Origin of the sequence: Streptomyces sp. NPDC007157, from assembly GCF_040634235.1 — a bacterium.
Taxonomy (GTDB): domain Bacteria; phylum Actinomycetota; class Actinomycetes; order Streptomycetales; family Streptomycetaceae; genus Streptomyces.
On sequence record NZ_JBEYFE010000014.1, the window covers coordinates 172895 to 228853 of the forward strand.

At 71.6% G+C, this 55959-nt stretch carries 51 protein-coding genes and 3 pseudogenes (1 of these 54 running past the window's edge); 20 read left to right on the plus strand and 34 right to left on the minus strand.

The annotated features are described in order from the left end of the window. Positions 1-295 precede the first annotated feature (295 nt). The 6 genes and pseudogenes from ABZ642_RS25510 to ABZ642_RS25535 all read right to left on the minus strand — a co-directional run. Positions 296-598 (minus strand): hypothetical protein, encoded by a 303-nt coding sequence (locus ABZ642_RS25510; protein WP_360488401.1) that lies wholly within the window; start codon positions 596-598, stop codon positions 296-298. 140 nt (positions 599-738) lie between these two features. Next, complete coding sequence (locus ABZ642_RS25515) at positions 739-1554, minus strand: hypothetical protein (protein WP_360488404.1); 816 nt, start codon at positions 1552-1554, stop codon at positions 739-741. Then, positions 1551-2267: a ParA family protein gene (locus ABZ642_RS25520; RefSeq protein ID WP_360488407.1), complete on the minus strand. Its 717-nt coding sequence runs from the start codon at positions 2265-2267 to the stop codon at positions 1551-1553. The genes ABZ642_RS25515 and ABZ642_RS25520 overlap by 4 nt, the downstream gene beginning before the upstream one ends. A gap of 189 nt (positions 2268-2456) precedes the next feature. Continuing rightward, entirely contained in the window at positions 2457-3029 is a 573-nt protein-coding gene (locus ABZ642_RS25525; RefSeq protein WP_360488410.1) for a helix-turn-helix domain containing protein, read from the minus strand. Continuing rightward, positions 3026-4567, minus strand: a complete 1542-nt coding sequence (locus ABZ642_RS25530) for a MarR family winged helix-turn-helix transcriptional regulator (RefSeq protein ID WP_360488413.1) — start codon at positions 4565-4567, stop codon at positions 3026-3028. The genes ABZ642_RS25525 and ABZ642_RS25530 overlap by 4 nt, the downstream gene beginning before the upstream one ends. A gap of 719 nt (positions 4568-5286) precedes the next feature. Continuing rightward, positions 5287-5506 (minus strand): annotated as a pseudogene (locus ABZ642_RS25535) (DNA cytosine methyltransferase); the annotation flags it as partial. Between the two features lie 161 nt (positions 5507-5667). On the opposite strand from ABZ642_RS25535, the gene ABZ642_RS25540 reads away from it, so the two are divergent. Continuing rightward, positions 5668-6159, plus strand: coding sequence for a GNAT family N-acetyltransferase (locus tag ABZ642_RS25540; protein ID WP_360488416.1), 492 nt, complete (start codon positions 5668-5670; stop codon positions 6157-6159). Between the two features lie 37 nt (positions 6160-6196). Here ABZ642_RS25540 and ABZ642_RS25545 read toward each other — a convergent pair. From ABZ642_RS25545 to dnaK, 9 genes and pseudogenes are all read right to left on the minus strand, one after another. Next, positions 6197-6454 (minus strand): annotated as a pseudogene (locus tag ABZ642_RS25545) (hypothetical protein); the annotation flags it as partial. 3 nt (positions 6455-6457) lie between these two features. Then, the gene (locus ABZ642_RS25550) at positions 6458-8272 is read right to left on the minus strand and encodes an FAD-dependent oxidoreductase (RefSeq protein ID WP_360488419.1); all 1815 of its coding nucleotides are present in this window, start codon (positions 8270-8272) and stop codon (positions 6458-6460) included. Further along, positions 8272-8535 (minus strand): UBP-type zinc finger domain-containing protein, encoded by a 264-nt coding sequence (locus ABZ642_RS25555; protein WP_360488422.1) that lies wholly within the window; start codon positions 8533-8535, stop codon positions 8272-8274. Before ABZ642_RS25555 ends, ABZ642_RS25550 begins: the two co-directional genes overlap by 1 nt. A 5-nt stretch (positions 8536-8540) precedes the next feature. After that, the gene (trxA, locus tag ABZ642_RS25560; protein WP_360488425.1) at positions 8541-8987 is read right to left on the minus strand and encodes a thioredoxin; all 447 of its coding nucleotides are present in this window, start codon (positions 8985-8987) and stop codon (positions 8541-8543) included. Further along, positions 8984-11623: an ATP-dependent chaperone ClpB gene (clpB, locus tag ABZ642_RS25565; protein WP_360488428.1), complete on the minus strand. Its 2640-nt coding sequence runs from the start codon at positions 11621-11623 to the stop codon at positions 8984-8986. The genes trxA and clpB overlap by 4 nt, the downstream gene beginning before the upstream one ends. Further along, a complete protein-coding gene (locus ABZ642_RS25570; RefSeq protein ID WP_360488431.1) occupies positions 11614-12021 on the minus strand; it encodes a chaperone modulator CbpM in 408 nt (135 codons plus the stop codon). Before ABZ642_RS25570 ends, clpB begins: the two co-directional genes overlap by 10 nt. Beyond that, on the minus strand, positions 12018-12971 hold the full coding sequence (locus tag ABZ642_RS25575) for a J domain-containing protein (RefSeq protein ID WP_360488434.1): 954 nt from the start codon (positions 12969-12971) through the stop codon (positions 12018-12020). Before ABZ642_RS25575 ends, ABZ642_RS25570 begins: the two co-directional genes overlap by 4 nt. 6 nt (positions 12972-12977) lie before the next feature. Beyond that, complete coding sequence (locus ABZ642_RS25580; RefSeq protein ID WP_360488437.1) at positions 12978-13589, minus strand: nucleotide exchange factor GrpE; 612 nt, start codon at positions 13587-13589, stop codon at positions 12978-12980. An 8-nt stretch (positions 13590-13597) separates the two neighbouring features. Then, complete coding sequence (gene dnaK / locus ABZ642_RS25585) at positions 13598-15496, minus strand: molecular chaperone DnaK (protein WP_360488440.1); 1899 nt, start codon at positions 15494-15496, stop codon at positions 13598-13600. Between the two features lie 291 nt (positions 15497-15787). Between dnaK and ABZ642_RS25590 the strand changes: the two genes are divergently transcribed. Beyond that, positions 15788-17596: a helix-turn-helix domain-containing protein gene (locus tag ABZ642_RS25590; protein WP_360488443.1), complete on the plus strand. Its 1809-nt coding sequence runs from the start codon at positions 15788-15790 to the stop codon at positions 17594-17596. Positions 17597-17770: 174 nt separating this feature from the next. On the opposite strand, the gene ABZ642_RS25595 is transcribed toward ABZ642_RS25590, so the two are convergent. Continuing rightward, entirely contained in the window at positions 17771-18661 is an 891-nt protein-coding gene (locus ABZ642_RS25595) for a LysR family transcriptional regulator (protein WP_360488446.1), read from the minus strand. Positions 18662-18927: 266 nt separating this feature from the next. Between ABZ642_RS25595 and ABZ642_RS25600 the strand changes: the two genes are divergently transcribed. Further along, positions 18928-20115 (plus strand): MFS transporter, encoded by a 1188-nt coding sequence (locus ABZ642_RS25600; RefSeq protein ID WP_360488449.1) that lies wholly within the window; start codon positions 18928-18930, stop codon positions 20113-20115. Between the two features lie 367 nt (positions 20116-20482). Here the strand turns inward: ABZ642_RS25600 and ABZ642_RS25605 are convergent. Then, positions 20483-20664, minus strand: a pseudogene (locus ABZ642_RS25605) (hypothetical protein); the annotation flags it as partial. A gap of 284 nt (positions 20665-20948) precedes the next feature. Between ABZ642_RS25605 and ABZ642_RS25610 the strand changes: the two are divergent. After that, on the plus strand, positions 20949-22124 hold the full coding sequence (locus ABZ642_RS25610) for a glutathione-independent formaldehyde dehydrogenase (protein WP_360488452.1): 1176 nt from the start codon (positions 20949-20951) through the stop codon (positions 22122-22124). 325 nt (positions 22125-22449) lie between these two features. Beyond that, a complete protein-coding gene (locus ABZ642_RS25615; RefSeq protein ID WP_360488455.1) occupies positions 22450-24627 on the plus strand; it encodes an FUSC family protein in 2178 nt (725 codons plus the stop codon). A 532-nt stretch (positions 24628-25159) separates the two neighbouring features. Here the strand turns inward: ABZ642_RS25615 and ABZ642_RS25620 are convergent. The 3 genes from ABZ642_RS25620 to ABZ642_RS25630 all read right to left on the minus strand — a co-directional run bounded on the left by ABZ642_RS25620 (position 25160) and on the right by ABZ642_RS25630 (position 26577). Continuing rightward, on the minus strand, positions 25160-25555 hold the full coding sequence (locus ABZ642_RS25620) for a DUF2267 domain-containing protein (RefSeq protein ID WP_360488599.1): 396 nt from the start codon (positions 25553-25555) through the stop codon (positions 25160-25162). Positions 25556-25653: 98 nt separating this feature from the next. Then, on the minus strand, positions 25654-26049 hold the full coding sequence (locus tag ABZ642_RS25625; RefSeq protein ID WP_360488458.1) for a DUF2267 domain-containing protein: 396 nt from the start codon (positions 26047-26049) through the stop codon (positions 25654-25656). A 96-nt stretch (positions 26050-26145) separates the two neighbouring features. Further along, entirely contained in the window at positions 26146-26577 is a 432-nt protein-coding gene (locus ABZ642_RS25630; RefSeq protein ID WP_360488461.1) for an Hsp20/alpha crystallin family protein, read from the minus strand. Between the two features lie 129 nt (positions 26578-26706). On the opposite strand from ABZ642_RS25630, the gene ABZ642_RS25635 reads away from it, so the two are divergent. Continuing rightward, positions 26707-27360: a type III effector protein gene (locus ABZ642_RS25635; RefSeq protein WP_360488464.1), complete on the plus strand. Its 654-nt coding sequence runs from the start codon at positions 26707-26709 to the stop codon at positions 27358-27360. Between the two features lie 367 nt (positions 27361-27727). Here ABZ642_RS25635 and ABZ642_RS25640 read toward each other — a convergent pair whose 3' ends face one another. Next, positions 27728-28543: a class I SAM-dependent methyltransferase gene (locus ABZ642_RS25640; protein WP_360488602.1), complete on the minus strand. Its 816-nt coding sequence runs from the start codon at positions 28541-28543 to the stop codon at positions 27728-27730. Between the two features lie 651 nt (positions 28544-29194). Between ABZ642_RS25640 and ABZ642_RS25645 the strand changes: the two genes are divergently transcribed. Together ABZ642_RS25645 and ABZ642_RS25650 are read left to right on the plus strand one after the other, a co-directional pair. Beyond that, positions 29195-29944: an SDR family oxidoreductase gene (locus tag ABZ642_RS25645; RefSeq protein WP_360488466.1), complete on the plus strand. Its 750-nt coding sequence runs from the start codon at positions 29195-29197 to the stop codon at positions 29942-29944. 143 nt (positions 29945-30087) lie between these two features. Then, a complete protein-coding gene (locus ABZ642_RS25650; protein WP_360488469.1) occupies positions 30088-30783 on the plus strand; it encodes a TetR family transcriptional regulator C-terminal domain-containing protein in 696 nt (231 codons plus the stop codon). Here the strand turns inward: ABZ642_RS25650 and ABZ642_RS25655 are convergent. From ABZ642_RS25655 to ABZ642_RS25680, 6 genes are all read right to left on the minus strand, one after another. Then, positions 30762-31094, minus strand: a complete 333-nt coding sequence (locus ABZ642_RS25655) for an MmcQ/YjbR family DNA-binding protein (protein WP_360488472.1) — start codon at positions 31092-31094, stop codon at positions 30762-30764. The two genes, ABZ642_RS25650 and ABZ642_RS25655, sit on opposite strands and share 22 nt — an antisense overlap. Positions 31095-31144: 50 nt before the next feature. Then, positions 31145-32149: a zinc-binding dehydrogenase gene (locus tag ABZ642_RS25660; protein WP_360488475.1), complete on the minus strand. Its 1005-nt coding sequence runs from the start codon at positions 32147-32149 to the stop codon at positions 31145-31147. 45 nt (positions 32150-32194) lie between these two features. Next, the gene (locus ABZ642_RS25665) at positions 32195-32812 is read right to left on the minus strand and encodes an NAD(P)-binding domain-containing protein (RefSeq protein ID WP_360488478.1); all 618 of its coding nucleotides are present in this window, start codon (positions 32810-32812) and stop codon (positions 32195-32197) included. A 117-nt stretch (positions 32813-32929) separates the two neighbouring features. After that, entirely contained in the window at positions 32930-33904 is a 975-nt protein-coding gene (locus ABZ642_RS25670) for a zinc-dependent alcohol dehydrogenase family protein (RefSeq protein WP_360488481.1), read from the minus strand. 309 nt (positions 33905-34213) lie between these two features. Beyond that, the gene (locus ABZ642_RS25675; protein ID WP_360488605.1) at positions 34214-34864 is read right to left on the minus strand and encodes an HAD-IA family hydrolase; all 651 of its coding nucleotides are present in this window, start codon (positions 34862-34864) and stop codon (positions 34214-34216) included. A gap of 32 nt (positions 34865-34896) precedes the next feature. Then, a complete protein-coding gene (locus tag ABZ642_RS25680; protein WP_360488483.1) occupies positions 34897-36096 on the minus strand; it encodes an MFS transporter in 1200 nt (399 codons plus the stop codon). Positions 36097-36185: 89 nt separating this feature from the next. Here ABZ642_RS25680 and ABZ642_RS25685 point away from each other — a divergent pair, with 89 nt between their 5' ends. Beyond that, positions 36186-36947, plus strand: coding sequence for a DeoR/GlpR family DNA-binding transcription regulator (locus ABZ642_RS25685; RefSeq protein WP_360488486.1), 762 nt, complete (start codon positions 36186-36188; stop codon positions 36945-36947). Positions 36948-37190: 243 nt separating this feature from the next. Continuing rightward, complete coding sequence (locus tag ABZ642_RS25690) at positions 37191-37931, plus strand: MFS transporter (RefSeq protein WP_360488489.1); 741 nt, start codon at positions 37191-37193, stop codon at positions 37929-37931. 183 nt (positions 37932-38114) lie between these two features. On the opposite strand, the gene ABZ642_RS25695 is transcribed toward ABZ642_RS25690, so the two are convergent. Then, positions 38115-39041, minus strand: a complete 927-nt coding sequence (locus ABZ642_RS25695; protein ID WP_360488492.1) for a helix-turn-helix transcriptional regulator — start codon at positions 39039-39041, stop codon at positions 38115-38117. A 135-nt stretch (positions 39042-39176) separates the two neighbouring features. Here ABZ642_RS25695 and ABZ642_RS25700 point away from each other — a divergent pair, with 135 nt between their 5' ends. After that, complete coding sequence (locus ABZ642_RS25700; protein ID WP_360488494.1) at positions 39177-39872, plus strand: SDR family NAD(P)-dependent oxidoreductase; 696 nt, start codon at positions 39177-39179, stop codon at positions 39870-39872. A gap of 372 nt (positions 39873-40244) precedes the next feature. Next, positions 40245-41624: a DEAD/DEAH box helicase gene (locus ABZ642_RS25705; RefSeq protein WP_360488608.1), complete on the plus strand. Its 1380-nt coding sequence runs from the start codon at positions 40245-40247 to the stop codon at positions 41622-41624. A 193-nt stretch (positions 41625-41817) separates the two neighbouring features. Here the strand turns inward: ABZ642_RS25705 and ABZ642_RS25710 are convergent, their stop codons facing one another. After that, a complete protein-coding gene (locus ABZ642_RS25710; RefSeq protein WP_360488497.1) occupies positions 41818-41991 on the minus strand; it encodes a hypothetical protein in 174 nt (57 codons plus the stop codon). Positions 41992-42177: 186 nt separating this feature from the next. Then, positions 42178-42432, minus strand: a complete 255-nt coding sequence (locus tag ABZ642_RS25715; RefSeq protein ID WP_360488500.1) for a helix-turn-helix transcriptional regulator — start codon at positions 42430-42432, stop codon at positions 42178-42180. Positions 42433-42806: 374 nt separating this feature from the next. On the opposite strand from ABZ642_RS25715, the gene ABZ642_RS25720 reads away from it, so the two are divergent. After that, positions 42807-43706, plus strand: coding sequence for an alpha/beta hydrolase (locus ABZ642_RS25720; protein WP_360488503.1), 900 nt, complete (start codon positions 42807-42809; stop codon positions 43704-43706). Between the two features lie 15 nt (positions 43707-43721). On the opposite strand, the gene ABZ642_RS25725 is transcribed toward ABZ642_RS25720, so the two are convergent. Genes ABZ642_RS25725 through ABZ642_RS25735 form a run of 3 tightly spaced genes read right to left on the minus strand, consistent with a single transcriptional unit; the run spans position 43722 to position 46626 of the window. Beyond that, positions 43722-44192 (minus strand): phosphopantetheine-binding protein, encoded by a 471-nt coding sequence (locus tag ABZ642_RS25725; RefSeq protein WP_360488506.1) that lies wholly within the window; start codon positions 44190-44192, stop codon positions 43722-43724. A 53-nt stretch (positions 44193-44245) separates the two neighbouring features. Continuing rightward, complete coding sequence (locus ABZ642_RS25730; protein ID WP_360488509.1) at positions 44246-45241, minus strand: macrolide 2'-phosphotransferase; 996 nt, start codon at positions 45239-45241, stop codon at positions 44246-44248. Then, the gene (locus ABZ642_RS25735; protein ID WP_360488512.1) at positions 45238-46626 is read right to left on the minus strand and encodes an MFS transporter; all 1389 of its coding nucleotides are present in this window, start codon (positions 46624-46626) and stop codon (positions 45238-45240) included. Before ABZ642_RS25735 ends, ABZ642_RS25730 begins: the two co-directional genes overlap by 4 nt. 360 nt (positions 46627-46986) lie before the next feature. On the opposite strand from ABZ642_RS25735, the gene vioD reads away from it, so the two are divergent. The 7 genes from vioD to ABZ642_RS25770 all read left to right on the plus strand — a co-directional run bounded on the left by vioD (position 46987) and on the right by ABZ642_RS25770 (position 54826). After that, positions 46987-48123, plus strand: a complete 1137-nt coding sequence (gene vioD, locus ABZ642_RS25740; RefSeq protein ID WP_360488515.1) for a capreomycidine synthase — start codon at positions 46987-46989, stop codon at positions 48121-48123. Beyond that, entirely contained in the window at positions 48120-50072 is a 1953-nt protein-coding gene (locus tag ABZ642_RS25745) for a non-ribosomal peptide synthetase (RefSeq protein ID WP_360488518.1), read from the plus strand. The genes vioD and ABZ642_RS25745 overlap by 4 nt, the downstream gene beginning before the upstream one ends. A gap of 6 nt (positions 50073-50078) precedes the next feature. Continuing rightward, positions 50079-51110, plus strand: coding sequence for an arginine beta-hydroxylase, Fe(II)/alpha-ketoglutarate-dependent (gene vioC, locus ABZ642_RS25750; protein ID WP_360488520.1), 1032 nt, complete (start codon positions 50079-50081; stop codon positions 51108-51110). A gap of 7 nt (positions 51111-51117) precedes the next feature. Further along, the gene (locus ABZ642_RS25755; RefSeq protein WP_360488523.1) at positions 51118-51918 is read left to right on the plus strand and encodes a GNAT family N-acetyltransferase; all 801 of its coding nucleotides are present in this window, start codon (positions 51118-51120) and stop codon (positions 51916-51918) included. 165 nt (positions 51919-52083) lie between these two features. After that, a complete protein-coding gene (locus tag ABZ642_RS25760) occupies positions 52084-53172 on the plus strand; it encodes a Gfo/Idh/MocA family oxidoreductase (protein WP_360488526.1) in 1089 nt (362 codons plus the stop codon). Further along, positions 53169-54143 carry an NAD-dependent epimerase/dehydratase family protein gene (locus ABZ642_RS25765; protein WP_360488529.1) on the plus strand — a complete coding sequence of 325 codons (975 nt, stop codon included), beginning with the start codon at positions 53169-53171 and terminating at the stop codon, positions 54141-54143. The genes ABZ642_RS25760 and ABZ642_RS25765 overlap by 4 nt, the downstream gene beginning before the upstream one ends. After that, on the plus strand, positions 54140-54826 hold the full coding sequence (locus ABZ642_RS25770; protein ID WP_360488532.1) for a PIG-L deacetylase family protein: 687 nt from the start codon (positions 54140-54142) through the stop codon (positions 54824-54826). The genes ABZ642_RS25765 and ABZ642_RS25770 overlap by 4 nt, the downstream gene beginning before the upstream one ends. 59 nt (positions 54827-54885) lie before the next feature. On the opposite strand, the gene ABZ642_RS25775 is transcribed toward ABZ642_RS25770, so the two are convergent. Continuing rightward, positions 54886-55959 carry the 3' portion of a condensation domain-containing protein gene (locus ABZ642_RS25775; protein ID WP_360488535.1) on the minus strand. The gene runs 303 nt beyond the window's last position, so the window shows 1074 of its 1377 coding nt (coding positions 304-1377); its start codon lies off the right edge, out of view; its stop codon occupies positions 54886-54888.

The following is a 55959-nucleotide window of genomic DNA, read 5'->3' on the forward strand; positions in this document are numbered from 1 at the left end:
GGGCCGAACGCGCACGCGCGTGGCCGCGAATGAGGAAGCTGCTCAAAGGGCTTGCGGAGTCGTACGAAGCTGACGCCCGGCGGGAGGACCAGGAGGCAGAGCGACGGCATCAAGGCCTGGAGTAGGCCCCCTAGGGCCTGAAAGCGCAGGCCGCAGCCACTCGTTGGTGGCGAGTGATGCCGCACTCAACCGCGTGCCGCCGCTTGTAGTCGGCGGCGGCGGGGCGTACAGCTTCTGATCCGCGACGCCGTCACGACGCTGCGACCGGACTCCGGCATGGTTTGTCGGCGGGGAGTTAGGCAGTGGTCGAAGCTGGCTCTGGTGGGTATCCCTTGGCGCGGAGGAAGGTGTCGAGGGCGAGGGCGACGATGTCGCCGTGGGGGATGCCGCTGTCGGCGTTGTAGCGGCGGATGCGGCGTTGGAGTTGAAGGGCCTCGGGTACGGCGTAGTTGAGTTGCCCGCGGCTGGTGTGGCGTGTGCTGAGGATTGCTTGTGTGTCGGGGTGGGGGATGCGGGGATCGTCGGTGGTTTCAGACTGGGCTTCGAGGATGGCGGCGAGGTCGCGTAGCAGGCGAATGTGGTGGGTGTGGTCGGGCATCGTGGTGCTCCGGGTTGCGGCGACTAGTCGAATAGTGGTCCGCCTAGTCGACTATTGGGCTATTGGAATAGTCGGCCGGGTGGGCGCGGTCTCGCTGGGCCGCGCCCACCCGGTGGCGTGGGTGGTGGGGCGTGGGGTGGTCAGAAGCCTCGGGTGGTCAGCCACTCGTCCATCGCGACGGCGACGATGTCGCCGATGGGCAGGTGGTCGAGTTCGTTGTCCAGGGCGAAGCGCTTGATCCGCCGCTTGAGCTTCAGCGCGGCCGGCACGGACGAGTCGAGACTTTCCCTGGCGATGACGCGCTGATTCAGAAGAACGGCCACGTCGGGGATGTCTCCCGGGCGGCCGGGGCCCTTGGCCCACGGCGCGCCCTCGCTGGGTGCTTCGCTCGATCGAGTTCCGTAGCTGTGCCCAGGTGTCAGCTCAGCACCCTGCACGGGGAAGGCCGTACCTGTTGCCGCCGGAGACGTCGCCGGGCGGACCGCTACCTCTGCGGCTGGACGCGCACCGGGCACTTCGGCGGCGGGAGACCCCTGCACCGCGGGCTGCTCGCCATCCTCATGGGCGGGTGTCACCGATGCTTCAACTGTGACCGGGCCCGGATCGGACGGGGTACCAGTCGCTTGAGACGACTGGCCCCAGACGGCCTCCTGGGCGGCACCGTTTGGGGGATCCGCAACAGCCGTGTGTGCGGTACCCAGCCCAATGCTCGCCGCTGCGACCCCCGGTACCGCATCGGCCCTGACTGGCGTGCGCTCGACGGCGGAGTCCGCCGGGAGCGTGTCCCCCGACGCTTGGGCCGTTGCCTGGGTGTGGGCCTGTTCGGCGGCGTACTGCTCGGGGGTGAGTTCGGCGGTTGGGGGAGGTGGCAGCGGGGCCGCCTTCTTGGTCCCGCCGCCGAGGGTGCGGCCGGTGCGGCGGGCAGGGGGCTTCAGCTTCTCGTTCTTGTCGGTCATGCCTGGGTCAGCTCCTTCATCAGGTTGGCGTACTCGCTCAGTTCGGTGGGGATCTCGCCGAAGGCCTCCATGTAGTGGACCCAGGAGTGGATGGTGGTGTCGGCGAGCGGGAAGGCCTCGTCGCGGTCGGGGCCGATGCCCTCGCCCTGGGCGGGGTCGAGTAGCTGCTCCTTTGCCCGGCTGGGGAGGCTGGTGCGGTCGTCGGCCTTGACCATGACGACGTGGGCGGTGACGCCGTGTTCGTTGCGGGCGGCGGCGCGTTCGGCTTCGTCGAAGGTGGCGACGAGTTTGCGGCGTTCGATCTTGGTGGGGGCGACCGGGACGAGTAGCAGGTTCGCCTCGGTGACCGCCTCGTGGAAGATGCGGGCGCTGCCGCCGCCGGCGTCGACGACGATCGCGCCGAACTCGGCGCGCTTGGCGCGGATGTATTCGGCGATGTCGTCGAACGGGTACCGCTCGACAACCAGGTTGGCCGGGATCTCGAAGCCGGCGGCCTGGGCGACCTTGAACCAGTCGTAGGCGGACTGGCTGGTGGCGTCGGCGTCCAGGAGCAGGGTGGGCAGGTCGAGGACGACGGCGTGGTAGAGGGCGATGAACCAGGCGGAGGTGGTCTTGCCGGTGCCGCCTTTGAGCATGCCGACGACGATGACGAAGGCGTCCCACGCGCTCGTGGTGGCTGCGGCCAGGGTCTTGTGGCGGGTGTTCTCGTTCACGTGTGCTTGATCTCCAGAGTAGAAACGGGGTGTGTGCTGGTGCTGGGGTGGCAGGCGCCGACCATCCGGGACGGGCTGGGCCTCAGGCTGATCGCGGGGGTGCCCGGGCCAGGCACCTCCGTCTGGGATGGCACCGGTGCGCGGGGTGGATGGGCTGTCTGAGCGTGCCTGCGGCCTCGCGGCTGGCGTTCACGGCTGTTTCCTCGGCTGGCGGGCGGGGCCGTGACGGTGCTGCGGTCGCATCGGGGTCCCGGCCTCGCGCAGGAGCCGGTAGACCGTGGCGACGGAGAAGTTGCATGCTTTCGCGAGTTCCGGTACCGACTTGTCGGCCTCGTACTGTTTGCGCAGCCAGAGCGCGAGCTTCTGCCGCTTGGCCTTCGACGGCGCGGAGCGGATTGCGCGTGTTTGCCGCGTGGTGCGTACCGCTGCACCGGCCTCGATCAGAAGGCGTCGTGTGGCGGGTTTCGACTTGCCCGCTTTGCGGGCCAGTTCGTCGAGGGTCGCTCCGTGCTTCTCGTACAGGACACGCAGTCGGGCCGCCAGACGAGCGCGGGCCTGCGGACCCTCGCGCAGTCTCCGGGTCTGCCACGATGTCCGCATCACCGTCCCGGCCTCGTGCAGCCGGTTCAGCAGCGTGCCGTAGGGCAGGCCGCTGGCGTCCACGAGTTCCTGGACCGTGGCACCGGCCTCGTACTGTTCACGCAGCCCCTGAGGACGGGGTGGTTCGCCGTCGGGTTCGGTCGGTGGGGAAGGCGGGTTCATGCGGTGGACTCCCATTCGCTGAGGGCTTGGGTGTGGGCTGCGGCCAGTTCGTCGTAGGTGCGCTGGTCGGCGGGGGTGATGAGGATCAGTCGGCCGTCCGTCGCCATCCGCCAGCCGTCAGCAGCCCGGCCGGTCGCCGGATCGAGGACGCGTCCGTCAGCGGCTTGCCAGGCAGCCGGGACCTCGTCCGGACGCACTGCGGGAACCAGGACTGGGCGGCCGTTATGGACGATCACCAGGGCACGGCTACGGTGCTCGGCCAGGCGCTCCAACGCCTTTTGGTAGAGGGCACGTTCGGCTGCGTGCAGGGCCTTGCGTCGTGCTGCGGTTCCTGCTGTGCCGCTCCGTAGGGCGATCTCATCCCAGCCCCGGGCCGGCTGCATGTCCAAGGGTGGCTGAGTGCTGCGCGGGAAGCGTCCGAGGCCTTGCAGCGCGTGGGGAGCGAGGGTCCAGGTTTCGCCGTGGTGGTGGACGAGACCGTGGTGGGCCAGGCGGCGCAGGGTGCGGTAGGTGGTGGCGCGGGAGACGGAGGAACTGGCGATCAGATCAGCGATGGTCTGCGCGGGCCGGGCGTGGAGGGCGCTGATGATCACGAGGGCGGCGCTGCCGAGGCCGTGGTGGGCGAAGGCGTCGTGGCCCATGAGGCGGGCGAGGACGGTGGAGTCGATGTCCGGTGCCGTACCGGTCTCAGGGGTGGTCCACTCCTCAAGTGCCGGGTCGGGGGGGAACCGAGTGGTACGGGAACGGGACAGCACAGCGGTGCCCACGCGCCGGTGGGAACTACCCAGGGCCAGGTACCAGGTGGAGCCCTCCCGGCCGTGTCCCACCCGCAGACGCCTCAGCCAGCCCTGGGGCCTGAGGATCGTCTCGTAGACGGCCCGCAGGGCCGTTCGGGAGATCCCGGCCTCCTCGGCGGCTTGCCGCTCGCTGGCGTGGTGCAGCGGGCCGCCGGCGGTCTCGGCGAAGTTCAGATGTGCTCGAAGGACCCGCAGCGCGGTCCTTGCCTGCTCGCCGCGCCACGGTGTGGTCTCGATGCGGTCCCGCAGGGCTGCCAGCACCTCGTAGGCGTGATCCCGGGAACCGAGCACCATGCTGGTGCTCACGGTCTGCACAGCACTGGCCCATACCCTGTGGATGTAGCCCAGCGCACGCGCCTGCCCAGAGCGCAAGGCGATGTGCTGGGCGTGGCGGCCGCCCTCGTGGTCGGGGTGCAGCAGCAGCCGGGTCAGCTGCTCGACGCTTCCGCCGGCGCGGGCCACGTGGCAGGCGATTGCCGCGGTGATCCGGTGACCGTGCTCCGATATGCCCTGGCGGTCGCCGCGCAGAGTCACCGTGCGGCCGTCGGGACCGAGCCTGCTGTAACTGCCGGTGGCGTAGCGGCCGGTGAGGTCGCCGAGCAGGACCAGGTCGGCGGCGGGCTTGGGGAGGCAGGCGAGTCCCTGCAGCGTGGTGTGGCTGTCTGTGGTTGCCTCTGGTGGGGAAAAATCCGGACGTGAGGCCGACGGGGAGTAGTGCGGGTGGGTTGTGGGGTGTGGCATTCTGGGGTCGTCCCAAGGACATGGACGCCACCAAGGCCCGCTAGAACCAGCGGTGGTGTCCGGAACCGACCTCCAATCGGTGCCAGCGAAGCCTCCAGGATTGCCGTCCTGGGGGCTTTCGTGCGCTCCGGCACCGGTCGGAGGCAGGCGTCCCCATCGCGGCTCGACCGGAGACGACCGAGAGGCCTGTCAGAGTCGCCACCCTGGATCCGTACCGGTCAACGCAGGTCGCTCAAAGGGCAGTTGGGGAGGCCGATGCCTCTGACTGCCTCTGAGCGACCCGGGTCGAACCGGGGTCGAATCAGAGGGGTTTTCTCTGACTGCCTCTGTACGTCTTTGCAACCCGTCCTAGCAGGTCACAGCCTCATCGCCCCCACATGAGCGCAGGTCAGAAAGATGCGCTAGCTGTACCACTGGTTCCTGGCGAACGCGGTGATGTGCGGCATGGCTGCGGCTCCCGTCGTTGGGTGGTGGCGACATCGTCGGGACGGGCTTCGGGGGCGCGCAAGGAGACTTCCGTGTCACGGAAGACCAGCCGGAAAGTGCCTGGTGAGAGGCTTGATGCGGGACGTGGCATCAATGCCCACCGGCAAGGGTGGCCGCAGGCTTGGCTTGAGCTTGGGCTGTCGACCGGTGTTGATTCATGATCAATGATTTGCGATATATGGCCTTTTGGTTCGCTTATGTCGATTCAATGGCGGCGGGTCGAATCCGGGTCGAATCAGGCCAAGACGCTTGCCCGCCATCGACCACGCCTGGCACGGCAGGACGGTCAGCCCGGGAATCCGACCGGAGAAGATCCATACGGGTTGGCGGGCGACACCGGCCTGGATCGTCAACCGAACCTCGAGCCCGGGTTTTGCAGGCCCAGCTGTCCCACTCCAGGCCGGTGTCCCGGGCTCCGGGCACGGTGAGGGCGTGGCTCCAGCTCCTCCGCATCGGTTCGGGCGTCCGGTTGCTGCTGGCGGGCGGCCGATTCGGCGGCAGTGACGTGGCCGATCGGGGCCTGGGCGAGCGGTTCCCGGGAGCGGTGCAGGAACGCCTGCGCGAGCGGCCGACCCGCCGCACGAAGGCACTCCCCGGTGCGCAATACTCTCCCGATGAGTTCACGCACTTCCCCGATCAGCCGGCCGATCACGATTCGGAGGGCCGTCGCGCAGGATGCCAAACGGCTCACGCGGCTCGTGCGTGGCTCAGGCGCCTACGAGGGTAAGTACGCATCCGCGGTGGCGGGCTACCGGGTCGGTCCTGATTACATCGAGGCCCACCGCGCCTTTGTGGCCGTCGGCGCCGACGAGCACGGAGGCCGGGTCCTCGGGTTCTACTCGCTCGTCCTCGCTCCACCGGAGCTCGACCTGCTGTTCGTCGCCGACGAAGCGCAAGGACGGGGTATTGGACGGCTGCTCGTCGCGCACATGGAGTCCGAGGCCCGTGCCGCCGGGCTCGACCGTGTCAAGGTCGTGTCGCATGTTCCCGCCGAGGACTTCTACCACCGCGTTGGTGCGGTGCGGACCGGGACCGCGTTCGCGAACCCGCCCGCCGTGCCGTGGGACCGTCCCGAATTCGAGTTTCGCATTCCTTCAGGACGGTGATGCCGAGCACCCTGTCCTGCATCTCAGCCTTGATCTTGTGGGTGTCCAACTCTCCGGGCAGCCGCAAGCGGTACTCGAAGGCTCCGACGCGGCGGGTGCTGCGGCGCAGGACGCCCTTGCGTTCCCGCTCCTTGATCTCTCCGGTGATCTGGTTGAGCAGTTCGTCGAACTCGACCAGGGGACTGAGAGGGGTGGGTGCCCGGACGGGCCTTTCCTGCAGACCGCCACCGCGGTGGCGCCGGACGGGCGTGGCCATCGCCTCCTTCTTCCTTCTCGTGATCTCGTCGCCCGCCATTCGTCATGCGAGCCATGCGGACTCCTTGTGCCGTATGCGTGGGGAGACGTCCGAGCCACCCGCGGCAGCGGACGTGGCCGTGGTGCCGGGTGCGGCCGAGTGCCCCAGGTGCCGGTGCACGAAGTGGATTGCCATCGCGCCCTCACCGGCCGCCGAGGCCACCCGCTTCACCGAGCCGCTGCGGACGTCCCCTACCGCGAAGACCCCGGGCAGGCTGGTCTCCAGGGTCATGCACGAGCGCCCGCGGCCGTGCCACACCTCGGGGTGGGCGCAGGCTTCCTGGGCCTCCGGGCCGGTGAGGACGAAGCCGCGGGAGTCGAGGGCGATGACGCCGGCGAGCCACTCGGTGTGGGGGTCGGCGCCGGTGAAGACGAACAGGCCCCGTACCGCGAGTCGGCGGTGGCCGCCCGTGCGGTTGTCGACCACGTCGAGTTCCTCCAGCACCTCCTGGCCGATGACCTCGGTGACCTCGGTGTGCAGCATGACCTCCACCCTCGGATGGCGCTCGACCTGGTCGACCAGGTAGCGGGACATGCCGGCCTCGAGGCTGGGTCCTCGGACCAGCAGGTGCACCTTCGGCGCGTGCCCGGCGAGGAACAGCACCGCCTGGCCCGCCGAGTTGCCTCCGCCGACGACGGCCACCGGGTCGGTGCGGCACTGCTGGGCCTCGTAGACGGTCGCCGAGTAGTGGACGCTCGTTCCCTCCAGGCGTTCGATGCCGGGCACCTGGAGCCGGCGGTAGCGGGCACCCGTGGCCAGGACGACGGCGCGGGCGGCGATCTCGCTGCCGTCGGCGAACGCCACCACGTAGTGGTCCTCGTCCTTGGGAAGGAGACCGGTCGCCTCCACCGGAATGCTGATCCTGGCGCCGAACTTGTCGGCCTGGAGCACGGCGCGTTCGGTGAGTTCGGCGCCTGAGATGCCGGCGGGGAAGCCGAGCAGATTCTCGATGCGGGACGACGTGCCGGCCTGGCCGCCGGTGGCCATCGCCTCCACCACCGTGGTGCTCAGGCCCTCGGAGGCGGCGTACACCGCGGCAGCGAGGCCGGCGGGTCCGGAGCCGACGATGAGGACGTCGCCGTGACGGTTTCCGGCGGGCAGTGACGGCAGGCCGATGAGCCGGGCCAGTTCCGCGTTGCTGGGGTTGCGCAACAGGGTGGTGTCCCGCCAGATGACGAGCGGTGTCTCCTCCGGGCCGACGCCGAAGCGGCGCAGCAGGTCCTCGGCCTCCTCGTCGGTCTCCAGGTCGATCCAGCGGTGCGGCAGCCGGTTGCGGATGGCGAACTCGCGCAGCCGCCTGGTGTCGGGCGAGTAGCGCGAGCCGATGATACGGAAGCCGGCGCCCTGTCCGACGAGCAGCGCGCGACGGCCCAGACAGGCGCGCAGCACGACGTCCCCGATGGTGGAGTCCTGGGACACCAGGTGGCGCAACTGGTCCAAGGAGACGACGAGGACCTCGCCCGGCTCCCTGGCGACCGCGGTGTAGAAGGCCACCTGTCCGTACAGCAGCCCGAGTTCGCCGATGAAGCGACCGGGGCCGTGCACGCGCAGCACGCGCTCCTCGGGAGTGCCGTAGTCCTCGACGACGGCGACGGTACCGCTGAGGACGACGAAGAACGTCTCGCAGCGCTCCCCCTCCTGGATCAGCACGTCGTTCGGCGCCATGCTCCGGCGTTGCCCGTGTTCCGCCAGACGTGCTGTCTGGTCCTCCGTGAGGCGCGGATACGCGCCGTAGACGTCCGGGGTCTCCCAGGAGACGGCCTCGTCCGCTTCCTCCGGTACCGGTTCTCCGCCCGGCAGCGGCTGGTCGCCGGACATCAGACGAACGCCTCGTGAACGTAGCACCAGCGCCATTCCTCGCCGGGCTGGAACGACTGCACGATCGGATGGGCGACGTCAGCTGCGTGCCTACGCGCGTGCTTGTTCGGCGAGGAGTCACAGCAGCCGACGTGACCGCAGGTCAGGCAGAGCCTCAGGTGGACCCACGGGGAGCCGAGCAGCAGACACTCCTGACACCCTTCTGGGGTGAGCGGCCGGACCGGCCGGACAAGCGCGAGGTGAGGGTCTGCGTGCAGGGTCATCCGGATCACCCTTCCCGGGCCGTGATCGACTGTTCCACCCACTGGCGCAGAGCGGGGGCGGGCGCCGCCCCCGCCTGTCGGGCGACCGTCTCGCCTTGGTCGAGGACGAGCAGTGTCGGTACTGCCCGGACCTCGAAACGCCGCGACAGCCGCGGGTTCTTGTCGACGTCGACCTTGACGAGTTTGATGCGGCCGGCGAGATCGGTGGCGACCTTCTCCAGCGCGGGGCTGACCATGCGGCAGGGGCCGCACCAGGTGGCCCACAGGTCGACCACGACGGGGACGTCGGCGCGCTCGGCGACCTCGGTGAAGTCGTCGTCGCCCGCGTCCACCATCCACGGTAGGGGCTGCTTGCAGTGGCCGCACTTGGGGCGGCCCTCCGCGGCCACGGGCACCCGGTTGGTGCGCCCGCAGTTGGGACAACTGACGGTCGTCGCCTGCATCGTGCTCATGCCGCCCGCGCTCCCTTCACGTCCTCGGGCTGGTCGTAGGTGACCACCAGCTCTCCGTGTTCGGCGTCGACGCGGACCGTCGCGCCGTCCTGGACGTCCCCGCGTAGCAGGGCGCGTCCGACCAGCGTCTCGACCTCGTGGGAGATGTAGCGGCGCAGTGGCCGGGCCCCGTACACCGGGTCGTAGCCCTGGTGGGCGATCGCTTCCCGGGCGGCGTCGGTGAGTTCGACGGTGATGCGGCGTTCGGCGAGCCGCTGCCGCAGTTCGTCGAACTGCAGCTCCACGATCCGCTCGATCTGCCGCTCGCCGAGCGGTTTGAACAGCACGATGTCGTCGACGCGGTTGAGGAACTCCGGGCGGAAGTGCCCGCGCAGCTCGCCCATCACCAGGGCGCGGGCGTCGGGCTTGATCTCACCTTCGGCGGTGGCGCCGTCGAGGAGGTGCTCGGAGCCGATGTTGGACGTCATGATGATCACGGTGTTGCGGAAGTCGACGGTGCGGCCCTGCGCATCGGTGATGCGGCCGTCATCGAGGATCTGCAGCAGGGTGTTGAAGACATCGGTGTGCGCCTTCTCGATCTCGTCGAACAGCACGACCGAGTACGGCTTGCGGCGTACGGCCTCGGTGAGCTGGCCGCCTTCCTCGTAGCCGACGTATCCGGGCGGTGCGCCCATGAGCCGGCTGACGGTGTGCCGCTCCTGGTACTCACTCATGTCGAGGCGGACCATGTTCTCCTCGGAGTCGAACAGGGTCCGGGCGAGGGTCTTGGCCAGCTCGGTCTTCCCGACGCCGGTGGGGCCGAGGAAGATGAACGAGCCGATGGGGCGGCGAGGGTCGCGGATGCCGGAGCGCGCGCGGATGACGGCGTCGGCGACGAGCTTGACGGCTTCGTCCTGGCCGATGACGCGCTCGCGCAGGATCTCGTCGAGGCGCAGCAGCTTCTCGCGTTCGCCCTCCTGGAGGCGGGCGACGGGGATGCCGGTCCAGGCGGCGACGATCTCGGCGATCTCCTCCTCGGTGACGACCTCGCGCAGCAGCCGGTTCTGCCCTTGTTTGGCGGCCAGTTGCTCCTCTTCCGCGGCGAGTCGGCGCTCCAGGTCCTGGAGACGGCCGTAGCGGAGTTCGGCGGCGCGGTTGAGGTCGTAGGCGCGTTCGGCCTCCTCTGCGTCGTGGCGGACCTGCTCCAGTTCCTGGCGCAGTTCCTGCACGCGGCGGATCGCCTGCCGTTCGGCCTCCCACTGGGCGCGTTTGGCGTCGGCCTCGCCGCGCAGGTCGGCCAGTTCCCTGCGCAGCTCCTCCAGGCGGGTTTTGCTGGCGGGGTCGGTCTCCTTGGACAGGGCCGCGTCCTCGATCTCCAGGCGGGTGACGCGGCGGGTGATCTCGTCGAGTTCGGCGGGCATCGAGTCGATCTCGGTACGCAACCGCGCGCACGCCTCGTCGACGAGGTCGATGGCCTTGTCGGGCAGGAACCGGTCGGTGATGTAGCGGTGGCTGAGGGTGGCCGCCGAGACCAGCGCGGTGTCCTGGATCTTCACGCCGTGGAACACCTCCAGGCGTTCGCGCAGTCCGCGCAGGATGGAGATGGTGTCCTCCACGCTCGGCTCGTCGACCAGGACCTGCTGGAACCGGCGTTCGAGGGCGGCGTCCTTCTCGATGTGCTTGCGGTACTCGTCGAGGGTGGTGGCGCCGATCATGTGGAGTTCGCCGCGGGCGAGCATCGGCTTGAGCATGTTGCCCGCGTCCATGGCCCCTTCGGCAGCGCCCGCTCCTACGACGGTGTGGAGTTCGTCGACGAAGAGCAGGATGCGCCCCTGGGCGGCCTTCACCTCGGACAGCACGGCCTTGAGGCGTTCCTCGAACTCGCCGCGGTACTTGGCGCCCGCGACCAGGGAGCCCATGTCGAGGGCGAACACCGTCTTGTCGCGCAGGCCCTCGGGGACGTCGCCGCGAACGATGCGCTGGGCCAGGCCCTCGACGATGGCGGTCTTGCCGACGCCGGGGTCGCCGATGAGGACGGGGTTGTTCTTGGTCTTGCGGCTGAGGATCTGGGTGACGCGGCGGATCTCCGCGTCACGGCCGATGACCGGGTCCAGCCGCCCGGACCGAGCCTCGAGGACCAGGTCGCGGCCGTACTTCTCCAGAGCCTCGTAGGCCACTTCGGGGTTGGCGGAGGTGACGCGCTGGTTGCCGCGGACCTGGGTGAGCGCGCTCAGGAACGAGTCCCTGGTGATGCCGGCCTGGTTGAGCAGGCGTCCGGCGGCGGTCGAAGAGCTCTCCTCGGCCAGGGCGAGCAGGAGGTGCTCCACGGACACGTACTCGTCCTTGAGGCGTCCGGCCTCCCGTTCGGCGGCGCCGAGCAGGCGGGTGAGGCGCTGGGTGACGAAGACCTGGCCGGGTGCCGCGCCGGGGCCGGTGACCTTCGGGCGGCGGGAGAGTTCCTCGCGCACGGCCGCGCGCAGTTGCTTCGGCTCGGTGCCGGCCTGTTGCAGCAACCGTGGGATCAGACCGTCCTCCTGATCGAGAAGTGCGAGCAGCAGGTGTTCCCCGTCGACCTCGGTGTGCCCCATGCCGACGGCCGCGGTCTGGGCCTCCTGGAGGGCTTCCTGGGACTTCTGGGTGAGACGGTTCATGTCCATGGGGGTGTTTCACTCCTCGTGCCGCGGCCGCGCAGGGCGGCTTCGAGCAGGCTGATGCGGTCGAGCAGGTCGAGCACCAGGCCGATGGATGCGTAGTTGAGGCAGAGTCCGGTGCGCAGCCGCTGGATGCGGGCGAGAACCGCCGGGGCCGTGGGGTCGAACACCAGGTGCCCCGCGGCGTCGCGTTCGGCGTCGACCAGGCCGAGGGCGACGAACCGGCGGATCAGATCGGGGTGGAGGCCCGAGCGACGGGCCACGGTGTCGAGGGAGAGCCTGGGGGCGGGCACGAGCGCGTACCGGACAGCCGTCGAGGCGGTGATGTCGGCGCCCGTTCGTACCGGACGGGCGCCCCCGCCGGCCCAGCCGATGCCTGCCGCTCCCGCGGGTCGGTCGTTCATCGCGTCCTCCTGGGGTCGAACGAGGAAGTGGCGGCGAGCTCCTCGAACAGTTCGCGCTCCCGGTCGCCGAGGGTGGGCGGCACCATGATGCGGAGTTCGGCGTACAGGTCGCCGTTCGCGCCGCGCGGGTTCGGCATGCCCTCGCCGCGCAGCCGCAGCCGCCGGCCGCTGGACGAGCCCGCGGGCACCGTGACCTTGGCCGTGCCGCCGCCGGGGGTGGGCACCGGCACGGTCGCGCCCAGGGCCGCCTCCCAGGGGGCGACCGGGACCTGGACGTGCACGTCGTGGCCGTCCAGCCGGAACCGGGGATGGGGCTGGATACGCACCCGCAGGTACAGGTCGCCCGCGGCGGCGTCACCACGGCCCCGGCCGCCCTCGCCCGCCAGCCGGATGCGCTGCCCGTCGGTGACGCCCGGCGGCACGTCGACCTCGTACCGCCGCGGCTGCCCGGTGGGACCGGCGAGCGTGACGGTACGACGGCCGCCCCGGTACGCCTCCTCGACGGTGAGCGGCAGCTCGGCCTCCTGGTCCGCTCCGGGGACGCCGCCCGGGGCGGCGCCGGCTCCGAACATGGAGCCGAGCAGGTCCTCGATGTCAATGCCCTCCGCGCCGAAGTCGTCGCCGAAGCCGGTGGTGTACCGGACGCGAGGACCGCCCCCGCCCGCGGTCCTCCGACCGCGGAAGCCGCCGCCCGCTCCGGCCGCGACCCGTTCGTCGAAGTCCTCGGGGATCTTGCGGAAGTCCTCGCCGAAGCGGTCGTAGCGGGCCCGGGTTCTGGGATCGGACAGGACGCTGTGTGCCTCGTTGAGGTCCTTGAAACGCTCCTCCGCCTCGGGGTCCTTGTTGACGTCGGGGTGGTACCTGCGGGCGAGCTTGCGATACGCCTGCTGGATCTCGTCCTGGCTCGCGCTCCGCGACACGCCCAGAACCTCGTAGAAGTCCCGTGCCATGACCGGTCACTCCCGCTTCGCGACGGTCACCGCGGCCGGCCTGAGCTGCCTGTCGCCGTCCCCGTAGCCGGGGCGCAGCACCTCGACGACCGTGCCCGGTGGGGCGTCGGGGTCCTGGACGACGCCGACCACCTCGTGCCGGGCCGGGTCGAAGACGACGCCGGTCTCCGCGTGCCGCGGGTAGCCGAGCAGTTCCAGGACGTTCACCGCCTGATCGCGTACGGCCCGGATGCCCTCCATGATCGCGCCCGGATCGGCGCCGGCGTGGGTCAGGGCGAGTTCGAGGTTGTCGAGGACGGGCAGGAAGGCGGCCGCCGTGCGGGACCGCTCGACCGCCCGTTCGCGCTCCAGTTCCCTGGCGTGGCGCTTGCGAAGGTTGTCGAGGTCGGCGAGTGCGCGCCGCCAGCGGTCCTCCAGTTCCTGGATCGCGGTCGTGTACTCGTCCTCGGCAGTCGCGGGGCCGGCGGCGTCGGGTCCCGGTTCGCCGTTCGTCGCTTCCGGCCGGGTCGGCGGGCCCGGTTGGGGCAAATCCCCGCGCGGAGGGCGTACGGCGCCTTCCGGGACCGGTTCGACCGGATCCGACGCTGCCCGGTCGGGTTCCTGGGGGTAGGTGGGCATGGCGCGCCTCAGCCCTTGTCGAACTCGGCGTCGATGACGTCGTCGTCACCGCCACCACCGCCGGTGGGACCACCGGTGGCGGCGTCCTGGCCGGGACCGCCCGTGGCAGCGGCGCCCTGATGGGCCGCCAGCCCGGCGAGCACCTGCTGGAGTTCGGAGGTCAGGGGCCGCACACGCTCCACGCCCGCCTCTTCCTTGACCGCCGCCCGGGCGTCGGACACGAGCATCTCGGCGCGTGCCTTCTCGTGCGCCGGCGCTGCGTCGCCCAGTTCGGCGAGGCGCTTCTCGACCTGGTACGCGATGGCGTCGAGTTCGTTGCGGGCGTCGACGGCCTCGCGGAGTGCATGGTCCTGGCCCTGGTTGCGCTCGGCCTCCTGGACCATGCGTTCGACCTCACTGCGGTCCAGGTTGGAGCTCTCGCTGATGGTGATGCCCTGTTCCTTGCCGGTGTCCCGGTCGCGGGCCTTGACGTTGAGGATGCCGTTGGCGTCGATGTCGAAGGTGACCTCGATCTGTGGTTCGCCCCGCGGCGCCTGCCGGATGTCGGTGAGCTGGAACCGGCCGAGCACGCGGTTGTCGGCCGCGGACTCACGCTCGCCCTGCAGCACCACCACATCGACGGCCGGTTGGTTGTCCTCCGCAGTGGAGAAGGTCTCGCTGCGGCGTACCGGGATGGTGGTGTTCCGCTCGACGATCTTCGTCATCACTCCGCCGCGCGTCTCCACGCCCAGCGACAAGGGCGTGACGTCGAGCAGCAGGACGTCCTTGACCTCGCCCTTGAGCACCCCGGCCTGGATCGCGGCGCCCAGGGCCACGACCTCGTCGGGGTTGACGCTCATGTTGGGTTCCTTGCCGCCGGTCAGTCGGCGGACCAGGGACTGGACCGCCGGGATACGTGTGGAACCGCCGACGAGGATGACCTCGTCGATGTCGCTCTCGCCGACCTTGGCGTCGGCCATCGCCTGCTGGACCGGTCCCAGGCAGCGCTCCACCAGGTCGCCGGTGATCTGCTCGAACGTGGACCGCATGATCGAGTCGGTGAGGTGCTTGGGGCCCGAGGCGTCGGCGGTGATGAACGGCAGGCTGACCTGCGTCTGCGTCACCGAACTGAGCTCGGTCTTGGCCTTCTCCGCCGCCTCGAACAGTCGTTGCAGCGCCTGCGGGTCCTTGCGCAGGTCGATGCCGTTCTCCTTCTGGAAGTCGTCCGCGAGGTGATCCACCAGACGCCGGTCGAAGTCGTCGCCGCCCAGGTGGCTGTCGCCGGCGGTGGAGCGCACCTCCACCACGCCGTCGCCGACGTCGAGGATGCTCACGTCGAAGGTGCCGCCGCCCAGGTCGAAGACGAGGACGGTCTCGTGCTCCTTCTTGTCCATGCCGTACGCGAGCGCGGCAGCCGTCGGCTCGTTGATGATCCGCAGCACCTCCAGTCCCGCGATCCGTCCGGCGTCCTTGGTGGCGGTGCGCTGAGCGTCGTTGAAGTAGGCGGGCACCGTGATGACCGCCTCCGTGACTCGTTCCCCCAGTTGCTTGGAGGCGTCGTCGGCGAGTTTGCGCAGCACCTGTGCGCTGATCTCCTCAGGCGCGTAGAGCTTGTCGCGCACCTTGAAGCGGGCCGCCCCGCCGTCGCCTTCGACGACGTCGTACGCCACCGCCCTGGCCTCCTCGGAGATCTCGTCGAAGTGCCGGCCGATGAACCGCTTGGCCGAGTAGATGGTGCCCTTCGGGTTGAGGATCGCCTGGCGCCGGGCCAACTGGCCCACCAGACGTTCCCCGGTGTCGGTGAAGGCCACCACGGACGGTGTCGTGCGGTTGCCCTCGCTGTTGGGCACGACGGACGGCTCGCCGCCCTCCCACACGGCGATCACCGAGTTGGTGGTGCCCAGGTCGATGCCCACTGCCTTGGCCATGAGGAACTCCTCCCGGTACGGCGCCCGCGTCGACTCTCCGGATCACGTTCGTTCAGGCAGGGGTGGGACCTCCGCCGGTTTCCCACCGGTGCGCACGGAGGGTCTCGGGCACTCCCCAGGGTGACGAACCGGGTGGCTCCACGCCTGCGCCTGGCGAGTCAGGAATGCACGGGTCCGGTCGCCCCACGAGTACGAGACAAAGAATCCGGACATCTCGTATAAACCAGCCCGGATCGGGTACGCGAAATACCACTCGCCTCCCTGAAGGCTCGGGGAGAACGGAGTGATCCCATGGCCGGCAGCCGGACGCGCAGCCCGTACCACCGCTGCCCCGACGGGGTGGGCAGCCTTTCGCGGGGCAGCGCCCGGCGGCACCCCCCGGCCGCGCGCAGACAGCCCCGCCCACCCGCTCGCACGCCAGCCGACCATGACCCCCGCGACTTTGTGGTGCTCTCCCGCGCCCTGGACCTGATGGTGCTCTCCCGCGCCCTGTTCGACGCCCCGGACGAAGACGAGATCCTGCGACTGGCCATGGACCACATTGCCGCCGCGGGGCCATACCGCGCCGAGGCCGGATACCTCAAGAAGGACGACGACCTGGTCCCCAGCCCGAGGAACGGGCAGACGCATGCTTTGGCCATGGGCCGGAGGGTGCGGGAGCTGGCCGGGCAGGACGGCCCGGTGACCGTACCCGGCAGGCCCTGGGGCCGGGCCCTGGGGCTACGCGGACTTGAGGGACTCCACGGCTACCTCGTGGTGACGTCCCGCTCCCGGCCATCCGAGGCCGAGCGATTCCTGCTCGCCACGATCGTCCGGCACACCGCTGCTGCACTGTCAGTCGCCTTCGCACACCGCCACCAACGCGAGGACGCGCTGGAGCTGCACCGGCTCAGGGACGAACGCACATCCCTCCAGCGGCAGCTGATCTCGGTCGTGGCCGAGCTCGGGTACCAGCGGGCCGTTCACGCGCTCATGGCCGACGTCGCTGCCTCGAGCGGCGGCGAGGAAGCCATCACCCGCGCACTGCACAGACTCACGGGATTGCCCGCGTTGGTCGAGGACCGCTTCGGTCGGCTGAGGTCCTGGACCGGCCCCAGCCGCCCCGACCCCTATCCCGAACCGGACCCCGTGCGCCAGGACGAAATGCTGCACGCCGTCGCCCGTCAGGCCGGGCCGGTGCGGATAAAGGACCGGCTGCTCACCCTGGTCCGCCCGCACGGCGAGATCCTGGGCGTGCTGGCCCTGGTCGATGCCCGGGACGAGGCCGACGAGCATACCGTGCTGGCGCTGGAACACGCCGCCGCGTCGCTCGCCCCGGAGCTGACGCACCTGCGCGATCTGGCCGAAGTGGAGCTGAGGCTGCACCGCGAGCTGGTCGACGACCTCCTGGCAGGGACGGACGAGGCGAGCGCCTACGCACGGTCCGAAGCACTCGGACACGACCTGCACCGCAGCCACTACATCGTCGTGGTGCAGTGGCCGAACCGGACTGCGGACGACTCCTTCGCGCAGACCGTGGGGCGGGCGGCTGCTGGCGTGGGCATGCGTTCGCTGCTGACCCGACGCTCCGACCACGTGGTCCTGGTCGCCGACGACAGGCCGCACGCCCGCGCGTTGTACGAGGCGCTCGCCCGGGAGACCGGGACACGGTCCGGGACGATCGGGGTGAGCGCCCCTTGCGGCTCCCTGACCGACATCCCCCACCACTACCAGGAGGCGCAGCGCGCCCTGGAAGTGCGCCGCCACTCCCGCGAGCGCTACGGCACGATGTTCTTCGACGAGCTCGGCCTCTACCGCATCCTGGGACCTGGCAACGGTTACCGGGAACTGGAGACGTTCGTCCACGAGTGGCTCGGGCAGCTCATCGACTACGACTCCCGGCACCACGCGGCCATGGTGGAGACCCTGGCCCGGTACTTCGACTGCGGCGGCAACTACGACGAGACCGCCGAATCCCTCGCGATCCACCGCAGCACGCTGCGCTATCGGCTCCAGCGCATCCGTGACATCAGCGGCAACGACCTCGCGAACGTCGAGGACCGGCTGAACCTCCAGGTGGCGACCCGAGTGTGGAAGATCGTGCTGGGCGGCCCCGGCTGATGCCTCGCCAGAACTACCAGCCCTGAGGGGGCCGAGAAGGTGTCCGACGCCGCCTGTGGACGACGGCAGCGTGAGCGTCGGCGGATGCCGCGGCAGATGTCGCGGCCGGAGCGAGTCGGAGGCAGGGGGTCGGACACCACCGACGGGTGACGCCAGGACATCGCGGCCCTGGCGTCACAGTGCGATGACGTGGAGGTCGACCAGGTCGAGCAGCGCCCCCAGGGCCGAGCTGGGCCGCCGGGTCGACGACGTGCCGAGATGCATGCTCCAGCGGAGCATGGTGCCGTTGACGTCCAGGACGTGCAGGCCAGGGGTGCGGGCAACGGCGAACCCGGGCAGGAAGGCGATGCCCAGACCGTGCCGGACCAGTGCCGCCCCCATGTCGATGTCGGGCACTTCCAGTGCCACCCGGCGTACGACCCCCGCCGCCGCGAACGCCCGGTCGACCACCTCGCGGTTGCCGTAACCCGGCGGGAAGTCCACGAAGGGCTCCCCCGCGAGGTCCGCAAGTGCCACCTTCCCCCGCTGTGCGAGCGGATGCGCGGCGCCCACCACCAGGACGAGCGGCACGGTGGCCAGCTCCCGTGCGTCGATCCCGGCGGGCTTGTGCTCGGGCAGCGACAGGAAGGCCACGTCCAGGTCCCCGCTGAGCAACGCGTGCGCCAGTCCCGCCGAGCCGGTCGTCGCCAGCCGCAGCCGGACGTCGATCGCCGGATGCCGCGCGTGCAGCTGCCCGAGGAGCGCAGGCAGATCCACCACCTCGACCGAGGCCATGGCGCCCACGTTCACCGTGCCGCGCAGCGTGTCCTGTGCGGCGCGCACGGCGTCCTGGGCCGCCTGGGCGGCGTGCAGGGTGGCCCGAGCCTCCGGCAGCAGCGCCGCGCCCGCCCCGGTGAGCCGGACCTGCTGCGACGTGCGCTCGAACAGCGCGGAGCCGAGCTCGCGCTCCAGGGAGCGGATCGCGGCGGACACCCCCGACTGCACCACGTGCAGCCGACGTGCGGCACGCGTGAAACTCAGCTCCTCGGCGACCGCGATGAAGTGCTCCAGCTGACGTAGCTCCACACGAGAAGTATCACTCGCATTGCTCGAGCCCAGCAAAAACATTCGTTGGCACTGATCCCCGCTGGTGAGGAGGATGGAAAACGCCATCCACTTCCGCCCGAGGAGGGGTACCCCTGCCTGCCGTTCCCACGCCGCTGAGCCGTCCCACAGCCGACGCTCCCGGCGACCCGACCCACCGGATCCCCGCACCCGCTCCCGCCGACCTTCCGCGCCGCGCCCCCGTCCGGCGCCGTGCCTCGCACACGACCGGCTTCTGGTTCGTCGCGGTGGCCTTCACCGTGCTGATGGCCTTCGGTACCGCGCCGACCCCGCTGTGGCCGCTGTACGAGGCCCGGGACCACTTCGGCGCGACCACGGTCACGGTGGCGTACGCCTCGATGGTCGTGGGCGCAGCGGCCGCCTTCCTCGGGCTGGGACACCTGTCGGACCGGCTCGGCCGGCGCCGCGTCATCGTCCCGGCGCTGCTGGTCGGCATCGTCGCGTCGGTCGTACTGATCGTGTGGCGGGACCTGCCGGGGCTGATCGCGGGCAGGATCCTGAACGGTGTCGCACTGGGGCTGATGGCCTCGACCGCGACGACGTACCTGCACGACCTGCACCACGAGGCCCGTCCGGAACGGACGAGTGCGGTACTGCCCGGCATCGTGGCCACCGCGGCCAACCTCGGCGGCCTGGCCTCAGGGCCCCTGGTCGCCGGAGCCGCCGCCGAATGGCTTCCCACGCCCCTGATCACCACCCAGGCGATCTTCACGCTCGCCATGGCAGTGTGCCTGGTGCTGGTGCTGTCCACCCCGGAGACCGTGGACCTGGAGCTGCCCGCGGCCGAACCGCCCAGCAGGTTCGTCCTGCGCCCCGGCGGCGGGCGGACGTTCGGCGCGGCCGGCGCGCTGGGCGCCTTCGCCTTCGCGATCCTCGGCCTGATCTCCTCCCTCGGGGCGAGCGTGCTCCACGGCACCCTGCACACCGACTCGCACCTCGTGGTCGGCCTGGCGGCCTTCCTCATGTTCGGTTCCGCGGCGGCCGCCCAACTGGTACTGGGGCGCCTCCCACTGCCCCGGGTCCTGACCGTGGGGGCAGTGGTGTTCCCGGTCGGCCTGGTCCTGTGCGCCGTCGCCCTCTACCACCCGGTGCTCTGGCTCTACCTGGTCGCCGTGTCCCTGTCGGGAGCCGGCTCCGGGCTGCTGTTCAAGGGAGGCGTCGAACGTGCCGTTTCAGTGGCCGAGCCCGCCTCACGCGCGGGCGTCCTCGCCGTGTTCTTCGTCGTCGCGTACCTGGGCATGGGCCTGCCCTCCGTCCTGTTCAGCATCGCCCTGCGGCATTTCGCCGTGCAGACCGCGATGATCGGCTTCGCGGCGGTCCTCTCCTGTGGCGCCGTCGTGTCGGTCGCCGTCGCGTTGCGCGACCGCGCACCCGGTCCCGGCGCGCTCTCGGCGCAGTCCGCTCGCCCCTCCTGACCTCCCTGCGGCGCATGCGACACCGGTCGGCTGGGAGGCGGGACCTGGGCGCTCGGTGCACGTGGGACCTGAGCGTCGATTCCACGGTCTGCCGCGCCCACCAGCATGTGGCCGGGGCCCGCGATCAGGGCGATCGGCATCGTCGTCACGCCGGCCGGCCTGCGTGCCGATGACGGCCGGGACGTCCTGCGGGAGATCTCCCAGCACGTCGACATCAAGATGCGCCACGTCGCCGAACTCATCGTGGAATGGGCCCAGACGGGACACCTCGTCAGCGATATCCGCACAAGCTGGAACGCAGCATGGCGACGCGCGCGACCCTGCGCCCGGAGCCCGGCTGACCGGTGCTCAGCCCCTCGCGCCGTCGTCACGAGCGCGCGAGCCGGGCCGCGAGACAGGGCGCGGTGGCGCTGCGGCGGGCCCTCGCCACCTTGGCCGGCAGGCCCGCCGCGACCACCCGCCCGCGTCGCCGCCGCCCGGCCCGAGGTCGATGACCCAGTCGGCGGTGGCGATGGTGTCCAGGTCGTGTTCGTCGAGGACGACCGTGTTGCTGGGATCGGGCTTGGAGAGCGACAAGATTTCGCTGATCGACCGGTGCGTGGCTGTTTCGCGTCGGGGGCCGACGGGGACTCGGACGGCACGCCGCCGGAGCGCCGAAGCTCTGCCGGCCAGGCCCACGGTGGCACCACCGTTCCACCTGAACCGGGTGAACGGCCCACAGAGGCATGCCGGAGCCATGGACCCCGTCGCACCGACTCCCGGGAGTCAGGCTCGGTACGCCCTCTCCATCGCACCCGTGCTGCGGTCAGGCCGCGGCACCGAAGGAAGCGATCATGAAAGCAGCGGTATATGAAGGCCCGCGAACGGTCACCGTGAAGGACGTACCGGACGCGAAGATCGAACACCCCTGCGACATCATCGTCAAGATCACCACCACCAACATCTGCGGTTCGGACCTGCACATGTACGAGGGCCGCACCTCGTTCGAGTCCGGCCGCACCCTGGGACACGAGAACATGGGCCAGGTCGTGGCGGTCGGCTCGGCCGTCCGCAAGGTCCAGGTCGGCGAGTATGTGGTTCTGCCCTTCAACATCGCCTGCGGCTTCTGCAAGCAGTGCGAGCGGGGTCTGACCAACTACTGCCTGACCATGCAGCCGGAACCGGCCCTCGCCGGAGCCGCCTACGGATTCGCCGACATGGGCCCCTACCAGGGCGGCCAGGCGGAACTGCTGCGCGTGCCCTACGGCGACTTCAACGCGCTGCGTCTGGGCGAGGACGCCGCCGACCGGCAGACCGACTACGTGATGCTCTCCGACATCTTCCCCACCGGCTATCACGCCACCGAGATGGCCCACGTCAAACCGGGCGACCAGACGATCGTCTTCGGGGCCGGCCCCGTCGGGCTGATGGCGGCCTACTCCGCCGTCCTCAAGGGCGCCGGCCGCGTCTGGGTGGCCGACTACCAGCCCGACCGGCTGCGCAAGGCGGAGGAGATCGGGGCCATCCCGATCAACACCGCCGAGCAGAAGCCGGCGGAGGTCGTCAAGGAGGCCACCCTCGGTCTGGGTGCCGACAACGGCTGTGAGTGCGTCGGATACCAGGCGCACGACCCCGAGGGACACGAGGACGCCAGCCTCACGCTCAACGGCCTGATCGACTCGGTCAGGTTCACCGGCGACATCGGCGTGGTGGGCGTGTTCCTGCCCGAAGACCCCGGCGGCGCGGAGGCCCAGGGGGAGCTGGAAGCTCAGGGCAAGGTCCCGATCGACTTCGGCATGATGTGGTTCAAGGGCCAGCACATGGGCACCGGGCAGGCGCCGGTGAAGAGGTACAACCGGGCGCTGCGGGATCTGATCGCCGGAGAGAAGGCGAAGCCGAGCTTCGTCGTCTCCCACGAACTCAGCCTGGACGAGGCCCCCACCGCCTACGAGCACTTCGACGCCCGTGACGAGGGCTGGACCAAGGTGGTCCTGCATCCGAACGGACACGGGAACGGCCACAAGCGGTAAGAGACCCGGGAGCAGCCGTCCCGCCTGTTTCCTCCGGACCGGTCCGGAGGAAACAGGCGGGCGGCGATCTGCCCGTCCTCCGGCGGGGGCTGGGGGCAATCGCCAGCGCTCCGGCCGGATCTGATCCAACGGCGATTGCCCGCGCTCCGGCCCGGTAGGACGGACGGCGGACGCTCAGCAGTGCCCGCAGTGGCAGCACCGTCCATCGGCTGCGGCCTCCGGCCTGTTCCCGGGGCGTGTGGGGGAGGGCTTCCTTGCCCGACGGCTGCCGCACCTCAACCAGGCCGACGCGACCCGGCAGGGTGTTCCGGCTAGGCTCACACCCGTGACGTGGCTGCGGACCTTCGGGGAGGTCGTGCGATCCGGGCTCACGATCGAGGAGACGCGGCTGGAGCCCCTGCTCGCGCTGCGCACGGCAGTTGGGGTGGCTGTCGTCGTCGGGCCGACGCTGTGGCTGGTCTCCCCTGCGTATGCCGCGTCCGCCGCCCTCGGTGCCTACTCCGCGGGTGGGGCCACCTTCCAGCGCACCTGGCGTCCACGCAAGGTGATCGCGCTCGGCGCGGGCGCGGGTCTGGCGCTCAGCACCTTCGTGGGCTACCTGGCGGCGGGGCGACTCGTGACGTTCCTCCCACTGCTGGCCGTATGGGCCTTCGCCGCGGGGATGGCGTGGGCCGTCGGTTCCACCGCCGGGATCGTCGCAGCGACGACGGTCGGCAGCATGCTGGTGACCATCACCCTGCCCACGAGCGTAGGGCGAGCCCTGGAGCACGCCGGGGTCATCGCACTCGGGGGCGTGACACAGGCCGTGCTGATCCTGCTGTTCCCGATCCGCCGCTGGGGGGCGCATCGTGACGCGCTCGCCGACGCCCTGGCCGCCGTGGCGGACTACGCACGCCGGTTGCGGCACGACCCGACCGCCCCGTTCGACCCGGAGCCGTTGATGACGGCCCGGGACGCGGCCGCCGTGACGCCGGCACAGGCCCGCACCCGTCCCCCCGTCCTCCACGGCCCCCGGGGACTCGCCGAACGTATTCGGCCGGTCGTCGCCGCGCTCGCCGACCCGGACGTCGGCGCCCCGGCGGAGGGCCCCGGGCGGGACCGCGCGCGGGAGTTGCTCGACGCGGCCGCCGATGTCCTGGACGCGGCCGCCCGTTCGATCCGCCGCGGCACTCCCGCCGAGGTGCCGCCCGGGAGCGCGGACGTCTTGCGTGTCGACGAGGAGCACGAGGTTCTGGAGGGCCCCGCGCGGCAGGCCGCCGAGCGGCTCGTGGAACTGCTCGGCGAGGCGTTGGAGATCGCCAGGAGCGGCGGCGCGCGCGGGAGGACGCCCAGGCCGCCCGGCCCCGCGGGCTCCCAGTTCCTGGTGCGCCCGACAATGTTGCGGCTGGTCCCGGTCGTCGTCCGGGCGGTCCGCCGTGAGCTCCGCCGGGACTCGCCCGTGTTCCGGCACGCCGTCCGCCTGGCGGCGGTGGCCACGCTCGGCTATCTGATTGCCGCCCGGCTACCTCTGGGCCACGGCTACTGGGCGCCCATCGCCTCCGTGATGGTGATGCGGCCGGACTTCCACCGGACGTACGCGCGTGCGGTGGCCCGTCTCGCCGGGACCCTGGCGGGGGTCGCGCTGGCCACCGGGATGGTGCGGGCCCTGAGCCCGGACGCCCGTGTGTCCGGCGCGCTGGCGGTGGTCTCGGCGGGCCTGTCGTACACGCTGATCCGTACCGGCTACGCCTACTCCCAGTGCTTCACTGCCGCATACGTCGTCTTCCTGCTCGGCATGGGCGGACAGGCGTGGGAGCAGACGGTCCCGGAGCGGGTGGTGCTCACCCTGCTCGGCGGGGCCCTGGCCATGCTGGCCTACGTGGTGTTCCCCGCGTGGGAGACACCCCGGCTGCCGGGCCGGCTTGCGGACTGGCTCGCCGCCAACGGCCGCTACGCGGCCGCGGTGCTCCGCAGCTATGCCGAACCGACCCGGGAGCGTCGCGCCGACATGCGCAGGGCACTGCTGGCGAGCAGGGAGGCACGGGCCGCCTGGCAGGAGGCATACGACCGGGCCAGGCAGGAACCGGTCCGCCCCAGGGGCCTGACGTCGCGCGAGGCGCAGGAGGCGCAGGAGGCGCTCAAGGGGTTCGGCCGGGCGGCGATGCTCATGGAGAGCCACGTCCCGCGGGCCGACAGCCGTTTCGTCTCCGAGGCGGAGCGGTTCGCCGAGGCTCTGGAGGCGGACACCGCGCAGGCGGCAGTCGCCGTGCGAGAGCGCAGAAATCCGGACTGGGGGCGCGTGGAGGAGGCGCTCCACGCGTGGGAGGACGCCACCGCCGGGGACCGGAGCCAGGTCGTGCGGCGCGAGGCGGAACTGCAGAAGCGGGCCTTGGAGGACCTCGCGACAGCCGTGAGCTGCACACCCCTGGAACGGGACGTCGGCTCTGTTCGCGAGGAGCAGCGGGTACGGGCGGCCTCGGCTGCGGAAGGTGACGGATCAGGACCCGCGCACCGGGGTGGGTGACGGCTCCGGCGACGGGGAGCGCCGCGCCTCCTGGAGCGGGATGTAGTCTCCCGGCTGCGTCGAGCGCCGCCACACGTACGCCGCTGTCGCCCTCACGAGGATCAGGACCGCCAGGATCAGCAGTCCGATCCCCTCGACGTTCCGGCTCCGTGGACGCGCTCGATGCGCAGGGTCTGTGATTCGTGGATCGCGTGGGTGGTGTCGTTGGACCAGATGCGTTTCCGGTCAAGTTCAGCGTGTTGAAGGCCGACCTTCACCGAACTCGCCCTGCGGTGGTGGACGGCCGTTTCGTACCCGGCCGGCCGGCCGGATGAGGAGTGGGTGATCCTTGCGCGCGGTCAGCACGAGGCCCCGGTCCAGGGCGGACCAGGGCCTCGATCGACGGCCAGGAAGGGGGAACGGGTGTCTGCGGCCCTGGCGCCCGTGGCACGAGTCCCGTGGGGTCTTTGCCACCCGTGTACGCGTCACCGTGACGAACGCGCCCGGCGCCGGGTGGGCACGGTGCGCTCAGGCCCGGGTGGGCACGGTGCGCTCAGGCGGCGGGGGTGAGTTCGGCGCGGCCGAACAGCAGCGCGAACCCGGAAGGGAGTTGGCGCAGGATGCGGGTGAGGAGGTCGGGGCCGGCCAGGGTGGCGATGGCGGCGAGGACGGCTCCGGTGTCCCAGCGGGTGGTGGCCAGGGAGGCTTCGGCGCGTGTGGCGAGATCCTTGACGAAGGCCCAGCCGGTCAAGGGCTGGGTGTCGGGGATCTGAGCGGTGAGGAGGCGTGCGGCTTCGAGGGGGAGACGGGCGGCGAGCTCGACGCGCTCCTCGCCTGTCAGCTGGCGCCCGAGTCCTGTGACGACCAGACGGATGGCCTCCTCGGCCCGCTCGCGGGTGGGGTAGGCGCCTTCGTAGCGGACCTTCTCCACCATCTGTTCGTACGACATCACGGGCGCAGGCCGCAGCGGGACGCGCGGGTCGGGGAACACTTGCTGGTTTCCTTTCTGCTGGCGGGATGGTGGTCACCGGGTGGGTGGGTGGGTGATCAGGCGGGCTGGGGGCGTCCGAAGAGGAGGTCGTAGCCCGCGGGGAGCTGGAGCAGGATCTGCCCCAGCAGGTCGTCACCGGCCGTATCGGCGACGGTGCTGAGGACGGCGCTGACGTCCCAGGTCGCGGTCTGCTCGGTGGCCCCCTCGATCCAGGCCGCCGTCGCCCGGACGAACCGCTCCGGTGGCAGCGGCTCGGCGCTCTGCAGCGGGTCGAGGAGGATCAGGGCGAAGTCTTCCGGCAGCCGCGCCGCGAGCTGGGCGCGCACCTCGCCGACCAGGTGCGCCCCCAGCAGGCCGAGCACCACACGGGCCGCGCGTTCTGCTTCCTGCAGGCTGTCGTACTCACCGCGTTCCTTCACCCGGTCGAGGAACGCCTCGCGTCGCAGGTTCACCGCCGCCACCTTCTTCGGTCGATGGGGCGCGGAGGACGGGAGAGGGGGAGATCGGTGCCCCGTCCTCCGCCGTTGTTCGGGCCTTGTCGCCTTGAGTCAGCCGGAGATCTCCCCGCGGCCGGATCCGCCGCCGATAGCGATCTTGCGGGGCTTGGCGCGTTCCGCGATCGGGATCCGCAGGGTGAGCACGCCGGCGTCGTAGTCGGCCTCGATGTGCTCGGTGTCCAGCGTGTCGGCCAGCACGATCTGGCGGGAGAAGACACCCAGCGGCCGCTCCGACAGTTCCATCTGCATGCCGTCGGCCTTCGCCACGGGCCGGCGCTCGGCCTTGACGGTCAGCATGTTCCGCTCGACGTCGATGTCGATCGCGTCGGCGCTGACGCCGGGGATGTCGAAGGCCACCACGTACCGGTCGCCCTCGCGGTAGGCGTCCATCGGCATCGGGGACGGCCGCGACCAGGTGCCCGGGCCCATCAGCTGCTGCGCCAGCCGGTCCAGCTCACGGAAGGGGTCAGTGCGCATCAACATCGTGAAAACACCTCCAGCGGGTTCGGGCAGTTGCTGCCAATGCGCTTCACTGACACCGTTGTAACATGTCATCCAATGGATGACAAACAAAGTGTCGTCCAGTCGATGACAAACTTGAGGGAGGTGCCCGTGACAGCAGCCGACCAGCCGGCCCCGTCCAGCGCCGATGGCCGAAGCCCGGCTTCGTTCCTCGCCGCAGCGGCGGCCCTGCACGCCATAGACGACGCCCTGCACGCCGCCGGGCAGGAGACCTCCGACACCCCCGCCCCCAGCCCCGGTGCGGAGCAGACCCTGGCCTCCCTGCTGCTGTTGCGGCAGGTCCGCGAGCAACTCGCCGGATGGGAGACCGGCCTTATCGAAACGGCCCGGCGCGCGGGAGCCAGCTGGGCCGACCTCGCCCACCCTCTCGGGGTCGCCAGCCGTCAGGCCGCCGAACGCCGCTACCTGCGAGGCCGGCCCGGCGCCGCCGGAACCACCGGCGAACAACGCGTACAGGCCACCCGCGAACGCCGCGCCGCCGACCGCACCCAAGCCGAATGGGCCCGACGCAACGCCGCCGACCTGCGCCGCGTCGCCGGCCAGATCACCGCCCTCACCGACCTTCCCGCCGCCGCCGGAGGCCCGCTCGGCCAACTCCACGCGGCCCTCGCCCACAACGACCCCGCCGACCTCATACACCCCCTCAACGCCACCCGCCCCTACCTGACCACCACCCACCCCGGCCTCGCCGCCCAACTCGACACCCTCACGGGTACTGCCACCGCCCCGCCCTCACCCGACTGACCGAACACCCGCGTCGGCGGGCGACCGTTCCGGCATCGGGTACCCCGCGTACTTCCTCGTTCCGGCACGGTGATCCGCATGCAACCGCTGCCCACACCGTGGCCGCCCGGCCTGCTCCCGGACGCCACCGACGTCGACGCCTTCAACGCCGCCTACCGGCGGCCCAAGCGGAAGCACCAGGTGTTCGTCGCCGTCGAGGAGCAGGGCCGGCAGTGGACGGTGCAGGCCGACACACTCACCGCGGGCCAGGCCGCGCAGCCAGTGCGACCACACCGAGGTCGTCCGTTCGAGGTCGAGGTGGGACATCCAGTTGGCCGCCTTGCGCAGGGGCGGCCCCGTGCCCACATCTGGGGAACCGGGAGGCGCTCTACCGGCGGACCGCCGAGATCAGTCCGCCGGGCCGCTCCTCGCGCTGCGGCGGGGTGCTGATCGGGCGGCCGTAGGCGGCAGCGCGCTCGCGCAGGGTGTGGCTGTCGGCCTCCCAGCCGTGCCCGGCCAGCCAGCCCACCGGGTCGTCGGGCATCTCCGAGACCCACATGGAGGCCGCCGATCCCGGCACGGCGTCCGCGCCGAAGCGCTCGATCACGCCGCGCGAGCCCAACGTCAGCCCCATCCGGCTGCCTGCCGCCGACTGCGCGCTGATCCGGGCCAGCAGCAGCTCCACCGCATCCTCGGGCAGATAGATCAGCAGTCCTTCGGCGATCCACACGGTCGGCACCGCCGGGTCGTGTCCTGCGGCGGCCAGCGCGCCTGGCCAGTCCTCACGCAGATCCACCGCGACGGTGATCCGCTCACAGCGCGCGACGGCCCGCTCCTGGCGCAGCACCGAAGCCTTGAAGTCCAGCGGCGCGGCGGTGTCGACCTCGAACAGCCGGGTGCCCTCGGGCCACTCCATCCGGAAGGCCCGGCTGTCCATGCCGGCGCCGAGCAGCACGACCTGCCGGACCCCGGACACGGAGGCCTGCTGCAACAGGTCGTCGAGGAACTTCGTCCTGATGGCGATGGAGAACGACACGGCCAGCCGGCGGCGTCGTGCGGCCTCGTCATCGGGCAGCGGCGGCGAGGAGGGCCACATGCCTCCGGCGGCGGCGAAGGCCTGTGCCAGTGGGTCGCGGAACAGCGCGTTCTCCCGCTCGGTCTCCAGCGCCCGCACCCTGGCCACCCCCACCGCCGTGGCCCACACTCCCGACGGCTGCACCCACTCCTGCTCATCAGTCACCGCGCCAGCCTAGAAGATCGATTCCAACGGGCCTGATGAGGGGAGCCAGCTTCATGCGCGGCCGGCCAGTCGTGCGCGCACTGACCGCCTACGACCACTAAAGCCACCGTTAGGCGAGAGAAGATCAACTGGCCCCGGATCAGAGGCAGGCGTCCCCATCACAGCTAGACCGGAGACGAGCCGAAGCCGGGCCAGAGTCGCCACTTGCCTCCGCTCGCCTCTGCAACCCGACCTAGCAGGTCACAGCCTCATTGCCCCCGCACAGGCGCAGTTCAGAAAATGTGCTAGCTGTACCACTGGTTCCTGGCGAACGCGGTGATGTGTGGCATGAGAGGGGTCCCGTCATCGTCGACGTCGTCCGCTTGCTGCCGGTCGCGTGGTATTCAGTTCGCTTCATCGCTCCGGAGGTCGACACTCCGCAGGCGAGTACCCCTCCGGTTGCAGCACCCCGCCGAGGATTCTTTACTCATAGGTACAGATCTGACCGAACCATGCGGCCCGTGAGACAGGACGCCGGAGGACTCCGCCGTCGGTGAGGGCGTAGTTGCCGCGTGCCGGTGCGCCGGGCCTTCAGCCGGTCTCTGGTCGAGTCGCCACAAGGGAGATGTGGACATCATGGGACAGCTTGATGGGAAGATCAGCCTGGTGACCGGCGGCTCGACCGGGATCGGTCTGGCCATAGCGCGTCGGTTCGTCGCCGAGGGCGCCACCGTGTACCTCACAGGGCGACGCAAACCCGAACTCGACGCGGCTGTGGAAGCCCTCGGGGGACGGGCCATCGGCGTACAGAGTGATGTCTCGGATCTCGACGCTCTGGATGAGCTGTTCGCGATCATCCAGGGAGGCAGCGGACGGCTGGACGTCGTCGTCGCCAACGCCGGCGGCGGCGGGCTGGCGCGACTGGAGGAGATCACCGAGGAGCAGTACCGTTCGACCTTCGACATCAACGTCAAGGGGACGATCTTCACGGTCCAGAAGGCACTCCCGTTGCTGCCGGACGGGGCCTCGGTCATCGTGCTCTCGTCCACCAACGCGTCGATGGGCGTCCAGGCCATGACGGTCTACAGCGCCACCAAGGCGGCCATCCGCAACCTGGCCCGCACCTGGGCCGCCGAACTCGCGGGGCGCGGCATCCGGGTCAACGCCCTCAGCCCGGGACCGATAGAGACCCCGGGCATCCGCGGTCTGGGCAGCCCGGCAAAGGGCGAACAGCAGCTGGCGGACCGTCTCGCCGACGAGATTCCCCTCGGCAGGATCGGACGCCCCGACGAAGTCGCCGCCACGGCCGTCTTCCTCGCCTCGGACCAGAGCTCCTTCACCACGGGGGCCGAACTCTTCGTCGACGGCGGCCTGGTCCAGGTCTGAATACGGCCGCCACATGTCAGCGTGGCCGCGATGCGAGGCCGGAAGACGGCTTGGCCCGCTGCCGGCGGAGGTTTCTCACGGGGCAGGTTCGTACCGCCCTGTCTTCGCCCCGTAATGCCCCGTACGCGGCGTACAGTTTTCGCATGGCCCGGCCTCGGCAGTTTGACGACGAGGAAGTTGTTCGGGCTGCTCGCGACCAGTTCTGGTCCCACGGTTACGACCGCACCTCCATCGACGATCTGAGCGCCGTCACGGGCTTGGGACGCGGAAGCCTGTACGGGGCCTTCGGAGACAAACACGCCCTGTTCCTGCGGGCTCTGGACACCTACAACAGTGACGCGATCGGAGCCTGGCGTTCGGCTCTGCGCGGCCCGGGACCGGCCCTCCCACAGCTTGAGCGCTTTGTGTGCGACGTCGCCGAAGCGATCAGCAGGGACGTGGCACGGCGCGGCTGCATGATGGCCAGGAGCGCCACGGAACTCGCCGCAGTCGACAAGACCGTCGCCGAGCGGATTGCTGCGACTGTCCGCGGAATGCACAGCGAGCTGGCGGACTGCCTCGCCCGGGCCCAGGAGGAGGGCTCGCTGGATGCCGAGGCGGACACGGACGGGCTCGCGAGCCTTCTCCTTGCTGTGCTGCGGGGACTGGAGGCCCTGGGCAGGGCGGGAGCCGCAGCGGAGGTTGTCATCGGGGCTGCCGAGCAGGCCTTGACCCTTCTTCCCCGCGTGTCCACGAGCGATCCGGCGCCGGATCGGCTGGAGGACCGCTCGGCGCCGTCACCCAGCACCGCCTCTGCCGGGTTGCCGAGACGCGGGGCTCATGGTGCGACCAGGTCGTGACTGTCCCCTATCAGCTCCCGGATCAGTTCGTCCGGGACATCGCCGGCCAACGAGATGTTGACCCAGTATCGCTTGTTCAGCTTGTACGCCGGGTGCACCGCCTCGAAGCGGTTCCGCAATTCGGTGACCCGCTCCGGATCGGCCTTGACCGTCACCTGGTCGTCCGGGAACTCATGGCCACTGAGGATGGCGAACACCTTGTTGTTCGCCGCCGTCTTGAACACCACGCGGTCCGGGGCGAACGGACGCGACTCGCTCACTCCGGCGAAAGAGAGCGCCAGCTCCCGGACGTCGTCCACGTTCATTGCCATCTCGCTTCCCTAACTGAAGTTGCAGGACTCCGCCCTGGTAGCAGCGGCTGTCAGGGGCGGATGAGGATGGTGCCGACCTTGCCGGGCTGCACCACGTGCTTCACGGCGGTGGCCAGCTCGCCGAGGTCGTATGTAGCGGCCACGTCGAACTGGTCCTTGAACGCCAGCGCGATCAGCGTCGCGGCGACCGCGTCCGATGCCCGCCTCTCGGCGGATGCCTCCCACAGCCACCGGCCCAGGTTCGCGCCCCGCACCGTCAACGACTGGTAGAGCAGCGTCGACGCATGCACCGAGATCGGCTCCCCGGCGAGTTCCCCGTAGACGACCAGCCTGCCGCCCGGCGCCAACAGGTCCAGAAGGCTTTCCGTCAGCTGCCCGCCGACAGGGTCGAAGGCCACACTGAGCGGGCGGCCGCCGGCTGCCGTGCGGACCTCGTCGGCCCAGCCCGGATTCTCCGTCGCCACGACCGGGACGTCCGGGAACCGCTTGCGCAGCTCGGCGGCACCGCGGTCGCTGCGGACGACGTTGACCAGGCCCACGTTGTGGTACTGCATCACGCCCGTCACCAGCCGCCCGACCGACGAGCCGGCGGCGGCCTGCACCACATAGCCGTCGTATCCCAAGGCCACGTGCTGCTCCGCCTCACGGCGCAGCATCACCGCGGTGAGCGGGTTCGTCAGCATCTGCGCGGCGACCTCGTCCGACAGCTCATCAGGCACGGGGACGACGGTCCCGGCGTCCGCCAGGATCCACTGTGACCATCCCCCCGGCAGGGGAAAGACCGTTACCCGGCCGCCGACCTCGACGCCCTGAGCCACGCGCGTATCCGGGCCGATGGCCTCCACCACGCCGGTGGCCTCGACACCGACCGGAACCGGCTCAGGTGCCGTCCCGGGGTAGGCCTCCACGGCCAGGAGATCACCACGGTGAACGGGGAAGGCCGTGGTGCGGATGAGGACCTGACCGTGCACGGGTGCTTCCGGTTCGGGCTCCTCGATGACGGTCAGGACGTCGGCGGGCGACCCGCCGCGGGTGTAGACGACACGACGGTTCATGATCGTCCTCCTGTGCGCTGGTGTGCATGGGGCTTGGCCGGGGCGTCAGCCGACGTCCATGAGCAGCAGGTGCTTCGCGCTGAGTGCTCCGTCCAGCTGCATCAGCCGGCCTCCCTCCCGTAGCCCGCCGAGGTCCAGGGCGGCGAATCCGAATTCGTCGAGCAAGCCCGCCACGGCCGCCTTCGCGTCGGCGTCGTCGCCCGCGTAGAAGACCACCTGGCGGCCTTCCGCGTGCTGGGGGTCCGCGGCGATGAACGCGGCGAACACGCTGTTGAACGCCTTCACGATCCGCGCTCCGGGAAGGCGCTCGGCGACCCATTCGCTGCCCGTGAGGTCGCCGACGTCGTACCGGCCCCTCCAGGGGTTGGCCGCCGCGAACTGATTCGTCGTGTCGACGACCGTCTTCCCGGACCAGTCGGTGAGGCCGGTCAGGTCCGGCACCGCGGAGAACGGCACCGCGAGGAAGACGAGGTCCGGCCGCGCCGCCTCCTCGGCCGTCACCGCGTGGGCCTTCGGCCCCAACTGCTCCACGACTGCCTTGAGTGTCTCCGGGCCCCGGCTGTTGCCGATGAGTACCTCATGTCCGTGACGGACGGCCTTGTCGGCGACGGCCCGGCCGATCTCTCCCGCGCCGAGAATGCCAATGGTGCTCTGTGCGGCCATGCTGCCCACCCAATCGTGTGTCGGGGGTCGTGCCGGCGCTCCGGCGGCGGCTGTGTGGTCGGCTCCGGCCGCTTCCTGCCGGGATGGTCCCGGCCTCGGCGGCAGGTGCGGCGGCGCCTACGCGCGATGCGGGTTGAAGTCCAGGAGGACCTTGCCCTTCTCCCGGAAATGCGCGAGTGCCTCGGGAAAATCCGCTGCCCTGTAGACGGGAGCGGAGGGCAGGACGAGTCTGCCCTCGGAGACCAGCCGCGCGGACTCCGCGTTCAGAGCCGGAAGCCGGGGAAGGAACTCGTCCTGGTACATCCAGAATTCCGTCGTGGTGATGTTCTTCGTCCTCAACACGTCAGGATCGGGCGTGAACGGCAGGCCGCTCACATACCCGTAGATGGCCAGCAGGGCGCCGTCGGTCAGCACGTCGAGCAACAGTGCGGTCGCCGCACCGCTGACACCGTCGAGACCGAGCAGCACGGGATCGGAGCCGATGACTTCCCGCACACGCGCGCCGGCGTCCGCCGAGTCGACCACCACGATGTCGGCGCCAAGATCGCGGAGTTCGCCCACGAGTTCCACGCGTCGCACGATGTTGATCGTGCGCAGCCCTCGTTCCTTGGCGAACACGATGACAGACCGGCCCACTCCGCTGTTGGCCGCGTTCTGCACCACCCAGGAACCGGCCGCCAGGTCACGCAGGCCGACCAGGAGCCCCGCGCTGACGGGATTGATGGCGAGCATCGCCGCCTGTTCCAGACTGATGGACTTGTCCACGACGGTCAGGTCCGCTGCCTCGGCCACCACCTGCTCGGACCAGGAAAAGACGCCGAAGGGAAGCAGGACCCTCTCGCCGGGGCTGACCTCCCCGACACCGGGCCCTACCGACACGACCGTCCCGACGCCCTCGTTTCCGATGGCCGTCGGCAGCTCGGGGCGTACGGGGTAGACACCTTGCGCCAGGAGAAGGTCGTGGTGGTCGAGCGGGGCGTACTCGACCTGGACCAGCGCCTGTCCGGCGGTGGGAGCCGGGGGCTCCGGCACCTCCACCACCTTCAGGCTCTTCTCCGGCTCCCCGAACCGGGTGAGGTGAATGGCGAGCATGGGACACGACTCCTCGCTTCGTCGTTTCTCGAAAATCGAGGGCGATTCGAGACACTGCTCTGGATGCCGACGACCCGGTTCCCGAGGGTTTCCACGGCGGTATCCAGCTCGGTTCTGCTCCGGCCCGACCCGCGGAGAGCACGGCACGCCGACACGCGGCCATTCATGCCCGTCCACCTTGTGACGCCTCGTCGATGACGGAATGCTCCGCCACGAGGCCTCACGGACCGCACGCTTCGGTGAGATTTGTACCTACTAGTAAAGAACCCGAACCGGGTCACTGCAACCGGAGAGCAGCGGGTCCAGGAGTCAGGTGGTGACGGATGTGTCGTTCCGCGTGAGTCCTCGAGACCGCAACCAGGTGTCGACGACGGCCGCCAGCTCGTCGCGAGCGGTGAAGACGTGTCCGTCCATCCCCGTGGCCCGCGCGGCGCGTACGTTCTCCTCGCGGTCGTCGACGAAGAGGAAGTCGGCCGGTGCGGCCCGCATGGCGACGACGCAGTGATGGAAGGCTGCCGGGGCCGGCTTCGCCGCTTTGATCTTCCCGGAGAAGGCGACGTGGTCCAGATGGCGCAGCCAGGGCTGCGCGGCGAGGAACGCGTCCGCGTGGTCCGAGGGGATGTTGGACAGCAGGGCGACCTCGGCGACGTCGCGGAGGGACCGGGCGTAGGCGACCATCCCGTCGTCGACGCGTGACCAGCTGTCGATGTCGGTGAGGCGCAGTTCCTCGATGGTGTCGGCGTCGACGGACAGGGACAGCCGGCGCAGTACCGCGGTCCAGTATTCGGGCGCGGACTGCCGACCGGCGTCGTAGGGCGGGCGGCAGTCCCAGTAGGCCGTGGTGAAGGCGTCGGCGGATGTGTGACAGCGGGCGGCCATCTTTCCCAGGGCGCCCGGGCGTTGATGGCGGGCGATGACCCCGAAGAGGTCGAACAGCACGATGCCGCGGTCGGTGGACATCATCGTGGTTTCCTCCGGATCCCGAGGGGTGTTCAGCGGCTGCTTGCCGCCATCTCGCGCGTGCGGTCGGATCCGGTCCGCAGGATCCCGGCCGCCACGGCGGTGGTCGCACACAGCAGGATCAGCAGTACGAAGGCGTGGTTCAGGGCGACGAGGTGGGTCAGCCAGCCGATGACCGCGGGGCCGGCGAGCATCCCGACATAGCCGAACCCGGCGACGCGGGAGACATTGGCCCCCGCGGCGGAGGGGTCGGCATGCCCTGCCGCGCTGAACAACTGCGGGACACAGCCGGACAGCCCCAGACCGAACAGCGCCCACCCCGCGAACGCGGCCCAGATCCACGGGGAGACGGTCACGATCGTGCTGCCGACGGCAGCCGTCGCCGCGCCGTACCGCAGGATCGCCATGGACCCGAACCGGGCGACGAGGCGGTCGGCGAGCAGCCGGCCGATGGTCATCGCCGCCGCGAAGGTGCCGTATGCGAAGGCGGCGGTGCTCGCGGGTGCGCCGAGGACGTCCTTCAGGTGCAGCGCGCTCCAGTCGTTGGCGGCTCCCTCGCACAGCATGACCATGAGAGCCAGGGCGGCGAGGATCCAGATGCGCCCGCTGGTGGCGCGGCGCCCGGCGGCCGGCGCCTGCTCGGTCTCCCGTGCGCCGGTGTCGGCAGCGGTGGGTGCGGTCGGCAGCAGGGCACGTGCCGACACCAGGGCGATCGCGATGCCGAGGGCTCCCATGGCGGCCATGCCCGCGGCCGGGCTCAGGCCGGCGCTCGCGGTGGCCGCTCCGACGAGCGCGGCGAGGACGCCGCCGACCGAGAACGTGGCGTGGAAGGCCGACATGACGGGCCGGCCGTACGCCTTCTCCACGTGCACGGCGTGCGCGTTCATGCTCACGTCCAGGCAGCCGTTGCAGAATCCGAAGACCAACAGGGCAGCTGCCAGCGTCCACGGCTCCCGGGGGAGACCCGGCAGCACCAGGGCCGCGCTGCACAGCACGCCGGTGGCGGGAACGACGATGCGCGCCCCGAGAGCGTCGGTCAGACGCCCGGCCACCTGCATACCGATGAAGGCTCCCAGCCCCAGCAGCACCAGCAGTCCCCCGAGCGTCGCGTGGCTGATGCCCACGCGTTCCTCGACGGCGGGGATGTTCACCACCCAGGTGCCCATCAGGGTTCCGCACAGGCTGAAGTAGACAAAGGTCGCTATTCGGGCGGCTCGCGGCGAATCGTTCATGACAGGCACCGTAACGAACATCGTGAGCGGTTGAATACTGTCAATTCGCACACATTGAATGTTCGTTTCGCGTGGTGTTCAATCGCGGTATGAGCACCGCAGACCGGCACGGGATGATCGCGCAGGCCGTCAGAGAGACGGGAAGGATCACGGTCCAGGAACTCGCCGAACTGACCGGCGCCTCCGAGATGACCATCCGGCGCGACCTCGACGCGCTGGCCGGGCATGGCGTCCTGGAGCGGGTCCGCGGCGGCGCGCGCACCCTCCTGCTCAGGGGCGAGGAGCCGCCCTTCGCGCTGCGTGCTCACGAGGCCGTCGACGCCAAGCGCCGCATCGCGGCCGAGGTGTCCTCGCTCATCGCCGACGGCGAGACCGTCCTCCTCGACAGCGGCACCACCTGCCTGGAGATCGCCCACCTGCTGCGCCGGCGGCCGGTCACCGTGATGCCCCTGTCCTTGCAGGCCATCCAGGTATTCGGCGAGGGCCCGGGCCCGGCCACGCTGATGGTGCCCGGCGGACAGCCACGGGCCGCCGAGGGAGCCCTCACCGGCCCCCTCACCCTCGCGTCCCTGGCGGCACTGCGCTTCGACACCGCCGTCATAGGCTGCTGCGGTCTCAGCGCGGCCCAGGGCCTGACCGCCTACGACCTCGACGACGCGGCCGTGAAGAAGGCCGGCATCGCCGCCACGCGCCGCGTCATCGTCGCCACCGACGGCAGCAAGCTCGGCCACACCGCCTACGCCTACGTCGGTCCCTCCACACTCCTGCACACCCTCGTCACCGACACCGCAGCACCCGTCGACGAGGTCACCGCGCTCGAAGGCACCGGCACCGTCGTCAAGGCCGTCTGACAAGACCATCGGCCATCGCTCGGGGACCTCGTCACGGACCTCGCCACGGATCTCGTCACGGTCGAACCAGCGCCTGGTCAGCAGCCGCGACGCGAAACGGCGGGTGCCGTCGGGCCGGCCTGTCGGCCCTGTCGACCCGATGCTTCCGCTTCGAGCCGGTCACTGCTCCGCCGCGGGCGCGGCGATCGTGGTCGGCCAGCTCGTCGGCGGCCTGCCGGTGACCGCCGACATCGCGGGCACCGGATGCCCCCGTGGAGCTGGGGCGCGCTGGTGCCGGTGCTCGCGGCGGCGACGGTCGTCGTCGAACGCCGCGCCGAGGCGGCCGGGCGGGTGCCGCTGCTGCCTCCCTCGCTGCTGCGGCTGCGGTCGATGCGGCGCGGCTTCGCGATGCACCTGCCCTTCATGCTCGCCTACGGGGCCTTCATGTTCGTGTTCGCCCTCACCGTTCAGACGGGCCTGCACAGTGGCGTGCTCGGCGGGGGTCTGGCGGTCCTCCCGCTGGCGGTCGCCTACTTCGCCGGGTCCCTCGCCGCGCCGCGCGCCATCGCCCGGTTCGACGCCCGGCGCGTCGTCGCCGTCGCCGCGGTGGCCGTCGCCCTCGGCCTCCTGGTGCTCGTCCTGGTCACTGTGACCACGTGGCCGCACACCGACTACTGGGCGTTCACACCGGGACTCGTGGTGGCAGGGGCCGGCCAGGCGCTCGTCTTCGCCTGCCTCTTCCGGCTGATCCTGCTCGACGTCCCCGAGCACCTGGTGGGGGTGGGGGGCGGTGTGGTCACCACGGTGCAACAGTCCGGCCTGGCGCTCGGGGTGGCGACGCTGGGCACGTTGTTCGTCGGGCTCGAGAGGACCGGCGTCGGCACCGCCTTCGTGGTGTCGCTCGCGGTCCAGGCCGCGATCATGCTCGCGATCGCGGCCGGCTCGCTCACCCTGCCCCACCTGCATGCGCGACCGGGACAGACCGGGGTCGCGGTCGACGTGTGACCGCCCGCGGACCGCAGGAGTGGCGTGACCCAAAACGGTTTGATCCGCCGCCGCGGCCGATCGCCGGGCATGTGCCGCTGACCAGGGGCGAACGGCGAGACGGTGGCCGATGCCGCCCAGGCCGGTCTGCTGCGCCGCGGGGGACCGACCCGACGACCGGGCCGGGCTGAGCGCGGGACGGGCTCAGCCGGCGTCGGCGACCAGCCTGGTCAGCCGCTCGACGGTGTGCGGGTCCGCGGGGAGCAGCACCTGCAGCCGGGTCGTCGAGCCGGGCGCGACCCAGGTGTTGGAGACGGTGAAGGTCATGCGACCGGTCACCGGGTTGTCGATCCGGCGCAGCACACCGGCGTCGACACCGCGGACGGAGTGCCGGTCCCACAGTTCGGCGAACTCCGACGACTCCGCGCGCAGCCGCGAGACCAGCGCCTTCCACCGGCCGTCGTCGACGTGCTCGGCCATGGCGACGCGCAGGTTCGCGACCTGGCGAGCCGCGGCCTGCTCCCAGTCGACGACGCGCTCGCGCCAGCGAGGCTCGGTGAAGGTGAGCCAGACGCAGTTGCGCTGTGCGATCGGCACCTCGTCGAGGTCGGTGATCAGCAGGCGCATCGCGCTGTTGTAGGCGAGCAGGTCGAACTTGCCGTTCTGGACGCAGGCGGGGTACGGGTCGAGCTTGTCCAGCACGGCGTGCAACTCGGCGCTCACGGCGTTGCACTCCGTGACCACGGCGTCGTCCGCGGCACCGGCGAGCCGGTAGAGGTGGTGGCGCTCGTCGTGGTCCAGGCGCAGCGTGCGGGCGAGCGCGTTGAGCACCTGAGGCGAGGGGCGCACGTCGCGGGCCTGCTCCAGGGCCGTGTACCAGGTGACGCTCATCCCGGCGTGCTGAGCGACCTCCTCCCTGCGCAGACCGGGGGTGCGCCGCCGAGCGACCGCCACGATTCCGAGCTCGCCCGGTGATATGCGCTCGCGGCGACTGCGCAGGAAGACAGCAAGCTCCCGGCGCCGGACAGCCGCGCCGTCGGAGTCGCCGCGGCTCTCGGGACCGATGGCATCTCCGGAACCGGGCGACGGGACGACCGGCTCCTCGGGCCGCGGCACGGTGTACACAACCATCAGGATCCTCCGGGGGACAGCAGGCCCCTGCTCGGTTCTGGAACTAGCATCAGCAGTGACTTGATACCAGTCTTGAGGCCCGAAACGATACGGCCATCGGCCCTGTGCACCCTGCCCTGAAGGAGCGCCCCTACCGTGTCCGCCGTCACGTCCCCCTCGCCGTATCCCGCCGACGCACGCCACCTGCTCGTGATCGGTGCCGGCCCCGGCATCGGTGCCGCCACCGCCCGTCGCTTCGCCCGCGACGGCTACCGGGTGACCCTGGCCGCCCGGCATCCGGACAAGCTCCAGGAGCTCGCCGCCGACCTGCGCTCAACCGGGGCCGAGGTGGCCGTCGTGCGCGTCGACGCGGCCGACCCCGGGCAGCTGCGCGAGGCGTTGAGCTCGCTCTACGCGGCCCCGAACCCGCCCGGCGTCGTGCTGTACAACGTTGCCCGGCTGACGCCCGACGACCTCCTGTCGGCCACGCCCGAGGACCTGCTGAGCGCCTACACCGTCGACGTCGTCGGCGGGGTGGTGGCCGCCCAGGTCGCGGTGCCGGCCATGCAAGCCTCCGGCGGGGGCACGTTGCTGTTCACCGGTGGCGGTCTGGCCGACCGGCCGCAGCCGAGCGTCGCCACGTTGTCCCTGGGCAAGCTGGGGTTGCGAGGGGTCGCGAACCTGCTGGGCACCCAGCTGGCCGACGACGGCATTCGGGTCCTCACCCTCACGGTCAACGGGGCGGTCGAGCCGGGCACCCCGTTCGACCCCGAGCACATCGCCGAGCGGTACCGGCAGGCGATCGACGACGCCAAGCCGGGTTTCGTCGACGAGCATTTCAACGGGGCCTGAGCCGGCGCCGTTGTCACGGCAGCCCTCATCCGCCGGCACAGCGTGTCCGACAAATGATCGTCCGGCTGGTTCGCGGAGCCGGAGGACCGGGGAGGCCAGGACGTCCTCGCCACGGTGACGAGCCCGGCACGGTAGCGGTCGGCGGGTCTGTCGAAGCGGGTGGCGATCGCTCCGAACGGGCGCGGCCGTGGGACGCCCGGCCGGTGGGCCCCGTGCTAGCGTGGGGCGTTTGCAGCGTCGCTGTGTCGGTGCCCGGTCCGTGGCCCCCGGCCCGTGGCCGCGTCCCCGCCGCGCCTTCCTCGGTACGGTCCCTTCGGAGGAAGGCTTTCTGTGAGCGAATCAGCACGCGCCGACGCCCGGCGGCAGGATGAGGTGCCCGAGGCGTCGGGCGCCACCGCGGCTCTGCCCCCGGCGGCGTCCTTCGCGGAGCTGGGGCTGCCGGCCGAGATCCTGCGGGCGCTCGACGAGCACGGCGTGAGGGTGCCCTTCCCCATCCAGGCGGCGGCACTGCCGAACGCGCTCGCGGGACGGGACGTCCTGGGCCGGGGCCGCACCGGATCCGGCAAGACGCTCGCCTTCGGCCTGGGGATGCTCGCCCGGACGGCCGGGCGGCGCGCGCAGCCCAAGGAGCCGCTGGCGCTCGTTCTGGTGCCCACCAGGGAGCTGGCGCAGCAGGTCGGTGAGGTGCTCACCCCGTACGCCGAGGCACTACGGCTGCGGCTGGCGACCGTGGTGGGCGGAGTGTCCATCGGACGGCAGGCGGCCGTGCTGCGGGACGGCGCCGAGATCGTCGTCGCCACGCCCGGCCGACTGCACGACCTCATCGACCGCAAGGGATGCCGGCTGGGACAGGTGCGCATCACGGTCCTGGACGAGGCCGACCAGATGTGTGACATGGGGTTCCTGCCGCAGGTCACCGAAGCCCTGGACCAGGTGCGCCCCGGCGGGCAGCGGATGCTGTTCTCCGCCACCCTCGACCGCGATGTCGACCAGTTGGTGCGGGACTACCTGCGCGACCCCGCCGTCCACTCCGTGGACCCCGCGTCCGGCGCGGTCTCCGCGATCGAACACCACGTCTTCGTCGTGCACGGCCCGGACCGGTACGCCGTGACAACGGAGATCGCCGCCCGGGACGGCCGCGTCCTGCTGTTCCTGGACACCAAGCACGGCGTCGACCAGCTCACGAGGCATCTGCGGGCCAGCGGGGTGGCGGCCGCCGCCCTGCACAGCGGGAAGTCCCAGCCGCAGCGCACCCGGACCCTGGCCCAGTTCAAGAACGGGCAGGTCACCGCGCTGGTGGCGACGAACGTCGCGGCACGCGGCCTGCACGTCGACGACCTCGACCTCGTGGTCAACGTCGACCCGGCCACCGACCCGAAGGACTATCTGCACCGCGCGGGCCGCACGGCCCGGGCCGGCCGCTCCGGCACCGTCGTGACACTCGCCCTGTCGGGACAGCGCCGCGAGACGAGCCAGGTCATGTCGGACGCCGACGTCGCCCCCAAGGTCACCAAAGTGCGGTCCGGCGAGGCGGAGCTGAGCCGGATCACCGGCGCCAAGGCCCCCTCCGGAAAGCCTCTCGACGGCGGGCCGGCCGTACCGCGCCCCAAGAACCACAACGCCCCGTTCCGCGGCCTGGGCAGCACCAAGGACGCGAAGGGCGGCTCCGGTGGCAGGCCGTCCCGCAAGAGCAGCGAGGCCCGCAAGCTCGCGGAGGCCCGCGAGGCGGCCCGGGTGCGGCGCGGCGGCTGAGCCCCACCTCCCGGACTGCCGGGCTGCGTCCTGTACGGGTGACCGTGCGCGGGGGGCGGCGCGCAGGCGACGGCGAAGGGCGCGGACCTGCCACGTCCGCCGTGGGCGCGGACGGGTGTGAACGCAAAGGCCCGGTCGCGCCGCGGCGGGGGAGTCCGCGGCGTGACCGGGCCCGTGAGCTGTCCTGGTGTGGTCAGCCGCCCCAGGACGTGTCGTCACAGCGGGTTTGGGGGATGCAGCCCGCCGTCGTGACGGACTGCGGCCGTACGGTCTCCGTGTGCTGGGCGAACCCCAGGAAACCGAATGCCACAAGGGCGGTGACCGCCGCACAGATCCGGATTCGCTGTGCGCAGATCAGACGCTTCATCACAAATCTCCTGTACTGGTGCCTCGTTGCCCGTGCTTCGTTCTTCTTCGAGTGGCGCTGCGGTGCCGGGGCGCACCGTCGTACCGAATCCCCCGTGATCTTGGACGGCAACGGAACGGTCTCTGTTGCTCCGTGATCGGGTTCCGGCCTCGGTGGGATGCCGAAGCGGCCGAAAGGACGCGCTGTTCAGTCGTGGTGGGTCGGCTCGGGTGCCGAGCCGGCCGAGCCGGCCATGAGCGGCAGGGCGCACATCAGCAACTGCATGCGGTTGCGCGCGCCGGTCTTCGCCCGGATGCGCCGGATGTAGGTGTCCACGGTGTGCCGGCTGAGTGCCATGCGCTGGGCTATCGCGTCGTACGTCAGCCCGTCCGCCATGTGCACGAGCACCTGTCGCTCCCGTCGGCTCAGTGGCGCGGCCGGGGCGGTGACAGCGTGGTCCATTCGCTTGCAGCCCTCCTGGTCGTGAGGCGAGTAGCCGTCTCCGGTGGCGCCGGACCGCGCATTCGTGGTGCGCGGTGCCGGGGGTGAGCGAGTCGGGAGAGGGATCCCGGGCGATGCCCGGAGAGCCGGGTCTGCCGGGTTCGGCCCTCCGGGAGGAAATCCTGGCCCGGGAGTGGGGCCCAGCGAGGCCGGCAGGCCGGTCATCAAGCTGTCGTGCAAGAAGAGGAGGAGGGGACATAACGGGAGAACGGTGCGAAGTGGCGATCGTGAGTCCGTCCGCACCTGGCCCCTGACCTGGGCCGCCCTAGCATGGCGGCTGGTCGGGGGCCGGCGGGGCCGGTCATCGGCGCGGGGACCGACTGCGAGGAGGGCGCGTGCGCACGCTGCCGGTGGAGGGCGCGGAGTTCGTCGTACGGGACGAGGGTGAGGGGGAGCCCGTGCTGCTCGTCGCGGGCAGCGGGGCCCCGGGGCGGGTCTGGGACCTGTACCAGGTGCCCGCGCTGCGTGCGGCCGGCTTCCGGGTCCTCAGCTTCGACCGCAGACCGGTGCGGGAGTCCTCGGAGCCGTCGGGGCTGTCGGAGCAGTCGGTGGCGCCGGTACCACCGGTGTCGTCGGAGCTGTCAGTGGTGCCGGTACCGCCGGTACCGCCGGTGTCGCCGGGGCCGCGTCGTGTCGCGGAGGAACTGTCCCAGGTGCTGCGGGAGTTGGGCATCGGTGCGTGCCGGGTCGTGGGGGCCTCGTTCGGGGGAGAGGTGGTGCAGGAACTCATGCTGGCCCGGCCGGACCTGGTGACCGGGGCCGTGCTGATGGCCACCCGCGGGCGCGGCGATCTGTCCGGCCGGGCGATGGCCGACGCGGAGCGGGAGCTGGCGGCCGAGGGGATGCGCCTGCCTCCCCGCTACGCGGCCTGGCTGCGCGCCGTGCTCAACCTCTCGCCCGCCACCTGGCGCCGTGAGGACGAGATGCTCGACTGGCTCGACCTGTTCGAGGCGGCCGAGCGCGCCGGGACGGCCCCGGCGCCGGCCCCGGTGCCGGCCGTGGCCGACGGGGAGCCGGAGGACCGGCTCCCCGCGCTCGCCCGGGTGCCCGTGCCGGTCCTGGTACTGGGCTTCCAGGACGACATCGTCGTACGGCCGCACCTGTGCGAGGAGGTCGCCGGGGCGTTGCCCCGTGGCCGGTACACGGAGATCGCGGACTGCGGGCACTACGGGTATCTGGAGCGGCCCGTGGAGGTGAACGACGCGATGCTGAAGTTCCTCACCTCCGTGTCCTGAGCCGGTTGTCGGGCGTCAGTGCCGATCGCCGGACTCGCGCAGCACCTCCCCGAGCAACCGGTGGGCGAGGGCCAGCCGGTCGGCCGCGGAGAGCCGGGCGAGCGCGGGCCACAGGACGTCGACGCCGGAGGAAGCGGCGGGCGTGGCCGCGACCTCGGCGGGAGCCGGTGCGCCCGGAGCGCTCCCGGTGGTCTGAGCGGACGGGGCGGCGGCGGCCGGTGCGGGCGCGGGTGCGGCGGGTGACTCCGAAGCCTCGGAGGCCGCGGGCGTGACGGGGGCGGCGAGCAGCTCGGCGACCGACGGGGCGGTCAGGAGGTCCTGAAGGGCGATCTCCCAGCCGTGGTCGTGCTCCAGGGAGCTGACCAGGCGGGCCGCGTCCAGTGACGAGCCGCCCAGCTCGAACCAGCCGCCGTCCAGGCCGTCCTGGCCCAGGTAGGTACGGGCCAGCTTCAGGGCCTGGGCGTGGACGTCGTCGGTCATGGTCATCGCTTCGTTCTCCTTCTAGGGCTCGGTGGAACCGGTGTGCGGGGTGGGTGTCGTCATCGGGTGGGTCGGTACGGGGCGGCGGGGCCCGGCGGTGTCATGGGCTTCCGGGCGGTGCCCGGCTCCGGCGGTGGTGCGGCGAGGCGTTCAAGGGCCACCGCGGTCAGCGGCGGTCGGTCGGTGCGTACGCCCAGCAGCCCCACGTGGGCCCAGCGGAACGAGGCACGCAGCAGGACGCGCTCCCGCAGCCCCGGCCGGATCGTGCCACCGCCGCGGCGGTACGCCGACAACAGCCGGTCGAGCAGCGGGCGGCCGCCGGCCAGGTACTGGTCGACGAAGTCCGCGGCCGGATCGTCGAAGGCGGCGTTCGTCCAGTCCAGGACCCCGGTCACCGCCTCCGAGCCGGGACCGACGAGGGTGTGTCCCGGGTGCATGTCGCCGTGGGTGAGCCGGACGCCGTGCGCCCAGTGCCGGTCGTCGTCCAGCCAGGCCCGCCAGTGCGCGTACCAGCGCTCGGGGAGCGGCACGGCGGTCCGGGCCTCTCCGAGCGTCCTCTCCAACTCCTCGCGCACCCTGCCCGGTTCACGGGGCGGGACGCCCGCGTCCACGGCCTCCTCGACCGGCACGCGGTGCAGGGCGGCGAGGGTGGCCGCGAGGGAGGTCACATAGTCCGTGCCGGGCCGGCCGGCGCCCACCGCGGGGTGCCACTCGTAGCGGAGGCCGTCCTGGTCCTCCGCCCCGGCGGGGGCGCCCCGGAGTCTGCGGTAGGCGATGAAGGCGCGGTCGGCGTGCTCCCAGCGCGGGACGGCGACCGGCAGCGCGGGGCGCACCGCCGTGAGCACGGCGGCCTCGACGGCGATCAGGTCGGCACTGCGGTTGCGGCGTGGCAGCCGGAGGATCCACTCGGTGCCGTCGGTGTCCTGGACCTCCACCACCCAGAAGTCCCAGCCCGCGTCGTTGAGGACCGCCGTCCCCGGGCGCAGGGACAGTCCGCGGATCGCCGCCGACTCCAGGGCGGTGGCGAGGACTTCACGGGGATCGGTGAGCGTCACGCGGACTCCGTCCGGTCGGTCGTGGCGGCCGTCGGCTGCCGGTCACCGGTCACCGGTTCGCGGGCCCCGCCGTCCGTCGATTCCTCGGCGTCGGCCTTCGGCTGCGGCGCCGCGCCCGGCAGGGAGCCGCCCAGGACGTATCCCTCGGGGATGTCGCGCAGGGTGCGCAGCGGTGAGCAGTAGATCCACAGGAACGACAGCGTCGTCGCGATGCCCGCGATCCACAACGTCGTTCGCGCGCCCAGGAGTTGGCCGAGGAGGCCGCCCAGTACCGCGCCGAGCGGCAGGGTGCTCCAGACCAGCAGCCGGTTGAAGGCGCTGACCCGGCCGAGCAGCCGGTCCGGGGTGATGGACTGCCGGAAGGTGACGACGATGACGTTGTAGACGACCATGCCCGTCGAGGAGACGAACAGCCCCAGGCTGACCAGGGACAGCCGCCAGCCGGTGTCCACCAGGGGCACCAGCGTGAACCCCGAGCCGGCCACCAGCGTGGCGGTCCAGATCGCCGGACCGTGCCCCAGCCGCCGGGCCACCTTCGCGGCCAGCACGCCGCCGAGCAGACCGCCGACGCCCTCGAAGGTCAGCAGCAGGCCGATCACGCCCGCGCTCAGGCCCAGTTGACCGGCGAGGAGCACCGGGATCATCGGAGTGCCCATGCTCCAGAAGAGGTTGAAGCAGGCGGTGCTGAGGGAGGTCCGCCGCAGCAGCACGTCGCCCAGGACCGCGCGCAGTCCCTCGGCGGCGTCCTTCCGCCAGGAGGCGGCCTCGCCGTCGACGCGAACGGGCACCGGCTCCCGGCCCCGGACGAGCAGCACACAGGCCGCCGACCACAGATAGCCGCCGATCGACACCAGCACCGCCACCGGCGCGGCCAGTGCCTGCACCAGGGCCCCGCCGATACCCGGGCCCGCGGCCTGGGCCACCGACTGGACGACCTGGAGCCGGGTGTTCGCGTCGATCAGCCGCTCCCGCGGCACCAGCGAGGGCACGTAACTCGCGTACCCCACCTCGAAGAAGACCGTGAGCAGCCCGAACGCGAAGGCCACGACTATGAGTTGGGAGGCGGTGAGGACGCCGGTCCACCAGGCGATCGGAATCCACAGCAGCAGCACGGCGCGGGCGGTGTCCGTGGCGAGCAGCAGCGGGCGCTTGCGCACCCGGTCCGCCCATACGCCGGCCGGGACGCTCGCCAGCAGATAGGGCAGCGACTCGGCGGCCGACAGGGCCCCCACCTCCAGCGGGGAGGCGTCCAGACTGACCACGGCCACCAGCGGCAGGGCCAGCGTCAGGATCTGCGTGCCGAATTGACTGATGCTGTCCGCGAGAAAGATCTGTCGGAAATCGCCCAGCCGCAGAATGCTGCCGACCGGAATTTGTGGGCGCATGGCGGCAATAGTGCCATGGGAAACTCGACGGGTCACTACGGCCCCGGAAAGTGACCGGGACCCGGCCGGCCGGGTGGACCGTCCCGAGGCGTGGCCGCTCCGGCGCCCGCGCGCCCGCGCGGCTCCGGCCTGCTGTAACGGATGCCCAGGTGGCTGTGGGGTGACCGTGCGACCGCGGGTGCGGACCCTGTCACGTACTCGCGTTACTTGTAACCGTCACACACCTGTTGATGTAATTGGGGCAGTCGGCACCGATTTCCTCCCCGTCGAGTAGAGGCACATTATGTGTGCCTGAACTCGCTCTTCACCGATTTTCACGAGCCCTTATCCGATGAGGTTTTCTTCGTGTCACGGACTCGAATGGAATTAAATGCGGCGCGCCCTGCGGAGCCTCCGGTACTGGAGGAGTGGTACCGGCGTCGGCTCGGGCAGGCGCAGCGCGACATCAGCTCCAGCGGAGTACACCCCTACACCTACGCCGAACTGCGCCGGCTGACCGGCCTGGCGGCGACGGACCTGGACGGCGTCCTCGTCGACGACAGCACCTCGCAGGGCTCGCCCGAGCTGCGCCGGGCCATCGCCGACCGCTATCTCCCCGGGCAGGCCGACCGCGTCATGGTCACCCACGGCTCAAGCGAGGCCATCGCCCTCACCCTGGAGACCCTGCTCGAGCCGGGCGACCGGGTGGTGCTGCCCGACATGCTCTACCACTCGCTCGCCCACTACCCGCGGGCGGCCGGCTGTGTCCCGCACCCGGTGTCCCTGGGCGCGTTCACCGCGGCCGACACCGACCCCCGGGCCATGGAGCGGGCGATCCCCCCGGACACCCGGGCCGTGATCGTCAACTTCCCGCACAACCCCACGGGCGTCACCCTGACCCCGACCGCCTACCGGCGGCTGATCGACCGCGTCGCGGAGATCGACGCGGTCCTGGTCTGGGACGCGGCGACGGCGGAGATGGCCTGGTACGGCCCGGTGCTGCCCGACCCCGGCCCGCGGTACCCACGGACCGTCAGCTACGGCACCTTCTCCAAGGCGTTCGGGCTGCCCGGCCTGCGGGTCGGATGGTGCGCCGCGCCGCCGGAGCTGATCGAGCGCAGTTTCACCGTGCGCGACCGCACCACCCTGTTCCTCTCCCCGCTGGTGGAGACGATCGCCACCGCCGCGATGCGCTCGGCGGACGCCCTGATCGGTCCCCGGCGGACCGAGGCCCGCGCCAACCTGACCGTGCTGGAGAAATGGGTCGCCGAGCACGAGGGCCTGGTCGCCTGGACGCCCCCGAGCGGCGGGGTCTGCTGTCTGCTGGAACTGCCCGGCGTCCCGGACTCCGAACGCTTCTGCACCGAACTCCTGGAGCGGTACGGCACGTTGCTCGTACCCGGCACCGCCTTCGGCGTCGAGGGCGCGGTACGGCTCGGATTCGGCGGCGACGAGAAGGACTTCACCGACGGACTGGAGACACTCTCCGCGTTCCTGCGCGACGGAGGTGGCCGGTGACGGGGGCATCCGGCACGGCGGCCGGGGCCGATGCCCTGTCCCGGCTCTGGCGCGAGGTGGTGACCCGGCATGGTGGCCGCGCCGCCCTCACGGACGGGCGGCGCACCCTGACCTACCGTCAACTCAATCTGACGGTACGGGCCGTGGCCGGACGGCTGGCCGCGGCCGGGGCCGGACCGGGCCGGTACGTGATGCTGGGCGCCCTCGCCCCGCTGGACGCCGTGGTCGGCATGCTGGGCACGCTCGCCGCGGGCGCCGCCTTCGCCGTCCTGGAGGACGGCCTCCCCGAGTCCGCCCGCGCCGCCCGCTGCGCCCGCGTCGACGCGGCCCTGCTCGTGGGCCGGGGTGCCGCGCCCGGCGGGACGGACCTGCCCCCGTGGGTCGACCTGAGCCTCCAACTGGACGGTCCGGCACCGGAGTCGCCCGGGGACGACCCGGGCGACCGTACCGCCGTGCCCGGCGGTCCCGCGTACGCGATGTTCACCTCCGGGTCCACCGGCGAGCCCAAGGCCGTCGAGATCGGACGGGACGCGCTGCACGGCTTCGCCCTGGCCGCGGCCGACCGGCTGGCGCTCGGCCCGGGGGACCGGTGGCTGCAACTGGCCTCCCTCGGCTTCGACGTGGTCGTGGAGGAGGTCTTCCCGGTGCTCGCCCGGGGCGGGACCGTCGTCTGCCGTGCCGATACCGCCGTACCGGACCCCCAGGACCTGCACGCGCTGCTCCGCGACCTCGACGTCACCGTCGTGGAACTGTCCACCCAGTACTGGCGCGAGTACGCGCACTGGCTGGACGTCCGGGGTACGACCACCCCGCTCCCGCTGCGCCGGGTGCTGGTCGGCGGTGAGCGGATGGATCCCGACGACTGGCGGCGCTGGGAGCGCGCCGGGCGGGCCGCGCTCGTGCACGTCTACGGGCTCACCGAGTGCACGGTGACCTCCACCATGTACGAGGGCCCGCTGGCGGACGCCGCCGCCGAGGTGCCCGTCGGCACGCCGCTCGCCAACGCCGAGGTGAGCGTACGCGGACCCGGCCGGCACCCCGTGGTGCCCGGCGAAGTCGGGGAGATCCACATCGGCGGGCCCTCGCTGGCCTCCGGCTACCTCGGCGACCCGGAGCGGACCGCCCGGCAGTTCGTCGCCGGCCCCCGGCCCGGGGACGGCCGGCTGTACGCCACCGGCGACCTCGGCCGCGTCCTGCCCGACGGCAACGTGGAGTTCCACGGCCGGGTGGACGACCAGATGAAGATCCGCGGCCACCGGCTGGAACCCGCCTCGGTGGAACGCCTGCTCGCCGCGGACCCCTCGGTGGCCCAGGCCGTCGTCCTCGCGGACGCCCGCACCCGCAGCACCCTGCTGGCCTGCCTGGTCCCGGCCGGGCCGGCCCCGGCGACACCGCCGGACGGCGTGCTGCCGGTCACCGCCGAGCAGCGCGCCCGGCTGCTGGCCCGGGTCACCGCCGAACTGCCGGGCTGGGCCGCCCCGCAGCGGCTGTTCTGGACGGGAGCCCTGCCGAAGAACGCGCACGGCAAGGTCGACCGCCGAGGCCTCGCCGCGCGGCTCGCCACGGAGAGCCGGACGGAGTCCGGGCCGTCCGGGCCGGGCGCGGCCCCGGCACCCGGCGCCCCCGCCCCCGGCGAATCACCCGCGCCCGCCTCCGCCGCATCCGAGCCCCTCCCCACCGTCCTGCGGCGCTTCCGGGTCCTGCTCGACGACCCGGAGTTCGGCGTCGACGCGGACTTCTTCGCCGGTGGCGGGCAATCGATCCTGGCCATGCGCCTGGTCACCGAGCTCCGCGCCGACTTCCCCGGGACCGTCGGGCTGCGGGCGACGACCGTCTTCGACCACCCGACCCCCCGCCGGCTCGCCCACTGGCTCTCGGCGGCGCGGACCCGGCCCCGTTCGGCGTCGACACCGTTCCCACCGGCCGCACCTAAGGAACATAAGGACTGAACTGCCATGGACACACCCTTCGAGGAGCGGCATGTCCTGCTGCTCACCCCGGACGAGGCGCGGCAGACGGCCGAGCTGACCATCGGCGTCGCGGAGCGCTACACAAGTGACGACGACCCGGCGCTCCTGCTCGACCTGCCCCGGCTCGCCGCCGGACTCCCGGTGCGCACCCAGCGGTTCCTGCGCACCTTCGCCGTCGACGAACCCACCGGCTACTGCGTGGTCAGCGGGCACCTCTTCGACCAGGACCGCATCGGACCCACCCCCGACCACTGGCGCGGCCGGCCCCGGCCCAACCGGGAGTTCCCCGAGGAGATCCTCGTCCTGCTCTACGCGGCGCTGCTCGGCGAGCCGTTCGGCTGGACCACCCAGCAGGACGGCCGGCTGGTGCACGACATCTTCCCCGTCCGCCGTCACGAGCACGACCAACTTGGCCTGGGCAGCGCAGAGTTGCTGACCTGGCACACCGAGGACGCCTTCCATCCGCACCGCGGCGACTATCTGGTGCTGGCGTCCCTGCGCAATCCCGACCAGGTCGCCACCACGGTGGGTTCCTACGCCGGCGGATCGCTCTCCGACGACGACCTGGAGGTGCTGTTCGAGGAGCGCTTCCACATCGCGCCCGACGAGTCGCACCTGCCCAAGAACAACTCCGCGCGGGTCGACGGCGACGCCGAGCGGTTCGCCACCATCGAGCGGCTGATCCACGAACGCCGCCCGGTGGCGGCCCTGTTCGGCCCGCGGGAGGAGCCGTACCTGCGGCTGGACCCGTACTTCATGGAGGTCCCCGAGGACGACCCGGAGGCGCGCCGCGCCCTGGACAACCTGATCGCGGTCGTGGACGACGGACTGCGCGAGGTCGCCCTGGAACAGGGGGACTGCCTGGTCGTCAACAACCACCGCGTGGTCCACGGCCGGGTGCCCTTCACCGCCCGCTACGACGGCACCGACCGCTGGCTCAAGCGCATCAACGTCACCCATGACCTGCGCCGCTCGCGCACCATGCGCGCGAGCTCCGGCAACCGCCTGATCGGCTGACGCGGCCATGGCGGACCTGCCGGCCCTCACGGTCACCACTCTGGAGAAGGCACCCGAGCTGGAACCGGCCGTCGACGAGCTGACCACGGACAACATGCCCGTGTTCATGAGCTGGGAGTCGCCCGGCAACTGGCGCTGGCACCGGCTCTACGACACCCATCCGGCCCACCAGATCTGCGTGCTGGACGAGGAGCGGCGGCTGGTCGCCGCGGCCAACGGGCTGCCGGTCTCCTGGGACGGCACGGTCGCCGGGCTACCGGGGGGATCGGACGACGTACTGGTCTCCGCGTTCGACGGACCGGCCGGCGCCGATCCCGACACCCTGTGCATGCTCTCCGTCAGCGTGTCGCCCCGGCTGCGCGGCACCGGCCTGGCCGAACGGCTGCTCGGCCACGCCCGGGACACGGCGCGCGCCGCGGGCCTGCGCGGGGTGGTCATCCCGGTCCGCCCCACCCGCAAGGCCCGCTACCCGCTCGTCCCGATGGCCGAGTACGCCCGCTGGCGGCGCCCGGACGGCACGCCGTTCGACCCCTGGCTGGCCACCCACGCCGCGCTGGGGGCCGAACTGCTCGCTCCCTGCGACCGCTCGCTGGTGATCAGCCAGCCCGCCGCCCGCTGGGAGGAGGTGGCCGGACACCCGCTGCCGGGCCCCGCCCGTCATCTCGTGCCCGGTGCGCTCGCCCCCCTGGAGGTCTCGGCGGACGGCCAGGGCGTCTACGCGGAACCCAACTTCTGGGTGTTCCACCCGGCCCGCCCCGCGCATCCGGCCCACCCGGCGGACCTGTCCGCCCTCCCGGCCGCCACCTGACCGCCCTCGACCCGTCCCCTTCCTCGACCCGTCCCCTTCCTCGACCCGTCCCCTTCCTCGACCTGTCCCCTTCCTCGACCCGTCCTCTTCCTCGACCTGTCCCCTTCCTCGACCCGTCCTCTTCCTCGATCCACCCCCCTTACGACCACACCCGAGGAGTCGCCCATGCAACCGCTGCGACTGGCCGTCGTCGGCTGCGGTGCCGCCGCCCGGTCCTGTCATCTGACCGCGCTGCCGCACGTCCCGCAGATCCGGCTCACCGCCCTGATCGACCCGGACCCCGAGCAGGCCCGTGCCGCCCTGCGGTGGTACACCGACCAGGGCGGCTCCGCCGAGGACGTGGTGATCGCCCGCTCGGTGGAGGAGGCCGCCGACGCCTTCGACGCGGCCGTCGTCGCCGTACCGCACACCGCGCACGCCGCCGTCGCCGGGGACCTGCTGGCCCGGGGCAAGCACGTGCTGCTGGAGAAGCCGATGGCGACCTCCGCCGCGGATGCCGAGGCCCTCGCCGCCGCGGCGGCCGCGGCCCCGGACACCCACCTGGTCATGGCCCACCCCCGCCGGCTGTTCCCGGCCAACGCCTGGGTGCGCGGGCTGATCCAGGACGGCGGCCTGGGCACCGTGACCCGGGTCCGCTGGACCGAGGGCCACCCCTACAGCTGGGAGCCGGTCTCCTGGTCGATGTTCGACCGCCGGCTCGCGGGCGGCGGTGTCCTCACCGACACGGCCTCCCACGTCTTCGACATCCTGCTGTGGTGGCTCGGCCCGGACGTCGAGGTCGTCGACTACGTGGACGACAGCCTCGGCGGGGTCGAGGCGGACGCCGTCGCCACCCTGCGCATCGGGGGCGTGGAGACCGTGCTGGAGCTGAGCAGGGTCCGCGCCCTCGGCATCAGCTGCGTCGTCACCGGCACCGAGGCCGAGGTAAGCGTCGGCACCGACTTCCCGGCCGGCGAGTGCACGCTGATCACCGCCTCCGGCGAGGAACTGCACCGCGGCGACGTACGGGCCGTACCGCCGGCCCAGGACGAGTGGGACGACCTGTTCGTGGAGCAGCTGCGCAACTTCGCCGCGGTGTGCTCCGGCGCGGACGTGGCGCCGCACGCCACCGCCGAGGACGGCCTGCGGGTCGCCCGGCTGATCGAGCAGTGCTACACGGGGCCCGCGCGGCGCCCGCTGGCCCAGCCCTGGCTGACCGGGACGACGCTGACCGGGACGACGCTGACCGGGACCACTTCGAGGAGCGTGGCATGAACGACTTCGCGGGCAGGCGCATCGCGGTCACCGGCGCCAGCGGGTTCATCGGCGGACGCGTGGTGGAGCGGCTGGCGCTGGGCACCGGGGCCGAGGTCCGTGCCCTGGTGCGCGGTTACGGCCGGGTCGCCCGGCTCTCCGTGCTGCCGCAGGACCGGCTGGCCTTCCGGACCGTGGACCTGGACAGCCCGCAGAGCCTGAGCAAGGCCCTGCACGGCTGCGACCTGGTGGTGCACTGCGCGTTCGGGTCGCAGGGCGAGGTGGCGGACCGCTGGCGCACCACCGTCGACGGCACCGCGCAACTGCTCGCCGCGGCCAAACTCGCCGGTGTGGAGCGGCTGGTGCACGTCAGCACCGTCGACGTCTACGACACCACCGGGCTGACCCGCTTCGACGAGACCGCCCCGGCGCTCGCCGAGGACCCGGACGACCGCGAGTACGAGCAGCAGAAGGCCGCCGCCGAACGGCTGGTGCTGGCCGCGCACGGCGACGGCCCCGACATCGTGGTGATTCAGCCCGGGGTGGTCTACGGGCCCTGGGGCGGCCAGTGGACGACCGCGCAACTCACCCGCCCGGCGGCGGAGTTCGACGAGCTGCCGGTCACCGGTGCCGGCGGCGCCTGCAACGCGGTGTACGTCGACGACGTCGCGGACGCCGTACTGGCCGCCCTCACCGAACCCGCGGCGGCCGGGCGGAAGTTCCTCGTCAACGGGCCCGACGAGCCGGACTGGGGGGCGTTCTTCGACCGGCTGCGCGGCATCCGCGGGCTGCCCGCCCCGAGCGGCACCGCCACCGGCGGGGCCGTCCCCGACTGGGAGCAGGCCCTCTACGCCAGCCCGGCCCGCGCGGACGCCGCCCGCGCCGCCGAGGTGCTCACCGCGCCCCGGACCACACTGGACGAGGGCATGGAGCGCACGGCCGAGTGGGCCCGCTGGGCCGGGTACGGCGCCCCGGGCGGAGCCGCCCGGTGACCCGGGTCCTGGTGATCGCCCCGCACCCCGACGACGAGGTCATCGGCTGCGGTGGCTCCATCGCCAAGCTCGCGCAGTCCGGCGCGGAGGTCACGGTCGTCATCGTGATCCGCCGGGAGCGCGGACTGCGCGACCGGGAGGTCGGGGCCGAGGAGTTCGCGGCGGAGACCACCGACGCCTGCCGGGTGCTCGGCGTCAAGCGGTGCATCACCCTGGACGAGCCGTCCCGTGACTTCGCCGCCGACCGCCGCCTGCACCTGGCCGTCGTCAAGGTGCTGCGCGAGGTGCGCCCGGACCGGGTGTACCTGCCGCACCGCGACGACGGGGACGTGGAGCACCGGGCCGTCCACCGGCTGGGCCTGGAGGCACTGTGGATGGCGGAGTCCGACTTCTTCGAGGAGGCCGGGCCGCCCTCCCCGCCGCCGTCCCTGGTGCTCGGCTACGAGGTCTGGGCCCCGCTCGGCGAGGCCCAGTACACCGAGGACGTCACCGACCAGATCGAGCTGAAGGTGGCGGCCATGCGCTGCTACCGGTCCCAGCTGCGGCACGCCGCCTGGGACGAGGCGGTCCGGGGGCTGGCGTCCTACCGGGCCGTCACCAGCGCGGGCCACGGCCACAGCGAGGCCTTCGAGGTGATCCGGATGGTCACGCCCGTCCCTGCCCCGGCCGGCTTCCGGCCCTGATCCGGCCGGGCCGGTCCGGGAGCCGACCGTGCGGTCCCCGGCCCGGCCCGGCCCGGTCGTCAGTCCGTCCGCAGCACGTCCGCGATCGCCGTGTCCGGAGCACTCAGGAACCTGTGCACCAAGGAGGTGAACTCATGAGCCAGATCCCGCACCCCTTCCTCGCCGAAGACGTCCGCCGGGAAGAGCACGGTGAAGTCCACGCCGCTGTCGTCGACCGAGGCGAACACCTCCAGGCTCTCGATCTGGTGCTGGTCACCGGGCACCTCGGTCGGTTCCACCGACAGACCGCCGGCCTCGCGGCTGCCGCCGCTCCAGCCGCCGGGCGCCACGTCGAAGAAGGTGCAGGGACGTTCGAGCAGCCGTCCCAGCATGTGCGGGGCGAGCGCGGAGGTCACCTCGGGCGCCGGCACCTGGCCCAGCCGCTGGGTCTCCAGCACGGCCGAGCGGACCGTGCGGCTCAGCTCCTTGAACGTCTGGGCGGGGTTGATCCGCACTCGCACGGTGGCGTAGGTGGACAGGAAGGCCACCAGGTCCAGCAGGTGCTCCTCGGTGCGCCGGGTCACCGGTATCAGCGCCGCGAGGTCGCTGCGCCCGCTGCGGGCGTGCAGCGCGCACAGGTAGGCGGTGAACAGCACGACGAACGGGGTGGCACGGGCCGACCGGCAGTACTGGGTGAGCAGTTCGCAGGTCTCCGGCGGCAGCGAACCGTCGAACGTGCCCACCGCGTAGCGGTCGTTGGTCTCGCGCAGCATCCCGGGCAGGTGCACCGGGGCGTTGGTGCCGATGCCGTCGAGCAGCTCCGCGAAGCGGGCGATCAACTGCCGGGGGCTCGGGTCGCGGCCCAGCCACTGCGCCTCCCAGCGCACGAAGTCCGCGTAGGTGAAGCGCTGTTCGGGCAGCTTGGCCTCACGGCCCTCGACGGCCGCGGCGTACAGCTCCCACAGCTCGTTCACCAGGATCTCGAACGACTGGCCGTCCACCACCAGGTGGTCGACCGCGAGGCCCAGCAGATGGTCCTCCTGGCCCAGGCGGTAGACGACACCGCTCAGGAGCAGTCCGCCGTCCAGGTCGAGGTTCTGGCTCAGGTAGGTGCCGGCCCGGCGCAGGGCCTCGGCCGGCCGTTCGTCCTCCGG

Excerpts from the sequence above, each read along its gene's own strand:
- ABZ642_RS25510 (WP_360488401.1), bottom strand. The coding sequence starts at position 598 with ATGCCCGACCACACCCACCACATTCGCCTGCTACGCGACCTCGCCGCC.
- ABZ642_RS25515 (WP_360488404.1), bottom strand. The coding sequence starts at position 1,554 with ATGACCGACAAGAACGAGAAGCTGAAGCCCCCTGCCCGCCGCACCGGC.
- ABZ642_RS25525 (WP_360488410.1), bottom strand. The coding sequence starts at position 3,029 with ATGAACCCGCCTTCCCCACCGACCGAACCCGACGGCGAACCACCCCGT.
- ABZ642_RS25530 (WP_360488413.1), bottom strand. The coding sequence starts at position 4,567 with ATGCCACACCCCACAACCCACCCGCACTACTCCCCGTCGGCCTCACGT.
- ABZ642_RS25540 (WP_360488416.1), top strand. The coding sequence starts at position 5,668 with ATGAGTTCACGCACTTCCCCGATCAGCCGGCCGATCACGATTCGGAGG.
- ABZ642_RS25550 (WP_360488419.1), bottom strand. The coding sequence starts at position 8,272 with ATGTCCGGCGACCAGCCGCTGCCGGGCGGAGAACCGGTACCGGAGGAA.
- ABZ642_RS25555 (WP_360488422.1), bottom strand. The coding sequence starts at position 8,535 with ATGACCCTGCACGCAGACCCTCACCTCGCGCTTGTCCGGCCGGTCCGG.
- trxA (WP_360488425.1), bottom strand. The coding sequence starts at position 8,987 with ATGAGCACGATGCAGGCGACGACCGTCAGTTGTCCCAACTGCGGGCGC.
- clpB (WP_360488428.1), bottom strand. The coding sequence starts at position 11,623 with ATGGACATGAACCGTCTCACCCAGAAGTCCCAGGAAGCCCTCCAGGAG.
- ABZ642_RS25570 (WP_360488431.1), bottom strand. The coding sequence starts at position 12,021 with ATGAACGACCGACCCGCGGGAGCGGCAGGCATCGGCTGGGCCGGCGGG.
- ABZ642_RS25575 (WP_360488434.1), bottom strand. The coding sequence starts at position 12,971 with ATGGCACGGGACTTCTACGAGGTTCTGGGCGTGTCGCGGAGCGCGAGC.
- ABZ642_RS25580 (WP_360488437.1), bottom strand. The coding sequence starts at position 13,589 with ATGCCCACCTACCCCCAGGAACCCGACCGGGCAGCGTCGGATCCGGTC.
- dnaK (WP_360488440.1), bottom strand. The coding sequence starts at position 15,496 with ATGGCCAAGGCAGTGGGCATCGACCTGGGCACCACCAACTCGGTGATC.
- ABZ642_RS25590 (WP_360488443.1), top strand. The coding sequence starts at position 15,788 with ATGGCCGGCAGCCGGACGCGCAGCCCGTACCACCGCTGCCCCGACGGG.
- ABZ642_RS25610 (WP_360488452.1), top strand. The coding sequence starts at position 20,949 with ATGAAAGCAGCGGTATATGAAGGCCCGCGAACGGTCACCGTGAAGGAC.
- ABZ642_RS25620 (WP_360488599.1), bottom strand. The coding sequence starts at position 25,555 with ATGTCGTACGAACAGATGGTGGAGAAGGTCCGCTACGAAGGCGCCTAC.
- ABZ642_RS25630 (WP_360488461.1), bottom strand. The coding sequence starts at position 26,577 with ATGTTGATGCGCACTGACCCCTTCCGTGAGCTGGACCGGCTGGCGCAG.
- ABZ642_RS25645 (WP_360488466.1), top strand. The coding sequence starts at position 29,195 with ATGGGACAGCTTGATGGGAAGATCAGCCTGGTGACCGGCGGCTCGACC.
- ABZ642_RS25650 (WP_360488469.1), top strand. The coding sequence starts at position 30,088 with ATGGCCCGGCCTCGGCAGTTTGACGACGAGGAAGTTGTTCGGGCTGCT.
- ABZ642_RS25655 (WP_360488472.1), bottom strand. The coding sequence starts at position 31,094 with ATGGCAATGAACGTGGACGACGTCCGGGAGCTGGCGCTCTCTTTCGCC.
- ABZ642_RS25660 (WP_360488475.1), bottom strand. The coding sequence starts at position 32,149 with ATGAACCGTCGTGTCGTCTACACCCGCGGCGGGTCGCCCGCCGACGTC.
- ABZ642_RS25665 (WP_360488478.1), bottom strand. The coding sequence starts at position 32,812 with ATGGCCGCACAGAGCACCATTGGCATTCTCGGCGCGGGAGAGATCGGC.
- ABZ642_RS25670 (WP_360488481.1), bottom strand. The coding sequence starts at position 33,904 with ATGCTCGCCATTCACCTCACCCGGTTCGGGGAGCCGGAGAAGAGCCTG.
- ABZ642_RS25675 (WP_360488605.1), bottom strand. The coding sequence starts at position 34,864 with ATGTCCACCGACCGCGGCATCGTGCTGTTCGACCTCTTCGGGGTCATC.
- ABZ642_RS25680 (WP_360488483.1), bottom strand. The coding sequence starts at position 36,096 with ATGAACGATTCGCCGCGAGCCGCCCGAATAGCGACCTTTGTCTACTTC.
- ABZ642_RS25685 (WP_360488486.1), top strand. The coding sequence starts at position 36,186 with ATGAGCACCGCAGACCGGCACGGGATGATCGCGCAGGCCGTCAGAGAG.
- ABZ642_RS25690 (WP_360488489.1), top strand. The coding sequence starts at position 37,191 with ATGCCCCCGTGGAGCTGGGGCGCGCTGGTGCCGGTGCTCGCGGCGGCG.
- ABZ642_RS25695 (WP_360488492.1), bottom strand. The coding sequence starts at position 39,041 with ATGGTTGTGTACACCGTGCCGCGGCCCGAGGAGCCGGTCGTCCCGTCG.
- ABZ642_RS25710 (WP_360488497.1), bottom strand. The coding sequence starts at position 41,991 with ATGAAGCGTCTGATCTGCGCACAGCGAATCCGGATCTGTGCGGCGGTC.
- ABZ642_RS25715 (WP_360488500.1), bottom strand. The coding sequence starts at position 42,432 with ATGGACCACGCTGTCACCGCCCCGGCCGCGCCACTGAGCCGACGGGAG.
- ABZ642_RS25725 (WP_360488506.1), bottom strand. The coding sequence starts at position 44,192 with ATGACCATGACCGACGACGTCCACGCCCAGGCCCTGAAGCTGGCCCGT.
- ABZ642_RS25735 (WP_360488512.1), bottom strand. The coding sequence starts at position 46,626 with ATGCGCCCACAAATTCCGGTCGGCAGCATTCTGCGGCTGGGCGATTTC.
- vioD (WP_360488515.1), top strand. The coding sequence starts at position 46,987 with ATGGAATTAAATGCGGCGCGCCCTGCGGAGCCTCCGGTACTGGAGGAG.
- vioC (WP_360488520.1), top strand. The coding sequence starts at position 50,079 with ATGGACACACCCTTCGAGGAGCGGCATGTCCTGCTGCTCACCCCGGAC.
- ABZ642_RS25755 (WP_360488523.1), top strand. The coding sequence starts at position 51,118 with ATGGCGGACCTGCCGGCCCTCACGGTCACCACTCTGGAGAAGGCACCC.
- ABZ642_RS25760 (WP_360488526.1), top strand. The coding sequence starts at position 52,084 with ATGCAACCGCTGCGACTGGCCGTCGTCGGCTGCGGTGCCGCCGCCCGG.
- ABZ642_RS25765 (WP_360488529.1), top strand. The coding sequence starts at position 53,169 with ATGAACGACTTCGCGGGCAGGCGCATCGCGGTCACCGGCGCCAGCGGG.